At 42.2% G+C, this 57671-nt stretch carries 32 protein-coding genes (2 of these 32 cut by a window edge); 21 read left to right on the top strand and 11 right to left on the bottom strand.

Going from position 1 to position 57671, the window contains the following annotated elements; all coding sequences use genetic code 11:
- The 3 genes from AC1DO4_RS22830 to AC1DO4_RS22820 all read left to right on the top strand — a co-directional run.
- Positions 1–45: the end of a TolC family protein gene (locus AC1DO4_RS22830; RefSeq protein ID WP_477419878.1), read on the top strand. It extends 1272 nt beyond the left edge of the window; 45 of the gene's 1317 nt are visible here — the last part of the coding sequence; the start codon falls outside the window, past its left edge; it ends in the stop codon at positions 43–45.
- A 13-nt stretch (positions 46–58) separates the two neighbouring features.
- Positions 59–1321, top strand: a complete 1263-nt coding sequence (locus AC1DO4_RS22825) for an NAD(P)/FAD-dependent oxidoreductase (RefSeq protein ID WP_477419877.1) — start codon at positions 59–61, stop codon at positions 1319–1321.
- Positions 1322–1701: 380 nt separating this feature from the next.
- Entirely contained in the window at positions 1702–2352 is a 651-nt protein-coding gene (locus tag AC1DO4_RS22820) for a TetR/AcrR family transcriptional regulator (protein WP_477419876.1), read from the top strand.
- Between the two features lie 93 nt (positions 2353–2445).
- On the opposite strand, the gene AC1DO4_RS22815 is transcribed toward AC1DO4_RS22820, so the two are convergent.
- Positions 2446–4050 carry a RagB/SusD family nutrient uptake outer membrane protein gene (locus tag AC1DO4_RS22815; protein ID WP_477419875.1) on the bottom strand — a complete coding sequence of 535 codons (1605 nt, stop codon included), beginning with the start codon at positions 4048–4050 and terminating at the stop codon, positions 2446–2448.
- A 23-nt stretch (positions 4051–4073) separates the two neighbouring features.
- Entirely contained in the window at positions 4074–7199 is a 3126-nt protein-coding gene (locus AC1DO4_RS22810) for a SusC/RagA family TonB-linked outer membrane protein (RefSeq protein ID WP_477419874.1), read from the bottom strand.
- A gap of 1001 nt (positions 7200–8200) precedes the next feature.
- On the opposite strand from AC1DO4_RS22810, the gene AC1DO4_RS22805 reads away from it, so the two are divergent.
- From AC1DO4_RS22805 to xyl3A, 17 genes are all read left to right on the top strand, one after another.
- Positions 8201–9880, top strand: coding sequence for a cellulase family glycosylhydrolase (locus AC1DO4_RS22805; RefSeq protein ID WP_477419873.1), 1680 nt, complete (start codon positions 8201–8203; stop codon positions 9878–9880).
- Positions 9881–10259: 379 nt separating this feature from the next.
- Complete coding sequence (locus AC1DO4_RS22800; protein ID WP_477419872.1) at positions 10260–14465, top strand: hybrid sensor histidine kinase/response regulator transcription factor; 4206 nt, start codon at positions 10260–10262, stop codon at positions 14463–14465.
- A 634-nt stretch (positions 14466–15099) separates the two neighbouring features.
- Positions 15100–18216, top strand: a complete 3117-nt coding sequence (locus AC1DO4_RS22795) for a SusC/RagA family TonB-linked outer membrane protein (protein WP_477419871.1) — start codon at positions 15100–15102, stop codon at positions 18214–18216.
- 29 nt (positions 18217–18245) lie between these two features.
- Positions 18246–19862, top strand: a complete 1617-nt coding sequence (locus AC1DO4_RS22790; protein WP_477419870.1) for a RagB/SusD family nutrient uptake outer membrane protein — start codon at positions 18246–18248, stop codon at positions 19860–19862.
- 24 nt (positions 19863–19886) lie between these two features.
- Positions 19887–21389, top strand: coding sequence for a glycan-binding surface protein (locus AC1DO4_RS22785; protein ID WP_477419869.1), 1503 nt, complete (start codon positions 19887–19889; stop codon positions 21387–21389).
- 75 nt (positions 21390–21464) lie between these two features.
- Positions 21465–22994 carry a cellulase family glycosylhydrolase gene (locus AC1DO4_RS22780; RefSeq protein WP_477419868.1) on the top strand — a complete coding sequence of 510 codons (1530 nt, stop codon included), beginning with the start codon at positions 21465–21467 and terminating at the stop codon, positions 22992–22994.
- 233 nt (positions 22995–23227) lie between these two features.
- Positions 23228–24415, top strand: a complete 1188-nt coding sequence (locus AC1DO4_RS22775; RefSeq protein ID WP_477419867.1) for a glycoside hydrolase family 5 protein — start codon at positions 23228–23230, stop codon at positions 24413–24415.
- Between the two features lie 214 nt (positions 24416–24629).
- Complete coding sequence (locus AC1DO4_RS22770) at positions 24630–26717, top strand: beta-galactosidase (RefSeq protein WP_477419866.1); 2088 nt, start codon at positions 24630–24632, stop codon at positions 26715–26717.
- A gap of 24 nt (positions 26718–26741) precedes the next feature.
- The gene (locus AC1DO4_RS22765) at positions 26742–28298 is read left to right on the top strand and encodes a GH39 family glycosyl hydrolase (RefSeq protein ID WP_477419865.1); all 1557 of its coding nucleotides are present in this window, start codon (positions 26742–26744) and stop codon (positions 28296–28298) included.
- 3 nt (positions 28299–28301) lie between these two features.
- Positions 28302–30503, top strand: a complete 2202-nt coding sequence (locus AC1DO4_RS22760) for a glycoside hydrolase family 3 C-terminal domain-containing protein (RefSeq protein WP_477419864.1) — start codon at positions 28302–28304, stop codon at positions 30501–30503.
- A gap of 299 nt (positions 30504–30802) precedes the next feature.
- Positions 30803–32845: a beta-galactosidase gene (locus AC1DO4_RS22755; protein WP_477419863.1), complete on the top strand. Its 2043-nt coding sequence runs from the start codon at positions 30803–30805 to the stop codon at positions 32843–32845.
- Between the two features lie 30 nt (positions 32846–32875).
- The gene (locus AC1DO4_RS22750; RefSeq protein ID WP_477419862.1) at positions 32876–33145 is read left to right on the top strand and encodes a hypothetical protein; all 270 of its coding nucleotides are present in this window, start codon (positions 32876–32878) and stop codon (positions 33143–33145) included.
- A 17-nt stretch (positions 33146–33162) separates the two neighbouring features.
- On the top strand, positions 33163–35532 hold the full coding sequence (locus tag AC1DO4_RS22745; RefSeq protein ID WP_477419861.1) for a right-handed parallel beta-helix repeat-containing protein: 2370 nt from the start codon (positions 33163–33165) through the stop codon (positions 35530–35532).
- 13 nt (positions 35533–35545) lie between these two features.
- Entirely contained in the window at positions 35546–37633 is a 2088-nt protein-coding gene (locus AC1DO4_RS22740; RefSeq protein WP_477419860.1) for a discoidin domain-containing protein, read from the top strand.
- A 40-nt stretch (positions 37634–37673) separates the two neighbouring features.
- The gene (gene galA, locus AC1DO4_RS22735) at positions 37674–40157 is read left to right on the top strand and encodes a beta-galactosidase GalA (RefSeq protein WP_477419859.1); all 2484 of its coding nucleotides are present in this window, start codon (positions 37674–37676) and stop codon (positions 40155–40157) included.
- Between the two features lie 36 nt (positions 40158–40193).
- Entirely contained in the window at positions 40194–42647 is a 2454-nt protein-coding gene (locus tag AC1DO4_RS22730; protein ID WP_477419858.1) for a glycoside hydrolase family 2 TIM barrel-domain containing protein, read from the top strand.
- A gap of 88 nt (positions 42648–42735) precedes the next feature.
- Positions 42736–45330 carry a xylan 1,4-beta-xylosidase gene (gene xyl3A, locus AC1DO4_RS22725; protein WP_477419857.1) on the top strand — a complete coding sequence of 865 codons (2595 nt, stop codon included), beginning with the start codon at positions 42736–42738 and terminating at the stop codon, positions 45328–45330.
- A gap of 370 nt (positions 45331–45700) precedes the next feature.
- Here xyl3A and AC1DO4_RS22720 read toward each other — a convergent pair whose 3' ends face one another.
- The 8 genes from AC1DO4_RS22720 to AC1DO4_RS22685 form a co-directional block, all read right to left on the bottom strand.
- Complete coding sequence (locus AC1DO4_RS22720) at positions 45701–47434, bottom strand: GH35 family beta-galactosidase (RefSeq protein WP_477419856.1); 1734 nt, start codon at positions 47432–47434, stop codon at positions 45701–45703.
- Between the two features lie 63 nt (positions 47435–47497).
- Positions 47498–48085: an SRPBCC family protein gene (locus AC1DO4_RS22715; RefSeq protein WP_477419855.1), complete on the bottom strand. Its 588-nt coding sequence runs from the start codon at positions 48083–48085 to the stop codon at positions 47498–47500.
- A gap of 27 nt (positions 48086–48112) precedes the next feature.
- The gene (locus AC1DO4_RS22710) at positions 48113–48889 is read right to left on the bottom strand and encodes an SDR family NAD(P)-dependent oxidoreductase (RefSeq protein WP_477419854.1); all 777 of its coding nucleotides are present in this window, start codon (positions 48887–48889) and stop codon (positions 48113–48115) included.
- A 96-nt stretch (positions 48890–48985) separates the two neighbouring features.
- Entirely contained in the window at positions 48986–52039 is a 3054-nt protein-coding gene (locus AC1DO4_RS22705) for an efflux RND transporter permease subunit (RefSeq protein WP_477419853.1), read from the bottom strand.
- A 4-nt stretch (positions 52040–52043) separates the two neighbouring features.
- Positions 52044–53096, bottom strand: a complete 1053-nt coding sequence (locus AC1DO4_RS22700) for an efflux RND transporter periplasmic adaptor subunit (RefSeq protein WP_477419852.1) — start codon at positions 53094–53096, stop codon at positions 52044–52046.
- Between the two features lie 57 nt (positions 53097–53153).
- A complete protein-coding gene (locus tag AC1DO4_RS22695; protein ID WP_477419851.1) occupies positions 53154–54515 on the bottom strand; it encodes a TolC family protein in 1362 nt (453 codons plus the stop codon).
- A gap of 54 nt (positions 54516–54569) precedes the next feature.
- A complete protein-coding gene (locus AC1DO4_RS22690; protein ID WP_477419850.1) occupies positions 54570–55178 on the bottom strand; it encodes a TetR/AcrR family transcriptional regulator in 609 nt (202 codons plus the stop codon).
- A 296-nt stretch (positions 55179–55474) separates the two neighbouring features.
- Positions 55475–55819 (bottom strand): winged helix-turn-helix transcriptional regulator, encoded by a 345-nt coding sequence (locus AC1DO4_RS22685; RefSeq protein ID WP_477419849.1) that lies wholly within the window; start codon positions 55817–55819, stop codon positions 55475–55477.
- Between the two features lie 97 nt (positions 55820–55916).
- On the opposite strand from AC1DO4_RS22685, the gene AC1DO4_RS22680 reads away from it, so the two are divergent.
- On the top strand, positions 55917–56873 hold the full coding sequence (locus AC1DO4_RS22680) for an NADP-dependent oxidoreductase (RefSeq protein WP_477419848.1): 957 nt from the start codon (positions 55917–55919) through the stop codon (positions 56871–56873).
- Positions 56874–57436: 563 nt separating this feature from the next.
- Here the strand turns inward: AC1DO4_RS22680 and AC1DO4_RS22675 are convergent.
- Positions 57437–57671 carry the 3' portion of a DUF4202 domain-containing protein gene (locus AC1DO4_RS22675; protein WP_477419847.1) on the bottom strand. The gene runs 356 nt beyond the window's last position, so 235 of the gene's 591 nt are visible here — the last part of the coding sequence; its start codon lies off the right edge, out of view; the stop codon is at positions 57437–57439.

Genomic DNA, 57671 nt, shown 5'->3' with positions numbered 1-57671 from the left:
TATTTGATAGCAATTTCAGATCTGAAAATCCTGACAGGCCAATAAAAAGAAAAATCATATGAAAATAGTAATCATTGGAGGTGGATTTGCGGGCCTCAATCTGGCAAAGCAACTTGCGGGAAATCAATTAATTGATATCACGCTTGTCGATAAGAATAATTATCACCTTTTTCCGCCCCTGCTTTACCAGGTGTCTACGGCTTTTATCGAAGCCTCGAATATAAGTTACCCATTCAGAAGAATGTTCCAAAACAAAGAAAACCTTCGTTTTCACCTCGGTGAATTGAAAATGATTGAAGCATCAAGCAACAAAATTGAGACGTCGAATGGCGATTTATATTATGATTGTTTAATACTTGCAATGGGAACGGAGACCGATTATAGGGGATTGGAAAATATAAAAAAGCATGCATTGCCCATGAAGACAATTGATGATGCGATTCATCTTCGCAACCATTTATTGTTGAATGCTGAGAAAGCCGTGAGAACAAATGATCCGGCCGATAAGTTAAAACTGCAGAATATTGTTATTTCGGGGGGAGGGCCAACAGGTGTGGAAGTTTCCGGTATGTTGGCGGAAATGATTTATTCACTTATTAATAAAGATTATCCTGAGCTTAAAAACACGAACGCCAATATTTATTTGATTAGCTCGGGAAATGCCTTGCTCGGTCCGATGAGCGCAAAATCGCAGGCAGAGGCTTACAAGGTATTAAATAAATTAGGTGTACAGATAAAATTAAATACTGCCGTTAAGGACTATGTTGATGGAAATATAATCCTTTCCACAGGAGAGTGTATCCCGGCAGCAACGCTGGTTTGGGCATCTGGTGTTATTGCACGGAAAGTGCCCGGACTACCTGATGTATGTATAAGCCGTGGCAAGCGAATTATAGTTGATGAATTCAATAAGGTACAGGGCACACAAAATATTTTTGCAATCGGCGATCAATGCCTTCAAACAACAGATGTGGATTATCCAAACGGGCACCCGCAACTTGCACAGGTTGCTATTCAGCAAGGGATTCACCTCGCCTCAAATCTTAAGCAATTACAATCCGGACAAGCGTTAAAAGCATTCAAATATAAAAACAAAGGAAGTATGGCAATTATCTCGAAATACAAGGCTGTAGTTGATTTACCGAAGTCGTTTTTTAAAGGATTGCCTGCGTGGTTTGTTTGGTTATTTGTTCATATCATCCCAATCGTGGGATTCGGCAACAAAGTTAAACTCGCCTACAATTGGTTCTGGAGCTTGATAACAAATGACCCCACCTTAAGATTAATCATCCGGCCAAAAAATGATTTAAATCATAATTAAAAGGATTTAGCTATGAATTTTTTCGCTTTCTGTCATGCTTTTTTTAAGATATCTTAAATCAATATAGTGTTTAATCCCCTTTTTTTGTACATGCTACAATGCAGCTAATTAAAACACATTTAAGTACAGACTAAACAAGACAATTATGAAAATGATATTTGGATTTACACACGGCGTTATGTTCATCTGCATAATTAGTATCATCTACTATTCGGTATTTTATACCGGCGAAAAACAAATAGAATTTAAATTTACCATAATAGGACGCTTGATATCGAAAGTAAAATCAACGCGGGTCAATCGGATATTTTTATATCGCCTGGCTTCAAACTTGATATTTATATTTTTTAGATAGCATTTAAATAGTTATTTCCTAAACAATGGACACCTCAAAAAAAATAGCCGACAAAGTGCATACCCTTTTTAGCCGTTACGGTATTCGTAGCATTAGTATGGATGATATTGCATCTGATCTAAGGATCAGTAAAAAAACAATTTATCAATTTTACTCCAATAAAGATTCATTGGTAGAGACATTTGTAGATAAGGCAATAGATGAAAACATCTTTCGCTGTAGGATTCTCATTGCAAAAAGTGATGATGCAATTATTGAGTTGTATTTTTTGCTGGTATACGCAATGGCGCTTTACAATATTTTAAATCCTGCCATCGTTTATGATCTCGAAAAAAATCATGAATTAGCCTATGAAAAATTTAAGGGTCATAAAGCTGAGTTCATTCATCAAATCGTTAAATCAAGTATAGAACGTGGCATGAAATCAGGCTTATACCGCAACGATTTTGATATCGATGTGATAACAAAGTTCTTTCTCGAAAGCTTAGCCATCATATCAAATCCGGTGGTATTTCCCGCAACCAATCATAAAAGTAAACCAGCAGATGAATTATTTGCCTGTTTAATAGGCGGAATAGTGACCGAAACTGGAATGGACGTTGTAAATGCATATAAAAACCAGCGCGACCTTATGCTTTTAAGCAATTATGAAGACAGGCTTTTCTGGGACCATTAGCTATCATTACTTCCTCAATATGAGTTTAAATAAAAAGAGTCTGCAACACTACTGTCGCAGACTCTTTATCAATTATATTATTAACATATCAATTTAATTCCAATCCCCGGAAACATCTTTAGCTACGGCAGAGTTGGCATTCTTCTCGGCTAAAGGTATTGGTAACAACACATTTTTATCTTGAAACGGCTGTGTACCGTCCTCAATCTTCCTTTCAGCATTTATTGTTTGCTTTGCAATGCCCCAACGTATCAAGTCAAAATAGCGGCTTTGTTCGCCGGTTAGTTCCAACTGCCTTTCACGCATCAGGATGTTCATAGCATCTAATTGGCTACCCAGCGAGGTATAAAGTGGTGCTTTAACACTTGCCCTGTTACGTACCTGGTTAATTAAAGCTAATGGCTCGGCACCTGTGTTACTCTGCTGTATATAGCTTTCTGCCAGCATAAGCAAAACATCAGCATAGCGTATTACCTGGCCGTTTATACCACTTTGCGGACCGCCAAAAGATGATTGCTTGTTATAATATTCATATTTAAGCCATTCGTACCCTTTTGAAGCGAAGGGAAAATCTACAGGTCCCCCAGAACATTGCTGACAATATTGTGTTTGCCCGCCACTTGTAGCATCGCCATAAAAGGTGAAAGCTGCGCGGGGGTCTACGTAATTTGCAGCCGGGTTTTGCGGGTTAGGATAGGTAAAAGCCTTAACAGCGGTTGTAGTTATATGTACGTTGTTCCAATCATTAAAGCCGTATTCCTGCGCACGGTCTGAGTGTGTTGCTTTTCCGCCCCAGGTTTCCTGTCCTCCAAAAACGTAATATTGGTTACCTACGCCCCAGTCTGTCCATTTCTGATTCATCACCTGGAAAATGGTTTCAGGATTCGCAGTAGCATCATTCTGCTTCGGATCATCAAACAGATCGTTATAAACCGGTGCAAGCGAATAACTGAAAGGCGCCTTGGTTAACTTGGTAAGTTCTGTTTGTGCCAGGGCCCATTTTTTTTCATATAAATATGATTTACCCAAAAGCGCCACCGCAGCCCCTTGTGTAGCACGTCCGAAACTTTCAGCAGCATAGGAAAGAGGAAGGCCTGCTTCAGCATCTTTCAAATCCTGTTCAATAAACGCCCAAACAGCGGCAACAGGTGATCTTGGTGCGTTAATATCTGCAGGTGTTGGCAGCGTTATGTAGTGGGTGCGGAGTGGTACCCGGCCGTACAAATTAACTAATTGAAAATAAGCATAAGCCCGCAGAAATTTAGCCTCGGCAATATATTGCGTTTGGTCCGTTGCCTCTGTAGGTTTAAGCGGATCCGGTTTCCATGCCTGCGTACGGTCAATAACCACATTGGCACGCGCTATTATTTGGTATAATGCCGACCACATCTGACCCGCCTGGTTTTGGTCGGGGCCAAAATTGTACTGTGCTAATTGCAGCAAATCACCTACAAGGGGCTGATTGTTTTTGGCATCATAGCCAAGCAGATCAAAAGTAAAATACCACTCGCGTGCCCACATGCCATTATGCAGCAAACCTGCGTAAGTGGCTACAACGGCCTCGTTTAAGGCAACATCGCTGGTAAAATACGTATCAGAAGTGTACGCACTTTTATTAACCAAACTCAAATCTTTTTTACACCCTATCGAGAGAACCAACAAGCCTCCCGTCATAAGGAATTTCATAAATCTTTTCATAATTATATCTTTCAAAATGTTACTTAAAATCCTGCTTGTATCCCGAATAAAATTGTACGCGGCTGCGGAACCTGGCCGCGATCTATATTGCGGTTAAAAATAAGATCGCCCCCGTCTGAGCCTATTTCGGGGTCATACCCTTTATAGCCCGTTATGGTAAATAAATTTTCCGCAGCAATATATACGCGCAGTCTGCTTAAAACATTACCTGAAAACGATCGCAAAGTGGTTTTGCCAAAAGTATAACCCAGTGTGATATTACGGGCACGTAAATAGGCGCCGTTGTCTATAAAGAAATCTGATGGCCTTAAATTTCCGGATCCATTGGCATTCTGTCCAGCTCGTGGTAGAACAGCATTGTCTCCAGGCTTTTGCCACCTGTTTAATATGGCGGTTGAGGCATTGTGGCCTGTTCCTGCAAACTCCAAACTGGACCTCAGATCATTTCCAATTTGCACACCCTGCACACCTGACAACACTACATTAAGATCGAAATTATGGTAATTAGCACCTATGTTAATTCCATACATAAACTTTGGAATTGCGCTCCCCAAAACCTGCTGGTCTTTTGAATCGACGGTTCCGTCGCCTGTCAGATCCTTAAATATAAAGTCGCCGGGTTTTAATCCACTCTGGTAAACCGCAGTCTGATTGCCGGCCTTCTGTTGTGCTTTTGCATTTAATGCGTCAATTTCGGCCTGGTCTTTGGCTACATGATCAACCTTATAACCATAATATGCCCCGATAGGGCTACCCGGCTGGGTCAATGTTTCTGCAACACCTGTCCCGCCCACAATTGGAGTCGGCGATTGGGTGCCTAACGATATTGTTTTATTACTATTAAAAGCACCGTTAACACTTATGTTATAGCTAAAATCACTTTTAACCTCAGAATGGTAACCTAACTGAAATTCAAAACCTTTATTTTGTGCATCCGCCGCGTTAACAGTCTGGGAACTGCCGCCTGTATTTATCCCTATACCTAAACTTGGCGGTACGGGTATATTAACTAATAACCCACTGCTTTTTCTGTTGTAATAATCGGCATTAAAAGTTATTCTGTTGTTGAGAAAACCCAGATCGATCCCCGCATCGGTTTGGTCGGTTGTTTCCCAGTGTAATAACCCGTTTCCTATAGTTGTAAGTGTTGTGCCGCTAACAAATTGCTCATTCCTGCCAAAGGAATACGCCAGGTTTCCCGCAGTCGATCCATTAAAGGTATACACATCACTGGCGGTAAGAGAGATCCTGTTGTTACCGGTACGTCCCCATCCTAAGCGAAGTTTACCATCACTGATGAATGGAAGGGCTGCTTTTACGAAATCTTCCTGACTGAAGCGCCATGCAAAGCCCGCGCCCGGAAAATTGCCGTAACGGTTTGCCTTGGGAAAGTTAGAAGACCCGTCGCGCCTTAAACTGGCCGAAAGAATATACTTATCGTCGTAAGAATAAATCAAACGTCCATAGTAAGACTGTTCTATGCCAGCCCCATTGGCATAACCAGATGAACTTGCGGGGGTAATTTTTGTGGCTACGGATATGTCCCTTACTTCATCGGTCAGCATACCGGTACCTGTTAGATTAACAAAGCTACTGCTACCCGCGTCTTTATAACTTGTACCTGCTGTTAACGAAATATTGTGTTTACCAAAGGTATGGTTATAGGAAAAATAATTTTCAATGGTGTAACTGGAGTAGTCGTTAAAACTACGGCCCGCTTGCCGGTCGAAAGACAGTTTATTGGCAGTTACGTAGGGTATATTATAAGAATTGCTCACACTGCTGCCATATTGTAATGACGCTTGTGACCTGAAGGTTAAACCATTTATAATTCTTACTTCTCCAAATACTTGCGGAAATAATATCAGTTCATGGCCGCTTTGCGTTTTTACGCCTAAGTCCTCTAATGGATTTACTGCATTGCTGTCATCATCTATATTGGTAAGGATGGAATAACCGCCCCGAATTGAAGAATCATAAATGGGTTGATAAGGCGCGTATTGAAGCGCGTTACCTATGCCTGCCATAATTCCCTCCGTTTTGGTATACCTCAAATTTAAGGTTTGCCCGAAGCGAAAACGGCCTAATTTTTCTTCTAATGTAAACCGGTTATTAAACCTTTTTAATTGATAATCCTTAACTGTGGCTTGTTGTGTTACGTATCCTGCCGACATATTATATATAATCTTATCACTTCCGCCGCTTACACTTATGTCATTTTGTGTTGATAAAGCTGTTTTAAAAATTTGGTTTTGCCAGTCATTCCTGTCAACCAAAACATATGGTGTGGCAAGTTTTACCGGTGTGGGATTATTGTTGGTAACATCAATATCTTTAAGGAGCTTTACATAATCAGCAGCTTTCAGCAGATCGAGCTTTTTAGGTATGGTTGCAAAACCTACCTGCGAGGTAAACGATATTTGAGGAGCGCCTGTTTTACCTTTTTTTGTTGTAATGATTACAACACCGTTAGCACCGGCAACGCCATATATTGCTGTAGAAGCTGCGTCTTTTAATATGGTAATATTCTCAATATCTTGTGGGCTAATGCTATTGAACAAGCCTTCACTACCCTGTATGCCATCAATAACGTACAACGGGCTAACATCGGTGAAAGAACCCACACCACGTACAATAATTTTCGCAGTTGAGCCCGGCACACCATTTGTCGGCACTACCTGAACGCCGGGGGCCTTTCCTATTATCAGTTGTGCAGGGCTTAGTGATGTATTGGCGCCGGCATCTTTCGAATTTACCACATTAACAGCACCTACCAGGTCTTTTTTGCGGGAGGTTCCATATCCTATTACTACTACTTCGTTCAGGTTATTCGTACTTTTTGATAAAACCACGTTAAGTGCGCCTGATGAAGGAACAACAATTTCTTTTTGATCGTAACCAACAAAAGAGAATATCAGCGTACTGCCCGAGGCAGCGTTTATGGAATAGACACCTTCCGAATTTGTACCCGTAACCTCGGGTTTCCCTTTTACTTTGACAGATACGCCGGGCAGAGGCAATCCGTCGTCCTTATCCAACACTTTGCCGGTAATTTTCCCCGTTTGCGAAAAGCCGGGTAAACTTATCATTATAATTGATAAGGTTATCCCGACAAAAATCAGGAGTTGTGTAAATAGTTTTCTTTTCATGAATTTTTAATTTAAGTGAAACAAATTGGCTGATTATTAAGGTTTAGAATATCTGGCTGTAGGAGATTGGGCCCCACACGTTGCGCTGTTATAAGCCGGAGGTGCATTTGGATGCTCCTCCCATCTTATCGGCGATAACCGGAGAAATTTTTGTGATATAAATAAATTAGTTAACGTTTTTAAGCTTGCAATCGATTGCGAAACTTCGATATAAAAAGGCTTATCACAGTCCTTCAGTGAATTTTTTAACATATCAATAAAAACTTTAAACAGAGCCTCAGCTGTCCGCTAAGTTGAAAAATAAATAGGTGCTGGTTCAACTGGTAATTGGTGGAATATTGTTCAATATCAGCATTTCAAATGCACCGCATTGAAGTGATATTCCAAGGGTTGAAACTATGGTTACTTAACAAAAAGTAGGGGGTAGAAATGAATAAAAATATAGACCAAATGTGCAAGGGATTGCAATGGTTTATAGATAAGGAAGTTATATTTTAAATCAATTAACTGAACTGTTTCCGATTGATTGTGTTGATGGGCGAGGTGCTTAATACAAGCTACGGTTTCTTACCTACTGTTTGATTTGCTAACCAATAAAAAATCTTTAATTATTGAATGGATTCTTTTCATTTGGGCAAAAATGGTATTGTTGGCTAAACAATGTTACACTTAAATCTTTTGATGTGATTAATTGGCTTACCTATAAGTAATAATTTCAATTTGAACATTTCGTACCCTATTTATTCACTTTTGTACCCGTTCTCCGTTTCTGCACATCTATATTTTTGGCAAATCAATTAAACAAACCAAAGAGCGTTCGAAGTTAAGACAGCCATTTTTGTTTCTTGTTATGGAAAGCGTGACAGCCATTATTGACAATGAACATACTGGATGTATCCGATCAGACGATTGGGCAGTCGATAGATCTGTTTCATCCATGAATGACGGTGCGTATTTCGTTTCCTTGGTCTTTTTTACAAGAAACCAATTTTACATTCTATATGAGAACACTAAACTATTTTTTCAGTATCGCCATCATCCTGGCGGCGTCGGGATGCCACAAACAGGAAACTCCCAGTTCGGCCGTTAAGCCGCTTGCTAAAACGAGTACTAAAACGTTGACCGCAACCAGTTATCCGAGTTACAACATTTCGCCACTGCCGCCCGATCAAACTGGCGTATCCAGTACCGCTGCTCAGATCGCTTCTAGAATCCAGTTAGGATTTAATATTGGCAACACAATGGAGGCCCCTAATAATGAACAGGGGTGGGGGGCTCCCATGATTACCCAGGCGTTTATTGATAAGGTAAAACAAAGCGGCTTTACCGCTATACGGATTCCTTGTAATTGGAATTGGTCACATGTGCCAGATTCAACAACTGCAAAAATAGATCCGGCCTGGCTTAGCCGTGTGCAGCAGGTTGTGCAATACTGTGTTAACGACGGTTTGTATGTGATATTAAATATACATTGGGACGGCGGATGGTTGGATGCCAATATTACAACCACAGCGCAGGCTGCCGTTAATGCCAAACAAAAGGCACTTTGGGAGCAAATTGCAACACAATTGCGTGGTTTTGACGAACACCTGCTTTTTGCCAGCGCGAACGAACCTCCCGCTTCAGATGCAACAGAGATGAGCATTCTGCTTTCTTATCATCAAACTTTTATCAACGCTGTAAGATCAACGGGCGGGCACAACAGTTACAGAACTTTGGTTATCCAGGGGCCAAGCACAGATATTGTAAAAACAAACAACCTGATGAACACCCTTCCCTCAGATGCGGCGTCAAATCGCATGATGGTTGAAGTTCATTACTACACTCCTTACAATTTTTGTTTGATGGACGGAGACGCGTCATGGGGCAACATGTTTTATTATTGGGGCGCGGGATATCACTCCACCACCGATCCTACACGCAACGCCACCTATGGCGAAGAGTCGGACCTCAATGGATATTTCCAGTCGATGAAGACGAAGTTTGTTGACCATGGCATCCCGGTTGTACTGGGAGAATTTGCAGCAGGGCGCCGGTCGCTTACAGGAGATGCCTATGATCTTCACGTTGCTTCCAGGGCGTACTGGTATAATTACCTCATACACCAGGCATTGGCAGACGGTATCCTTCCATTTTTATGGGACACCGGGTCGATCATCGACAGGTCGACGTACGCTGTAAATGATAAACAGCAGTTAGCCGCGCTTGTGCAGGGAACGCAAACTGCCTCATCCCCTGGAATTCAGGTTGGAAGTGTGTATCAGATTGTTAACAGATACAGTTTTAAAGCTTTGGAGTTTGCCGGCTGGGGTACTGCTAATCAAACAGCGGCAGATCAATGGGATTATTTAGCCGGAACAAACCAGCAATTTAAAGTGCAATCTGCCGGAGGCAGCAGCTACCTGTTAACACCTATGCACGTAAGCGGGAAGTGTTTGGAAATATATGGCTGGTCTGGCTCTAACGGAGGTATCGCAGATTTATGGGATTACACAGGCACAGGCGGGAATAATCAAAAGTGGTTAGTTCAGCCAACCGACAATGGATACTTTAAAATTATCAATGTAAATAGCGGAAAAGCCCTTGAAGTTAAACAATCTTCGCTCAAAAATGGCGGCGTGGTGGATYAATCAGATTACGTTGGGGGCAAAAACCAGCAATGGGCGTTTGTGAAAATATAAAATATAAACTAACGTCGCGTCAACAGTCTTTAGTGGGAAGCCCCAAGGCGAAATTTGTCTTTTTCCGGCTTAACACTACCGTCACTTAATCATTGACACGACACTGGTACCAGGCAATTTAAACCAATGCCATTAGGCTAGTTTTAAAAGACATTAAAGCTCATAAGGGGCTTTGATTTAGTTGAGTTAACAGATTAGTTAGTGCGCTCCGGAGGTGAGATACCGGGCGCATTTTTTGTTAAAATTAACTCAAGCTTTAACCGGTTGAGGTAACTACTGCATGTCCATTTATTTATAATAAATTGCCTGTTTAAGTAATATTTATATTACTTTAGTGTACTGGCTTTTAAAATCAATTTGTTGATTTTGGGTTCCTATAATGATCTCTATTCGCATAAAATATTACTATCTCCTTACAGTTACATTAATCTCGATATGTGCAAATGCTTTTGGGCAAAGCAGCCAGTACCGGTTTTCGCACCTCGATATCGCCAATGGTCTTTCACACAACCAGGTTAATTGTATATTAAAAGATTCTAAAGGCTTTATGTGGTTTGGCACTGCATCGGGCCTCAACCGTTATGATGGTTACACCTTTAAAGTATTTAAGCATGACCGCAATAATAAAAACTCTGTTAGTGATGATTTTATAAACAAGGTTTTTGAAGGTCCTGATAAAAAAATATGGATATCAACCCGTAATGGGTATTGTTTTTATGATCCCGAAACGGAACAGTTTAACAGTGATATGCCGCCTTTGCTCCGTTCTTTAAAACTTCCTGCTTATCCCTACATCTCTAAAATAGTGCAGTCTGGCTCGGCAGACTTTTGGTTTTTGTTCCCCGATTCAGGTATTTACAGGTACAATGCCATAAGCAAGCAAACAAAACACTATTATCATAGCAATCTTTCCACCCCGGCTTTATACTCAAGTTCCGTTGCAGACATCACTACTGATGCTAAAGGCAATGTATGGATAGTTTATAGTGATGGCATAGTGGAGCTGTTTGATATTAACCTTAATAAAATTAGCTACCATACGGATGCCTTTAATAAGGCAACAAATAATAAAAATGGGAATTATTCTTTAATGGTTGACCGCGATAATGATTTGTGGCTTTACGCATTTTATGAGGAATCTGGTGTATTTTACTACAGGCCTTCAACAGGGGCTTTGCGGCATATTGATAAGGAATCGGCCGGAGCAAAGTTAAACGCGAAGGTAATTAGCGGTATTGTTCAGGCCGATGATGGCCTGATATGGATTGCCGCCGATCACGGGGGCATAAATGTACTGGATAAAAAGGATTTCAAAATTACTTATCTGCTAAACCGGGAAGATGACCCCACATCATTAAGGCAAAACAGTGTATTCCTCTATAAAGATATCTTCGGTATTATGTGGGCCGGTACTTTTAAAAAGGGAATAAGTTATTATCATAAAAATATCATCAGGTTTCCGCTCTACAGGCATTTTGCCTCAGATCCTGGTAGTTTAAGTTTTAACGATGTTTACAAATTTATAGAAGATAAGCACGGAAACCTGTGGATTGGCACCAATGGGGGCGGTCTCATTTATTTTAACCGTACAACAGGCAGGTTTACACAATATAAACATGATCCGGGAAACACAAATAGCCTGAGTAATGATATTATTGTTGACTTATGTGTTGATCATGATCAAAAATTATGGATAGGAACCTATTTTGGCGGTCTGGACAGTTTTGACGGAACCACATTTACCCATTACAAACACAATGATAAATTAGCCACCAGTGTAGCTGATGACAGGGTATGGAGCATTCTGGAAGATTCTTCGCACCGTTTATGGATAGGGACGTTTGCCGGAGGGCTTGAAATTTTCGACCGTTCAAAAAAAATATTTTATCATCCTTTTAAACAGCGCGACATCAGGTCTCCGATGATAACAGCAATGTTTGAGGATAAGCGTGGCAATATATGGACCGGAGGATATTTTGGTGTAGATGTAATATTAAAAAATGGGAAAGGGGTAACTCATTACATCTCAAATGGCAGCGACGCAAATAATTTAGTCGACAATACCATAAACAGTATTAACGAAGATAGCCGTGGTTTGATGTGGATAGCCACATCAGGCGGGTTAAGTGTTTTCAATCCAAAGACAAATATTTTTACATCGCTGACAAAAAAAAATGGGCTCCCGGCAAATTCAATATCGAAAACACTGGAAGATAATAAGGGAGCGATGTGGTTGAGCACCTCAAATGGTTTAAGCCATGTCACCTTAACGCCAAAGGCAAATGGTTTTAATTTTCACTTCGAAAACTTTGACGAAATGGATGGTTTGCAGGGCCGTGAATTTAATATGAATTCTGCTTTAAAAACACACAGGGGCGAGTTGATATTTGGAGGTGTTGATGGCTTTAATATTTTTGATCCCGCAAGCTTAGAACTCAATACCAATAAGCCGCAATTAATATTTACCGATTTTCAGTTATTCAATAAGAGTATATCAGCCAATGAGGCTATTAACGGGCATGTGGTACTCTCAAAGGCCATATCGTTAACACACAGCATCGTACTTAATCACAGCGAAAATGTCTTCTCGATAGAATTTGCCGCCCTTGATTTTTTCAATTCCGGTAAAGTAAAATATCAGTACATGCTGGAGGGTTTCGACAAAGGGTGGGTAAACGCAGATAACAGAACACGAAAAGCTAATTATACTAACCTGGATGGGGGAGATTATGTATTTATGGTGCGGGCATCCAATTCCGGGGGCGTGTGGAATCCGAATTATATTTCGTTAAGGATTAAAATACTGCCGCCATTCTGGAAATCGACCCTCGCCTTTATCATTTACTCGGTACTGTTTATTGGTATTCTTTTGTTTATCCGGCGTAGGGGAATACAAAAAATAAGAAGACAATTCACTGCTGAAAAGGAAAAGCAGGAAGCAAAATTATTAATTGAACAGGAGCGCCAGGAGGTTAAACGTATGCATGAGCTTGACCAACTGAAAACTAAATTTTTGACGAATGTAAGCCACGAGTTCAGAACGCCGCTATCATTGATCATGGCGCCGGTTGATAAAATGCTTACCCGTGCAGATCAGGAACAGAAACAACAGCTGAATATGATAAGAAAAAATGCCAGGCGATTATTAAACCTGGTAAATCAGCTGCTCGATTTTAGGAAGATGGAAGTTCAGGAGTTGAAACTGCATACCAAGCCGGGAGATATTGTGAAGTTCATCAGCGAGATAAGCCTGTCATTTACAGATATTGCCGAAGAAAAAGAGATTGATTTTGTGTTTGATACTACGATTGATTCCATGTTTACCAGTTTTGATCATGATAAGATAGAAAGGATATTGTTTAACCTAATATCAAATGCCTTTAAATTTACTCCGGCCGGTGGTCAGGTAAGCGTTTTGCTTAATGTGGATAAGCGGAGCGATAGTGATGCCTCTCTTGAAATAAAAGTGATCGATACAGGTATTGGCATTCCGCATGAAAAACATAATAAAATTTTCGAGCGTTTTTTTCAGCACGATATTCCCGTGTCGATGATTAACCAGGGCAGTGGCATCGGTCTTGCAATAACACGTGAGTTTGTGAAGATGCATGGAGGGGAAATAACCGTGGAAAGTGAGCTGGATCATGGCAGTTGTTTTATCATCAAACTGCCGCTTGTTATTTATACCGGGCCCGAAATGGATCTATTAGCCGAAGATGAAGTTGAAGTTGATGATGAAAATCTGAACGACGTCAGCCATATTGAAAATAAAGCTTTACCCAAACAGCAGTTTGYAAATAAAATGCCGGTGGTTCTTTTAGTTGAGGATAACGATGATTTTCGTTTTTATCTGAAGGACAATTTAAAGGACATATTTTTTTTAATCGAAGCTTCAAACGGAAGAGAAGGCTGGCAAAAGGCGCTTTCGCAGCATCCGGATATTATCGTAAGTGATATCAGTATGCCCGAGATGACAGGTATTGAATTGTGCAAAAAACTAAAGAGTGATAAGCGCACGTCGCACATTCCGGTTGTATTGCTAACCGCATTGACGGCTGAGGCGGAACAAGTAAAGGGTTTGCAAATTGGTGCAAATGACTACATGACAAAACCATTTAATTTCGAAATACTTCTTTCAAAAATCAAAAATATCCTTACCCTGCGGGATACCTATAAACGGACATATAAAAAGCAAATGGATGTGCAATTGCAGGAAACACCTTTACAAAATGAAGATGAGAAACTGTTAAGGAGTATAGTAGAGTATATAGAACTTAATATTTTAAACGATAGCCTTTCGGTAGAAGAATTAAGCCGCCAGATGAACATGAGCCGCGGATCGCTTTATAATAAGGTTTTGATGCTTACTGGTAAATCACCTGTCGAGTTCATTCGTTCCATAAGGCTAAAAAAAGCAGTGTATTTGCTCGAGAATAGCCAGATGACCATTAGCCAGATTTGCTATGAAGTCGGCTTCAACACCCCCAAATATTTTACCAAACTATTCAAGGATGAGTATAATACCCTTCCCTCTGCCTATATCAGTTCTATCCGCCAAAAGAAACTATCCGAAGCTGAAGAATAATAGCTTCCATATCGCTTAAGGCAGTTAGCCATAACTTGGCTCCAAATATTATCCTATAGTCTGCAAAAGCCTGGTGCACTGAAGTCATGGGTTGTGAATTATTATTAAGTTTTCATGGGCATACAAGGTATAATAGCTCCGTTTGTTGTTTGTAGTATACTCATTTACAGTGCATTGTGTTTGTTTGAACATTTGGTCTATATTTTTGTTCAACTCTGCCACTTCTCTTTTTTTGAGTTATCATAGTTTCATCCCCCGGAATATAAATTCAAAGTAATGTATTTAAAGATGTTGCTTTTATACAATGTTCCACCAATTACCAATAGGACCAACAGTTAACTTTTTTTTGAATTAGTAAGCATGCGTCTGGCTGTACCTGAAGTTTTTTAACTGATTGTTCGGGCAGCCGTTTCATGTGAAGAAACTAACAATAAAGTAGTTTCCAAAGGTTGTTTTTGAGTCTTGGGTTATTCAAAAAGATATGATAACAAAATAATTATGAATGAAAGAAGAACCATTTAAGTACTAACCAAAAAAACAATGAATCAATTATCAAACCTTAAAATCCTATTATCAGATGGATAAAAATTTACCAAAAAGAGTGAAATACCAGATTTCATTATTTATCACAAGCATGTTACTTTATTTTTCAGCGCATGCACAAACCGTAAATATTACGGGCAAAATAACAAGTGCCGACGATGGTCAGCCGATACCAGGAGTAAGCATTAAAATTAAAGGCACAGGCCTTGGAACCATATCCAGCGTTGATGGTAGCTACGCAATAGCGGCTGAGCCTGGCAAGGTGTTAGTTTTTAATTTTTTAGGTTATGCAAAACGGGAAATAACCGTTAAACAAGCCGGTGCAATTAACGTCAGGCTCAATTCAACATCCAGCAACTTAAATGAGGTGGTGGTTATTGGTTATGCCAAGGTGCAAAGAAAAGATGCTACCGGGGCCATAAGTTCAATATCGGGTACCGAATTGCGCCAAACACAACCAACTACTTTTGACCAGGCCCTGCAAGGAAAAGTTGCAGGTGTAGTAGTGCAACAGATATCAGGTCAGCCTGGTGGTGGCGTATCTATTCAAATACGTGGTGTATCGTCAATATCAGGCGCAAATGCGCCGCTGGTTGTTATAGATGGTGTTATTATTCCTCCAGCTACCGACCCTGGTCACGGCTCCAATCCTTTAAGTGGTATCAATCCTAACGACATCGAATCACTCGACGTATTGAAAGATGCATCTGCAACTGCCATATATGGTTCGCAGGCTACCAATGGTGTTATCGTTATTACCACAAAAAGAGGTAAAGCAGGGCGCCCAACTGTAAATTACGATTTTTATACCGGTTACCAGGAGATTCGTAACAGGCTCCCTACCGTGAACTTACAACAGTTGGCAACATTTTTGAATGCCCGCGCACAAGTTTGGGGCTACGGTACAAGGCCAGAATTAGCCAATCCGCAATATTTAGGTAAGGGTACCGACTGGCAAAGTGAATTATTCCGTAAAGCGCCGATGACCAGTCATACACTTTCTGTAAGCGGTGGTGATGAAAAAACCCAATATTATATATCGGGGTCTTACTTCAACCAGCAAGGTATAGCGCTTGGGTCTGCTTTCAAAAGATACTCAGTACGTTTGAACCTGGACACTAAAACCACTAAATGGTTAAAATTAGGAACCAGCCTTCAGTTTTTTCGTGTTTATGAAAACACAGTTTCCACTGATGGCGGTGTAATTGGCAGTGCATTAAGCATGACACCCGATGTTGCGGTAAAAAACGCCGATGGTTCCTATGGTGGTGTTACCACCTCGGACGGTTGGGTACCACCTGTTGCAAACCCTGTAGGCATAGCCTCGCTTTTAAAAAACGAATCTGCAAGATATGAAGCGTATACCAACGCTTATGCTGAAATACAGTTTACTACGGATCTGTCATTCCGTACAGAAGTATCTGGTAACTTCACATTTGGTTCCCACAATACTTTTAATCCGGTTTTTCTATTTGGTACAGCAACTAACAATGTCTCCAACCCCGTCAACAGTGCCAGCTCGGATATTAATCATGACTACTACACCACATGGCGCCAATATTTAACTTTTAACCATAATTTCAAGAAATCTAAATTCAATATTTTAGGAGGGCACGAAGCAAATACAGATTATTACGAAAATATAAGTGCCGGGCGTAAAAATTTCGTTTCAAATAATGTGCAGGCTATCAGTGCTGGCGATCCTACTGTTGTAACAAATGGTGGCGATCATGGTCCCGGTAGCTCATCGGAATCTTATTTCGGCCGGGTTAATTTTTCCTGGGATGATAAATATCTGCTCACTGGTAACCTGCGCAACGATGGTTCTTCAAATTTTCCGGTTAACCATAATTGGGCGATTACCTATTCAGGGGCATTTGCCTGGAAAATTAATAACGAGGCGTTTTTAAAAAGTGTAAAATCTATAGATGAATTGAAACTGCGACTTGGTTATGGGCTTACCAACAACCAGGGTATACCGGGCAATACTTATGCAACCCAACTAACAACAGTTCCTACCGGTTTATCAGGTGTTTCGCAGTTTCAAAGCAATTTGGCAAATCCAGACGTAACCTGGGAAAAAACAAATTATTATAATGCCGGACTTGACGCAACGTTTTTTAACGGCCGCATAAACTTTTCGGTAGATGCTTACGACCGCGAAACAAAAGGGCTTTTATTAAAAGTCCCGCTTCCTGAATTTAGCGKTACTACCACGAATTGGTCGCCGGGGGCCATGGCTTCACCATATGTAAACGTTGGTTCTATTCGCAATAGAGGCTTTGATTTCCGTATTAGCACTACTAATACCAATAGCAAAAACTTTACATGGAAAAGTGATTTTACCTTTTCACGGAATGTGAACACAGTACTCAGTTTAGGTTCTGGCGGAAGTGATGCCAGCTTAACTACCTCTGTTCAAAAAACCGTAGTCGGGCAGGCAATCGGCGAATTTTACGGCTACATATATGATGGCATATTTGCAAAGCCAAGTGATTTTCAAAACCATGCCCGGTCTGCTGATCAAAGCGGAAAACCTTATCCAATTACTCCCGCTTATGGCGGTATCTGGTACGGCGACCGTATGTTTAAAGACTTGAATGGTGATGGTATTATCGATACCAGGGACCAAACTTTTCTGGGTTCGCCTCTCCCTAAATTCCAATATGGGATCAACAACTCATTTACCTTCAAAAACTTCGGCCTGAATATCTTCTTTAGTGGTAATTATGGCAACAAAGTTTACAACCAATTGGCTGTATCACAAACCAGTTCACAAAATAACACATCCTATTTTGTCCAGGTATTAGATTACGCGAAATATGCTATGGTAAATCCCCAGGGTTCGTCGTCTGATATTAATAACGTGTATATCTCCAACCCGAATACATCGGTTGTAGGTTTAAGACAGGATAACGTCACCAACTATAATAATCGTCCTTCTAATTTGTGGATCGAAGATGCTTCATTCCTGCGTTGTAAAAATATCAGGTTAGATTATAGTTTTCCAGAAAGCATGTTGTCGAAAGTATTCCTGCATTCAGTCCGTGTGTATGCTAATGTATCCAACGTATTTGTAATCACAAAATATAAAGGGATGGATCCTGAAATTGGTACATGGAACCCCCTTCAGGGCGGTGTGGATGGCGGTAACTATCCTATGCCACGCGTATTTACTATTGGTGCAAGCCTAACCTTTAACAAATAAAATGATTACCAATTTTAAAAAGATATTTTATGAAACGAACTAATAAAATTGTGTTTTTTTTGCTACTCGGAGCAGCAATTGCCGGATGTAAAAAAGAATTTTTGAAGCGTCCATCCAACTCGCAAATTAGCTCTACTAATTTTTACAAAACCCCCGGCGATTTAAGGCTGGCTACTGCCAGTTTGTATGGAGGTGCACCTTGGGGGCAATGGCATTATAATGCTTTGTTGCAATTGGGTGATATATTGAGCGGAACTGGTCATGTAGGCTATAACGACGATATGGGGCAGCTTTTTAGTCGTACAATTACGGCGAATAATGGCATTTTAAATTCGGGCTGGACAGGTTTGTATATTGTGATCGGTCAATGCAATAATGTTATTAATGCCATACAGCAAACAGCGTCGGCATCTATCCCGCAGGCAACCAGAAATGCTGCTATTGCCGAAGCAAAATTTATACGTGCGGTAGCTTATTACCACCTCGCTGTTTATTGGGGCGCTGTGCCCATTATTGAGGACAATTCCAAATTAATAAGCAACCCTATGCTTAATCGTAATACTGTTGGTGATGTATTTAAATTTATCACCATCGATTTAACTTATGCCGCACGAAATCTTCCTTTAAAAGATGACAAAGGCAGGGTAACCACCTGGTCGGCGCAAGGAATGCTGGCCAAAGCGTATTTAACAATGGCAGGTGTGGGCAGCAAACAGGAAGGGCAGCGCAACCAGGCATTGCTGGACAGTGCAAAAAAATACGCAGGTAATGTGTGTAAAAACAGCGGATTAACGCTTCTTGGGCAGGATGACGCGAACCATCTCGGTTATTATAATCTTTTCAGGTCGCAATACAACGACAACCCCGAAGCATTGTTTGCATTTCAGTGGTCGCCAGATCAGACGAGTTGGGAAACCGGTAACATGTATTTAACCTTTTCACCAAGCAATGCTATAAACCCTCAAAAAAACGGTGCCTGGTTTGGCTTAGCCCCAACCTGGGATCTGTATAAGATGTACTCGGCCGACGATACAATAAGGCGCAAAGCCACTATTATGCTCAACGGAGATTTTTATCCCGAATTGAACGCTGCAGGTGGTGGTTTTAAATCAACAGGCGTTGGTTTAAAAAAACACATTATTGGCAACGAAGTGGATAACAACGCGCCAACAATGACTTATACGTCATCCATTGAGCATGACGCGGTACTGAGGTTGGCTGATGTATATTTGGTGTATGCCGAAGCTATTTTGGGTAACAATAGTATTACCTCAGATCTTGATGCCTTAACCTATTTTAATAAGGTGCGGACAAGGGCTGGCGTGGCCGCTGTGAATAAGTTGGACGGCCCTACAATACTTAAAGAGAGAAGAGTTGAACTTGCTTTTGAAGGACAATATTGGATAGATCTTGTTAGGTATTCTTTTTACAGTCCGACGGCAGCTGTGAAGTTGCTTAACGATCAGGATGCTACTCACAGCCGACAGACGTTTAGTTATGATCCTATAACGCGTATAGCCACAAGGGATACTACTGCTGCTCCATCTGCGGTTGCGGCATCCATCAGTTCATTTACATTGCAAATTCCGGCATCCGAATTATCCTCTGATCCGAAACTGGCAGCTCCACCGGTACCATATTATTAATTGAAACATTTTAAATAAATTGTTATGAAAAAGAAATCATACCTAAGCTTGTTTTTTTTGCCGCTTTTATTCATGATAGTGGCCTTATCACCAGCTTGTAAAAAGAATGCTGACAGCGGCAGCAGTGCTCCTCCGGTTATCGCAGCTATTAAAAGTTATGTGGCCTCACCTAATGATACGGTTTTACATAGCGCTGTGGCAAAGGGCCAATGGGTGGTTATAACCGGGCAAAATTTGCAAAATGCAACTCAAATTTATTTTGACGGAGTTCCTGCCTCTTTTAACGTTGCTTTATTTGCCCCCAGCAGTGCTGTTGTGCAAATCCCTGCCATACAGTTTTCAACGATTGATACGGCCAAACTGTATACGGTAAAATATGTTACAGGAGCAGGTTCAACAACGTTCGCTTTTAAATTAGGCCCGCCGGCGCCAACTATTAGTGCCATATCCGATGTGTTTGCCAACCCAGGCGATTCGGTTTATCTGTATGGTACCAATTTAGTATTGGTTCAACAGTTTGTTTATGGTGGAACCAAAATTCCAAAATTTAACTCAAACGCTGATGGGACCTCTCTTGGTTTTTTGATGCCGGCAACAACACCCAACAGCCAAATAATAGTTACCACTAAATCTGGTACTGCCAGGGATACAATAAATGCCAAGCCAACCATAACCGGGATTTCCTACGAAAATGCCAACCCAGGCGATTCGGTTTATATTTACGGTACCTATTTTAAGAATATTGAGTCGCTAATTTTTGCGGGCACTACAATTACCACTTTTACAACGTCAAAAGATACCAAGTCTATCGGTTTTGTAGCGCCTTCACTCTCGCAAAGCGGGCCGGTATCTGTTACTACAAAGTTTGGCACAGGTACTACTGTGTACAAGGTGCACGATGGATCGACAGGTCTGATAGCCAATATGGAATGGAGCGGGCCTTTTGGCTTTACATGGAATGGGTCAAACCTGTATAACGGTACTTATTATCCGGGCGATTGGGAATCCTATGATGCTTCTTTTTCCGGGATCACAACAAATAAATCGCAACATGTTGCCAAAAAAACAGAAATTCTGAAACCCGGGGAAGGAGCTGCCACGTGGCCGCCCACTTATGAAATACCGTTTGACGATCAACAGTGGATACCAGCAGCCAACCTTGGTGATGCACCAGGTAATTGGGCCTTTAAATTTGACGTAAGTGTTCCTAAAGCCTGGAATGGTGGTACAATTAATTTTGTAACCGGGCCAGGCGGTTACATAGGCAGGTGGGAACCATGGCAAAAAACCGGAACATCGTTCACTACAAAAGGCTGGATTACTATAACAATCGCGCTGTCATCGTTCCGTGCAAATGATGCCACACTTGGCGACGGTATGGGAGATTCCGTACCCGACCTTATTAAGTTGGTAGGCCCTACAGGAAAAACCCACTTCACACTGTATATCCATAACTATAGCGGCTCGGCCACGTCAACGGGCTTTTATGGTGCCTTTGATAATTTTAGGGTCGTAAAAATTAAATAAACTAAGGTCCCGCCGCAGCATATAGCTGTGGCGGCTTTAACTAATTAAAAGATAATTTTTTATTAAAAAACGAATATGAAGATAATGAAAATAGAGACGGCGTATAAAATTGCAGGAGTGTTTTTTGCAATTTTAGTTGCGACTTCTTGTAAAAAATCGGAAACAGCGTCCGCACGGCTTACGCTTTCTAATCTAACAGATACTATACCGGAAGGTGGTGGAACCGCGGCCTTGGCATTTACAAGTAATGCCGCATGGAGTGTTGATACTACCGGTATAGGATGGCTGCATTTAGACAAAACATCGGGCAATAGCGGTGATGCATCCATTAAATTTACGGCAGCAGCAAATTTATCGGGCAGTACCCGTTCTGTGCTGTTGAATTTGAGTTCAACAAATGGTCAAAGAAGGCGAATTACCGTAATGCAAAATGCCCAAATCTATCCATCATATAATATATCGCCAAAAACACCTGATGCAGCAGGCATGGGCAGCACTGCTACACAGTTGGCCGCAAAAATGACAATGGGTTGGAATATTTATAACACTATGGATGCGCCTGGATGGGAAACCGGATGGGGAAACCCGAAAATTACCCAGCAGCTGATTGACCTGGTAAAATCAACTGGTATGAATGCCATAAGGATTCCTTGCACCTGGAGTAACCACATAATAAATAACCAAACTCAGGAAATAGACCCACTCTGGCTCGCCCGCGTAAAAGAAGTTGTTCAATATTGTTTTAATGACAATATGTATGTGATACTTAATACCCACCACGATGGTTATATTGACTGCAAAGTTACAGGTGCTAAACAGGATAGTGTTGATGCCAAGCATAAGGCAATTTGGCAGCAGATAGCCACAACGATGCGGGATTTTGACGAGCATTTGATATTTGCCAGTGCCAATGAACCCAATGCGAGTGATATACCCACAACCGTTACCTTAATGCGTTATCACCAATCATTTATTGATGCAGTGCGAGGGACTGGTGGTAAAAATACTTATCGTGCGATAGTTATTCAGTCGCCTTCTACGTCACTTGATTTGCTTTCTTCTTATCTTGATCCGGCTAATGCGTATAAAACACCGACACTACCTACCGACCCTACCCCTAATAAAATGATGGTAGAGTTTCACTTTTATAGCCCGCCGCAATTTTGCATATTAGGTGGCTACGGTAGCACAACACCTATGGACGCAAGCTGGGGAAAAGAATTATATTTCTGGGGAAAAGACTTTCATACAAAAAACCCACTCTTCCTGGATCGCAACTGCGTAGCCTCAACAGAAGAAGCTTATATGGATAACGCATTTAAAGACGTTAAAACAAAATTTGTGGATAAGGGTATCCCGGTAGTTATGGGCGAATTTGACATTCAATATCACGCTCAGAGATTAACCGGATACCCGGCTGATTCGATATTGGCATTAAGATCGGGTTGGCATTACTATGCTTATATCACAAAGCAAGCCAAAGCACATGGTGTGCAGCCGTTTTTATGGGCCAGCGGTATATTTCAGCGGCCAAATACCGGTGTGCCCGCGTATATAGGAGACCGGCAGGCATTAGATTCGCTAAAAAAAGGTGCAGGGTTTTAAGCAAACCRACAATTAATATAATCACCCATTGTGGGTAGTAAAAAAGATCATCTGGACAGTATGCTGTTCAGATGAATCTTTTATGTAAAGATTAGGAGAAAATGAAAATAAAGTATTCTTTTAAAATATTAATATCTATTATATCGATTGCGTCTTTTTTTTCATTCAAAAGGGCGAATAATTACAATACAGTCTTCAAATTATCAAACACCAATAAGTCGTCTGCCATTTGCATGGCAAACCATCGTCCTGGTAATTTGATAATTCCTTTTAATTATGGTCAGGCGGGGAGAAATACGGTTTTCGCATGGCATGCTACCTATCCGTCTTATAATAATTCGCCAATAGCCCCCGATTCAACCGGGATGAAAAGTAATGCCGCACAACTCGCCGCTAAAATTAGGTTAGGGTGGAACATCGGCAATACTTTTGAAGCCCCGGGCGGTGAAACAGGTTGGGGTAGTCCTGTTATTACAGAGGATTATATAAAATTCGTAAAACAGCAGGGTTTTAATGCTATCCGCCTGCCATGCGCCTGGAATTTGACGCATTTAGCTGATAAAAGCAAAGCGCGTATAGATATAAATTGGCTTAAGAGGGTTAAAGAAGTAATAGGATATTGTGTAAAAAACGATATGTATGTCTTACTCAACATACATTGGGACGATGGTTGGCTCGAAAACAATTGTACCACCGTTAAAAAAGAGTCTGTTAATGCGAAACAAAAAGCGCTTTGGGAGCAAATTGCAACAACTATGCGCGATTTTGATGAACACCTGATGTTTGCCAGCGCCAATGAGCCGAACGCAGACAATGCGGAAAAGATGGCAACGCTTGCCAGCTATCATCAAACCTTTGTTAATGCAGTTCGATCCACCGGCGGGCGGAACAGTTACAGGGTATTAGTAGTTCAGGGACCTTCAACAGATATCGATAAAACCAATGACCTGATGACTGCTCTTCCCCTGGATAAGGTGGCGGCGCGGATGATGGTAGAGGTGCATTATTACTCTCCATATCAACTTTGTTTGATGGACGGCGATGCAGACTGGGGCAAAATGTTCTACTACTGGGGAGCCGGACATCATTCTACACTAGAGCCCGGCCGCAATGCCACCTGGGGCGAAGAAAGTGATGTAAACGCCACCTTCAACAAGATGAAGACAAAATTCGCTGATAAGGGAATTCCCGTCCTGCTGGGCGAGTATGGAGCCTACAGGCGTAACAACAGCAATCATGTTCCTTTAGATCTGGCAACTCATAACGACGCTGTGGATTATTGGCTAACCTATATTACAAAACAAGCGAGAGCCAACGGGATGCTGCCATTTTTCTGGGACACGGGTGGTGCTTTGGACAGGCAAAATTATTCAGTAAAAGATCAACGTACAATTGTCGCCCTTAATGCTGGCGCTAACTAAAATATTACACAGAAAATCTGCAAATTGCATTCGAAAATAATAACACATAACGCTGCCGGTATCATGGATTAAAACATAGTACCGGCTGCACTACGGATAGCAGAACCGATATGTCACCTGCATCTATAACAGATGACGTTATTGATAATGTTGAATAAAAATTTATAGTGAAACAACTTATAATAATTTCTATAGAAAACCCCGGAATCTTTTGATGAGAAAATTAATAACAACAATTATATTAGGGATCTTAATCCCTTCGGCAGCGTTAAAAGCACAGGAAACCAGCCGGTTTTTCCCGGAAAAAGATTTGGTAACAACCGGTATCTATTATTACCCCGAACATTGGAGTGAAGCCCAATGGGAAAGGGATATAAAAAAGATATCAGACATGGGTTTCGAGTTTGTTCACCTTGCCGAATTTGCCTGGTTCAAAATGGAGCCCGAAGAAGGACGGTTTGATTTTAACTGGCTCGACAGGGTTGTGAACCTTTGCGCAAAGTATCATCTCAAAGTGTTGCTATGTACGCCATCTGCAACCACCCCAACGTGGATGCGGATAAACTACCCGGAGACGTTTGTTATGGATGGCCACTATATCCGTGCAGAGAATGGTACGCGCGGATTAGAGTCAATGGTCAACCCGAAATACCGTGACTTTGTAAAAAAAATAGTAGCGGAAATGGCAAGACGATACGGGCAGAACAAAAATGTGATGGGGTGGCAAATAGATAATGAACCCGGTGCAGTCTCTGATTACAGCCCCTCGTCGCAGGAAGCATTCAGAACGTGGCTGAAAAATAAATACAAAACCATTGATGCATTAAATACTGCCTGGGGGGCCGCATTCTGGAGCCAATGGTTTAATAGTTTTGATCAGGTTATCATCCCTAATACTAACCTCGTAGGTTGGTGGGGTAATAATCCCCATGCCTTGCTGGATTTTAAAAGATACACGGCAGATGCCCAGGCTGAGTTCCTTGATTTTCAGGCAGAAGTTTTACGCAGTTACGTTTCAAAGGCTCAATTTGTTACCACCAACTATACTGCCGTTTGCACCGGTTCAGATCCTAACCGTACCACAAAACTGGATTTTGCGGCATACACGGCATATCCAAACGGCGGTACTGATAATATTGGCGAATCAGGTTTCCGTTTAGGCAACAGCGATGTAGTTCTTTTTGCTTCAGAATATTACAAATCCGTAGGCGGTGTGTCAGGGGTTTTAGAAATTCAACCAGGCCCTGTTAATTGGGGGAGCTACAACCCCCTGCTTTTACCAGGTACAGTTCGGCTATGGTTGTACCACAGCTTTGCGGCGGGAGGAAAGATCGCCTGTTCGTATCGTTTTCGTCAAATTTTATATGGCGCCGAACAATATCATGCTGCTGTGATACAAACGGATGGAGTAACACCTTCGCAGGGCGGTAAAGACTATATGCAGTTTATGAAAGAAATAACAGAACTGAGGGGGAAATTTACGGCAGGCACGAAGATGCCGGCTAAGCTGGCCGCACGGTCGACAGCGCTTCTCTGGAATGTGGAAAATTACTGGAGCATTGACAGACAAAGACAGACAGGGCAATGGAATACATGGGATTATCCGGTAAAATTCCTTAAAACTGCAAGATCATTGGGTGCACCTGTTGATGTAATTAAGGAAACGGCAGATTTGTCGAAGTATAAATGTGTAATCATTCCCGCTTATGAAATGATTGATTCTGCATTGGTAAAAAAATGGAATGACTATGTAGCCAAAGGCGGCCATCTGGTTATTACCTGCCGTACGGGTACCAAAGATCGCAGAGGGCATTTTTGGGAAGGGGAGACCGCCTTGCCAATTTCAAACCTGATTGGTGCCCATGTAAACCAAACCGACATGCTTTCATCGTATGGTAAAGGCGATATATTGATGAATTCGAATCATTATCCATGGCATAGTTGGGGGGATTTGCTCGTGCCCGAAGATACTTCCGGTGTGCTGGCCACATATAATAACCAGTTCTATAAAGGAAAAGCTGCTGTAGTAAAACACCGGATTGGCAAAGGCGACGTAACCTATATCGGTGTAGATAGCGATGATTCTAAATTAGAAAAGGATTTGTTGAGGCAGATTTATAAAGATGCCGGTGCTACAACGGAGGATTATCCTCCCGGTGTATTTGTTTATTGGCGCGATGGCTTTTATACGGCATTAAATTATTCATCTGAAAATTACACCGTAAATCTGCCTGGTAATGCAAAAGTTTTAATTGGGGAAAAAACACTAAAACCATCGGGCGTGCTCGTGTGGACAGAATAATTTTAATAAGAATTAACAAAATAGATGAAAAAAATAATTTGGGTATTGGTGGTTTCGCAATTCGCTTTTTTGGCAAATGTAAAAGGTCAAAGAGCGATTAACGTAGATTTAAACAAAACATCGGGTAAGCTTAATAGCATGTTTAACACCTGTGTAGGTGCAGGCCGGGCAAATGAAGGGCTGCGTGCCGACTGGCAGCAACAATTGGAATACGTAAGAAAACAATGTGGTTTTCGGTATATCCGCATGCATGGCTTACTCACTGATGATATGGCTGTTTATACCGAAGACTCAAAAGGGAACCCTCAGTATAATTATATGTATGTAGATGCCCTGTTTGATTTTCTGCATAAAATTGGGATGAAGCCATTTGTAGAGCTTGGCTTTATGCCTAATGCCCTGGCAAGCGGTAAACAAACAATTTTTTGGTGGCGCGGTAATGTTACCCCTCCAAAAGATTACAACAAATGGCAGGCGCTGATAACCAATCTTGTTCAGCATTTTACAGAACGGTACGGTGTTGAAGAAGTAAAATCCTGGTATTTTGAGGTATGGAATGAGCCTAACTTATCTCCAGGATTTTGGACGGGGACGCAAGACGATTATTTTAAATTGTACGATTATTCCGCAAAAGCAATTAAAAGCGTAAACCCCGGATATAAAGTTGGTGGGCCAGGCACTGCAGGCGCGGCATGGGTTCCCGAAATGATAAGCCATTGCAGCAAAAACAACGTTCCAATCGATTTCGTAAGTACCCACTCATATGGGGTAAACCAAGGCTTCCTGGATGAGTATGGTAACTCGGGCACGGTGTTAAGTAAAGATTCTTTGGCAGTAAGCGGCGACGTGTTGAATTCCCGAAAACAAATTTCTCAATCAGCTAAGCCAGGCCTGGAACTGCATTATACGGAATGGAGTGCTTCATATACACCGGCAGATCCTGTGCACGACAGTTATCAGGAAGCAGCCTATATCCTGGAGAAATTAAAACAAGTTGGCAATGCCGCCAATTCCATGTCATACTGGGTTTTTACCGATGTTTTTGAAGAACCTGGTCCGCGGTTTACACCTTTTCATGGAGGTTTTGGGTTGCTTAATATTCAAGGCATAAACAAACCAGCTTTTTACTCCTATAAATTTATGAATAAGCTGGGGAGAACCGAATTAGCCAATAATGATACACGCTCATGGGTTTGCAAAAATGATAAAGGTGACATCCAGGTTTTATTGTGGGACTATACTTATACTTTACCAGATTCTGTCAATAACCAGTCCTATTATATTAAAGACCTGCCCGCCAAATCCAAAGGGAAGGTTAAAATAAACCTTTCGCATGTGCCTGCCGGAAAATATACTATGGAGGTTTACAAAGTAGGTTATAGAGTGAACGATGCCTATACCGGTTACGTGGATATGGGCCGGCCCTCGCAGCTGAACAAGCAACAAGTTGAAAAATTAAAACAAGAAAATGGCTCGCCTGTCGTGAAACAACAAATTGAAATAAAACCCAATTCCGTTTACTCCCGTGAATTTGATATCCGGGAAAATGATGTGATCTTGGTAAACCTGATTAAACGTTAACTGATGAATGTATTAATATCAAGAATAATAGTAAAAACATACAGCTGTGCGCTTTTTCTTATACTGCTGGCAGCAGGAATGGCAAATGCACAGCAAAGTCTGAATAACAGCAAACAGGAAGAGAAGATCCGTTCACTAATCAGCCAGATGACTTTGCAGGAAAAAGTAAGCCTGTTGCACGCGAATTCCAAATTTTATGTATCCGGGATAAAGAGGTTAGGCATCCCCGAATTGGCGCTGAGTGACGGCCCGCATGGCGTACGCGCTGAAATTAACAGGAACGACTGGGCTTATTCGGGCTGGACCGCTGATTCGGCAACGTGCTTTCCTCCGGGAACAGCGCTTGCTGCAACCTGGAATCCTCAACTGGCCTCAAAACAAGGGCTGGTATTAGGCGAGGAAGCCCGGTTTCGAAAAAAAGATGTGCTGCTGGGGCCTGGTATCAACATTATCCGTTCGCCACTTTGTGGCCGAAACTTCGAATACATGAGTGAAGACCCTTTTCTTATTTCGAGGATGGCAGTTGCTTACATTAAAGCCCTGCAGTCAAAAGATGTTGCCGTGAGTGTAAAACACTGGGTAGCCAACAACCAGGAAACGCATCGCGATTCCGTTGATGTACAAGTAAGCGAAAGGGCTTTTCGCGAGATTTATTTGCCGGGCTTTAAAGCCGCTGTTACTGAGGGCGGCGCTTATACCGTTATGGCTGCTTACAATAAATTCAGGGGCGACTGGTGTTCAGAAAACGAATATCTCAACAGGCAAATTCTTCGGAAAGAATTTGGATTTAAAGGTGTGTTAATGACCGATTGGGCTGCTGCACATTCTACAGTAAAGGCTGCATTAAGCGGGCTCGACCTGGAAATGGGCACCGATATACAAGATTACAACGAATGGTATTTTGCCGATCCGCTGATAAAAGCTGTAGAAGAAGGAAAAGTACCGGTATCGGTAGTTGATGAAAAAGTAGCGAATGTGCTGCGTGTAATGTTCAAAACAAAGATGTTTGATGAAGGTAATCGCGAAAAAGGAAAAATGAATACACCGGAGCATCAAAAGGCAGCCTATAATTCTGCTGCCGAAGCAGCGGTGTTACTTCAGAACAAGGGCGATATTCTCCCTATCAATTTTAACAAAATACAATCGATTGCAATCATTGGCGATAATGCTACCCGGAAACATTGCGGGGCGGGGCTTAGCTCAGAAATAAAAGCGTTATATGAAATAACGCCGTTACAGGCAATCAAGCAAAAGTTTGGCGCCAACGTAAAAATAAATTTTGCCCAGGGATACGAAAAGCAATCTACTTTCAAAGAAGGAAGCAACAGGGGGCAGGGCAATTCGAATAATATTGACTGGAAATTGATTCAGGAGGCTGTAAAGGTTGCCAGGGAATCAGACGTGGTTGTCATTTTCGGAGGGTTAAACCATGACTTTGATACAGAATCTTTTGACAAACAAAATATGGACCTGCCTTATGGGCAGGAAGTTTTGATGCAGGAAGTGGCAAAAGCAAATCCTAATACAGTTGTAGTAATAGTTGCCGGTTCGCCTGTAAAATTAGCAGGCATTGTTAACCGGATACCTGCTATTTTATGGTCATGGTATGGTGGTATGGAGGCCGGTAACGCGGTGGCAGATATATTAAGTGGAAAAGTGAATCCATCCGGCAAATTACCTTTTACATTACCCGTGGCGCTCGATCAGTCGCCGGCCCATGCATTGGGCAATTTTCCTGGAAAAGATTTGAAAGTGAATTACGAGGAGGATGTTTTGGTAGGATATCGCTGGTTTGATACTAAGAAAATCCAGCCTCAATTTCCTTTTGGATACGGGCTCTCTTATACAGATTTTGCGCTCAGCAATTTTTCGACAGAAAAGAATATTTATGAAAAGAATGATATCATCCACGCAAAATTCGTGGTTAAAAATACAGGCAGCCGTTACGGTGCCGAGGTTGTGCAATTGTATGTAAGCGATCCTGTTAGTTCGGTTTTGCGTCCTGAAAAAGAATTGAAGGCTTTTGAAAAAGTTTTTCTGCAACCAGGCGAAACGAAAACAGTTGAACTGAATGTAAAGGTTGGTGATCTGGCTTTTTATGACGAAGCAAAAAAATCATGGAAAGTTGAAGCCGGCGAGTTTGTGCTGCAAATAGGTAATTCATCACGCAATATTTCAAAAACGGTAAAAATATCGGTTAAATAAACATCAATCTGGATACTGTTATACTCAGAGACAACTTTCAATTAATAAACAAATGTCGGTTTTGTATAAAAGAAAGTCCCTTTAAATTAAACATTAGGGTATTCTTTAAGCTAAATTTGACTCACCAATTATCAATTCCTTATAATGAATTAAGTGGGGAACCCAACATTGACCGCTACGCTTCTTCCTGTCTGGATTTGTTAAGCCCTGCTAAACAAATAATAAAGGAATTTATTCTGCAGGTGGCAGATAATTCATCACGTAATATTTCAAAAACAGTAAAAATATCAGTTAAATAAATGAAAATACAAATCAAACAGCTTTTGATAATTTCAACGCTGTTGCTTGCTACCTTGTCTGTTAAAGCTCAGGAATTATACGTGGGGACTAATTATCATCCACATGATGATAAAGACCAGGAAAAAATAAAAAAAGATATCATGCTGATGAAGGCTGCCGGGTTCAAGACGGTTAGGATGGGCCACCTGGCCTGGGACAGTTATGAACCTTCTGAAGGTAAGTTTGATTTTCAATGGTTTGACTTTGTGATGGACATGATGAATAAAGCAGGGATTAAGGTTATCCTTGATATCGCTATTCGCCCGGCGCCTGTTTGGTTGCACCATAAGTATCCCTCCATTGATGTTACCAGCCCAGGGGGCAATGCACAATATCCCAACCATCGCTACATGGATGATGTAGGTGATCCGATGTATCAAAAATACGCTGTACGCTATGCTGATACACTTACAAAACATTATGCTAAACACCCTGCGCTTTTAGCTTTTGGTGTTGATAATGAACCTGGTGATGGCCCTATTTCCTACTCAGAAACGGTAAGAAAAAGATTTGTTGTTTGGTTAACCAAGAAGTATGCTACCATCGATAATTTTAACAAAGCCTGGGCTACACAACGTTGGTCAAGAAGGATTAACGAATTTGATGAAGTTGGACTACCCGTAGCCGGCGAAAAAAACGGCGCACCAGAGAAAATATTAGATTTCAGGCATTTTATTTCAGACGAAGTTAACCAGATCTTATTCAAGGTACTCGACAAGGTTAATACCAATGCCCCTGGTGTACTTACCAACACTAATGCCTGGTATTTCAGTTGGATGAGATATTTTGACTATTCTGAAATTGCCTATTCGGGGAAAATGGCCCGCGAGGGTTGTGGCTTCTATCCCGGAAACTCATTAACCACAAATTGGGGGGTTATGAATGCGAACTTTGTAATTTCCCGTAACCAGTTTGAAAGCACGAACCCTTTCTGGTGCAGTGAGTTTACAACAATGACAGCGGTTCCTAATTCGATCAGAAAATCAGCCTATGCCACGCTGATGTACGGTAATCAAATGGTTTGCGGATGGACCTGGCAAAGTATGTGGTCGGGCGAAGAACAATACCTGGAAGGGATGCTTGATTGGGACGGAATTCCCAACCGTAAATATGATGAATACAAAAAGATAGCGACTGAGTTTAAAAAGATCGAAAAATATTTTCCTTACAAGCCCAGCGCGGAAGTTGGCTTAGCATTCTCCTTTCCAAGTCAGATAGCCAGCAGCTCTTTCCCCGAGGCGCAGGACCAACAGTTACAAAACTGCTGGAATTTGTTTCATTACCGCAATATGGATTCCCGTGTTGTTGAAATCAGCAAGAGCTCATTAAAGTATAAATTACTTTTTGTGCCAGGTGTAACTGTAATGGATGAAACAACTGCCAATAAAATCCGTGATTTTGTAAAAAATGGCGGTACGGTTGTTATGACAAGTAATTCTGCCGTGGTTGACGAAACAGGGAAAGTATTTGCCTCTACTCATCCGGGGCGTTTAAGCGATGTGTTCGGAATACGGGTAGCTGGTTATGAAGAAACAGAGGCGATGAACGAAATATCCCGTCTATCGTTGAAAGGAAAAAAAATTCAATTAAACTATCAGGGCAAAACTATTGGAACTGAATCAACCCGATTTGACGTTGTCGAATCCAAGGGTGCCGAAATCCTTGGAAGTATAACCAGCCTGGATAAAGATTATCCTATTATTACGACTAACAAATATGGCAAAGGCAGGGCAATTTATGTAGGCTTGCCTGCAAGTGGCGAAGTGCTGGGCCCATTGCTTGATAAACTGATAGACGAACTGGGTATTAAGAAAGGACCAAAGGTACCGGATGGCATCATGGCCAGGCAAATTGACAAGAATCATTTTTTATACCTGAACGTGACCGGAGAGCCAAAAGAAATACCAATAAATGGAAAATCGCAGAGTATTCTGTTTGATAAAAGTTATACCGGCAATTTTACTATCGCACCGTACGAGCCGGAGTTTATAGAAATAAAATAGATTTAGTTCGCATAAGTTGAATAACAGAAAATGATAAACGGCGTAAGCTCTATTGGAAAAGTGTTAACAAAACAAGCTGAAAGCAGAACAGGCGCAACAGCTAAGAGCCTTATTGAATTTTTAATTGAGCGCCTTGGAGAGATAATTAGCAAAAATAATAACCCCTATAATCGTAACTATCGTAAAACCGGCGGGTGTATAGCTTTTAATGGATATTACCTGCAATCGATTGAGTGTGATAAGATGCCCGGTGACATCCGTTTAAAAGCGGCGACCGGGCAAATCACCTGGCCCACGTAATTCTTAAACAACGTTAAATGCAGAAGATTAAAAACTTAATTATAACATCCGTATTGCTTGCTGTCTTCCTATGGCCGGCCGGCAGCAGCGCACAAACTAATTTATATGTTTCCGTCAGCGGTAATGATAGCAATCCGGGTACCCAAAGTAAACCATTTGCTTCCATAAGCGAAGCATTGACCAGGGCGCGGAAAGTCCCGGGAGCAGTTTTCATCAGGCTTTATGGAGGTACATATCACTTAAGTGCCCCCGTCGTTTTTACTGCTGCCGACTCCAGGAAGGATAATGAACCTCTGACTTTGACGAGTGTTGACCACCAGGAGGTTATTATAAGCGGCGGCGCAGTACTGAGCAATCTGAATTGGACAGCATATAAAAATGGCATCCGGCAGGCTAAGATCGCCCACGACCTTGTTTTTGATGAACTGCTTGTGAATGGAAAATTACAGCACATGGCCCGTTACCCGAACTATGACCCTTCGGTGCAAATTCTCAGTGGTACAGCAGCAGATGCCATTAGCAAAGAACGGGCTGCAAGATGGAAGTCACCCGCAGGCGGGTATGTGCATGCATTGCACAGCGCCAGATGGGGTGATTTTCATTATATCATTACGGGGAAAGACACCAGCGGCCAACCTATACTGGAAGGGGGCTGGCAAAATAACCGGCGTTCGGGCATGCATGAAAAATATCGTTATACTGAGAATGTTTTTGAAGAGCTTGATGCAGTCAACGAATGGTATTATAACAAAAAGACGAAAATCTTATATTATTTCCCTGCTAAAGGTCTGGATTTAAAGACTGCAAAGTTTGAAACGCCTCAGATTGCGCATTTATTTGAATTTAGGGGGACGGAAGAAAAGCCGGTTAAAAACATTACTATCTCCGGGCTTACATTAACAGGAACGGTACGCACCTTTATGCAAAATAAGGAGCCGTTGCTGCGCAGCGACTGGACGATTTACCGGGGCGGGGCAGTATTGTTCGAAGGTGCCATACATTGCCGCCTCGAAAACAGCCTTCTGCATAATCTGGGTGGCAACGCTGTGTTTTTCAATAAGTACAACCGGGACTGTGAAGTGTCCGGGTGCCAGATTTCCGAAATTGGGGCGAGCGGCATTTGTTTTGTCGGCGACCCGGGCGCGGTACGTTCGCCCAGCTTTGAATATAACGAGTACATACCACCGGCGGAAATTGACCGTACGCCCGGGCCCAAAACAAATAACTATCCAAAGGATTGTAAAGTTTATGATAACCTGATGTTTGATCTCGGCTACGTAGAAAAGCAATCAACAGGAGTGGAGCTATCTATGTGCCAGGACATCACGGTAAGTCATAATACCATTTACGATGTGCCCCGTGCCGGTATAAATGTAAGTGAAGGAACCTGGGGAGGGCATATCATCGAATTTAACGATGTGTTTAATACCGTAAAGGAAACTGGAGACCATGGATCTTTTAATTCCTGGGGCCGCGACCGTTACTGGCAGGCCGATAAGAAGAAGCTTGATTCAGTGGTTGCCGAAAACCCCGGTATAGCACTCCTTGATGTTGTAAAGCCGATTGTGCTTCGTAATAACAGATTCCGCTGCGACCACGGCTGGGATATTGACCTGGATGACGGATCCAGCAACTACCTTATCTATAATAACCTGTGTTTAAACGGGGGGATCAAGCTACGGGAAGGCGTAAACCGTGTTGTTGAAAACAATATCATGGTCAATAATACTTTTCACCCTCATGTATGGTTTAAAAACAGCGGCGACGTTTTTCGTCATAATATTGTTGGAACAGGATACTTGCCTATCGGGATTTCGGCATGGGGAAAGGAAGTTGACTATAACATTTTTCCCGATTCCGTGTCGCTGGCCGAGGCCAGATCCTGCGGCACGGATGGACATTCTGTATATAGCCCTCCGGTGTTTACCAACCCCGAAAAAGGTAATTTTCGCCTGAGCGACAGCGCTGCAGCGATATCAGCAGGTTTCAAAAACTTCGCAATGGATAGTTTCGGTGTGGTTTCCGTACGGCTGAAGGCCATTGCCAAAAAGCCAATCTTCCCGGCAATTGTTGTCACCGGTAATTTAAGCAAAGATGAAACGATAGATTTCATGGGTGCCAGGATTAAAAACCTGAGCACCGCCGGCGAGCAATCTGCAACCGGCATGGATCAGATTAGAGGTGTGTTGGTGCTCTCAGTTGCACATGGATCGGCCGCATCAGGATTCCTTCAGGCCAATGATGTGATATTGACTTTTAATCGCAGGCAGGTTAGCAATCTTAAAGATCTGCTGGAAGCCCGGGACGCGGTTACCGGGAAAAATACCGAAATAGTAATCTTTCGCAACCAACACCAGTTGAAGCAAAAGATTGAATTAAAAATGTAATAAATATGAATTTATGAATAGAAATTTTTTCCTGGGAATTGTTCTTTCTTTGTTCCCAACCGTATTTTGCAGCGCTCAAATCAGCGCGCCTAAACCATTTGGTCCGTTCCCAACCAGTAACCAACTGCGTGTGCAACAAATGGAATCCTATGCATTTGTGCATTTTTCATTGAATACCTATACAGATCAATCCTGGGGATTTGGTAACGAAGATGTGAATTTGTTTAACCCAAAGGACCTGGATTGCCGCCAATGGGCACGGACCTGCAAAGAAGCGGGTATGAAAGGAATCATCATTACCGCAAAGCACCACTGCGGTTTTTGCCTTTGGCCATCAAAACACACGGCGTATTCAGTTAAAAATTCGCCATGGAAAAATGGCAAAGGCGATGTGGTACGTGAAATGGCCGCCGCCTGTAAAGAATATGGTTTGAAACTGGGTATTTATCTGTCACCCTGGGACAGAAACAGTCCGGATTATGGTAAGCCAGAATACATTACCTATTTCAGGAATCAGCTTACTGAGCTACTGACTAACTATGGGCCCATTTTTGAAGTATGGTTTGATGGCGCTAACGGAGGGTCGGGTTATTACGGCGGTGCTAATGAAACCCGTACTATTGACCGGACCACCTACTATGACTGGAAGAATACCTATGCGCTTATCCATAAACTGCAGCCAAATTGCGTAATCTGGAACGATGGCGGCGACCGGGGCGATCTTCGTTGGGTGGGAACAGAATCAGGTTATGTAGGTGAAACCAATTGGAGCCTGCTTAATGCCACTGGCGAAGTAACCTGGAATATGTTACATCATGGTTTAGAAAACGGTAACGCATGGGTTCCTGCCGAAGTAAATACTTCCATCAGGCCGGAGTGGTTTTATCATCCCGGTGAAGACACTAAGGTAAAAACGCTACCCCAGCTGATGGATACTTACTACCACTCCATTGGCCGTAATGCTACTTTCCTGCTTAACTTCCCTATCATGCCCAATGGTTTGATTAATGAAAGAGATGAAAAAGCAGCCTCGGAATTTGGCAAAGCGATTAAGGAAGCGTTTGCTGTAGACCTGGCTAAAATAAAGAAGACCACTGCTTCCAATGTTCGCGGCCACAATAAGGAATTTGGTGCCGAAAATGCTGTTGATAATAAAAAAGACACTTATTGGGCAACAGACGATCATGTAAAAACAGCTTCGCTGACTATCGATTTTGGCAAGCCAACTACATTCAATCGTTTCCTCGTACAGGAGTATATCCAGTTGGGGCAACGTGTGAAAGCATTCAAAGTTGAAGCCTTTGTTGGCGGTAACTGGAAAGAAGTAGCCAACGCAACAACCATTGGGTACAAACGTATTCTTGCTTTCCCGAGTGTGAAGGCAACAAAAGTTCGACTAAATATTACGGACTCAAAAAGTTGTATTGTTATTTCCAATATCGGTGTTTATGATGCGCCGCAGATTTTGACTGCACCTGCTATAATCAGGGACCAATCTGGTAAAATAATCATAACCCCGGCTGATAAAGAATCTGTAGTTTACTACACATTGGATGGAAGTGGGCCCACCACTGGTTCAAAAAAATATACCGGGCCGTTTCAAACAGATGGAAAATTGGATGTAAAAGCAATTGCCAGCGATGCTACTACGGGTAAAAGCAGCCCTGAAGTGGAAGAAAAATTTGACCTGCCACGTAAGGATTGGAGAATTTTAGGAGTAGATGACGAAAAGGCTAACGCAATTTTAGATGGAGATCCTGCTACAGTATGGCACCAGGGCAAGGATACAAAAATGCCGGTTGATTTGGTGATCGACATGGGAAAAGAAGAAAACCTGTCTGGTTTCAGGTATTTGCCCGACGCTGGTTTATGGGGTCCCGGCATTATTACCAACTATCAATTTTATGTTTCGCCCGACAATAAAGAATGGAAATTGGTTGATGAAGGGGAATTCTCCAATATCAAAAACAACCCGCTGATACAAATTAAAAATTTTCTGAGTGTAAAAGCACGCTATATTAAATTGAGGGCTTTGAAGAATACGGAAGGCAATGATAATACCGGCTATGCCGAAGTAGATGTAATTACAAGCCAACCCTAATGTTATCGTCCGGTCTTTAAGGATCCGGTTATCTATTTAAATGATGAATACACAAAGTCACACTAATAATCAGCTATTTAATATGCTACAGCGGGGGATTACGCTCTTGTTTGCAGCTTTATTAGCTTTAAACGTAACAGCACAGGACAGGTCAAATCACGGGTCTGAAAGAACAAAGGAAAATTTTGACTTTAACTGGTTGTTCCACAAAGGTGATATCGCTATCAAACGGGCAGTGAAAGCTGCCGGATATGGAGGTTTAACAGATATCAATGTCAAAGTTGAAACCAACAAAGAAGCCATTATTGCTTATACCGATGTTGATAAAGCAGCTACATTTAAACCCGAAGACTGGAAGGAAGTAAACCTTCCGCACGATTGGTGTGTGGAGGGGACTTTTGTTAATGATAAATCAATCGGGAGCTCGCCGGCCGTCAGCGGATATTTGCCCGGTGGAACAGGTTTTTATAGGAAAGAGTTTGAAATACCAGAAACCGATAAAGGAAAAAAAATATCTATAGAATTTGATGGGATTTTCAGGAACAGTTCCGTTTGGGTCAATGGTCAGCTCATGGGCAACCACCAAAGCGGCTACACGCCTTCAAACTATGATTTGACTGATGTTTTGCGCTACGGTAACGAAGGCAAAAATGTTATTCTTGTAAAGGTCGACGCTACCGAGTACGAAGGTTGGTGGTACGAAGGCTGTGGAATTTACCGGCATGTTTGGCTCAATAAAACCGACAAACTGCATGTTGACCGGTTTGGTACCTATGTTACTACATCTTTAGTCTCGCCTCATGAAGCCGTCGTAACCGTAAAAACCAATATTAAAAACGAATACGGCTTAGCTAAGAACATTACACTCATCTCTAAAATTGTCGATAATAAGGGAGTCGTAATTGATACAAAAACTTCATCGCAGATAATTGAGCCGTTTAGCACGGTTGAACTTTCACAAAAAGGAACTATTCAAAAGCCCTTGCTTTGGACACCCGAAACACCAAGCCTTTACAAGATGCTGACGGAAGTTTCCGAAAACGGGATTGTCATCGATAATTACGAAACCACTTTTGGGGTAAGGACAATCGAAATAAACAGAAATGGGGTGTTTTTAAACGGAAAGCTTTACCCGGTAAAAGGTACTTGCAACCACCAGGATTTTGCCGGGATTGGCGTAGCCGTTCCTGATAAAATAAATGAATACAAATTAAAGTTGCTTAAAGAAATGGGGAGCAATGCTTATCGTTGTTCCCATCATCCCCCCACTCCGGAACTGCTTGATATGTGCGACAGGATGGGTTTGCTTGTGCTGGACGAAAATCGCATGTTGTCGAGTTCGGAAGAAGGGATAAAGGATTTGAAAGCCATGTTGTACAGGGATCGTAACCATCCGTCGATATTTATGTGGAGTATGGAAAATGAGGAATGGATACAAGGCACAGTAACAGGGGCGAGGATATTAAAAACACTGGTTGATATCACGCATAAAATAGACCCGACACGCCCTGTGACTGCTGCCATGAATCATGGACGGAACGAAGGCGGGTATGCCGATGTGCTGGATGTTGTGGGATATAACTATGGAGACAAAGGGCTGGCGTATGTGAAAGACCATGAAAACTATCCCAACCGGGTTGAGTTTTGTACAGAAGCCACAAGTTTCATTTCAACCCGTGGAGAGTATCAGAACGATTGGGGAAAAGGTTTTGTCTCAAACCTCGGATTATGGCAACCCAACTGGGGGCCACTGCCCGGAGAAGACTGGGCGGACATTGTTAAATACCCCTATCTGGGAGGCCTGTTTGTATGGACCGGTTTTGACTATCGCGGTGAGCCTACTCCATACCAATGGCCATGTGTTACCTCTCATTTCGGATTTATGGATATATGCGGCTTCCCTAAAGATGGGTACTACGCGTACAAGGCGGCCTGGACAAACGAACCCGTGGTTCATATTTTTCCGCATTGGAACTGGCCCGGCAAAGAAGGAGACAGCATAAAGGTGCATTGTTACACCAACTGCGACGAAGTAGAGCTATTCCTCAACGGAAAAAATATAGGCAGGCAAAAAGCAATTCCCTATACCAAAGTAATGTGGAACCTTGTATACAAGCCAGGTAAATTGGAAGCCAGGGGATATAAAGGCGGAAAGTTGGTAACACAAGACATTGTTGAAACAACAACTGATCCCGCCCAATTAACCTCGAAGAGCGATTGCAACACCCTTAAAGCAGATGGTACCGATGTGGCTGTTATCCGGGTGGCGGTTAAAGACGCCAAAGGGAGGGTTGTCCCTACAGCAGCGAGCCTGGTAAAGCTTTCAATCGAAGGCCCGGGAAGAATCATTGGCACAGGCAACGGTAATCCCAGCAGCCATGAACCGGATAAAGCCAGTCAGCGGATGGCGTTCAACGGCTATTGCCTGGTGCTGATCCAATCAAATAAACAAGCCGGGGAGATCCGGTTAAAAGCCTCTTCCGAAGCCCTTAAAGGAGCTGAAGTTGTTATTAAAGTCCAATAAGGTTAAATATTATTTCTTCAAAAAGTACAGATCACTATGAAACTGCATAAAATTTACAGCGCTACATATCATGTTAAAGCAATAGTTACCGCCTTGCTGTTTTTGGCAGGCAACCTCGCGTGTCAGGCTCAAAATTCCGATAAAACCGAGCGAAAACAATTATTTGATTATAAATGGAAATTTTTTCAGGGAGATACAGCATTGGCAAAATCGAGAGATTTTAATGATATGAGTTGGCGGAGCCTTGATTTACCGCACGATTGGAGTATCGAAGGCAAAATAAGTCCTAAAAATCCCATGGGGGGTGCGGGGGGATATTTCCCGGCAGGTATTGGCTGGTACAGGAAAGCCTTCAAAGCGCCAAGCGAATGGAAAGGCAAAAAAGTTTCCATTTACTTTGAAGGAGTTTATATGAATTCTGAGGTTTTTATTAATGGAAAATCACTTGGAATTTACCCTTATGGCTATTCGTCATTTAGCTATGACCTTTCGCCTTTTTTGGATTTTAATAATGAAAATGTAATAGCGGTAAGGGTAGATAATTCGCAGCAAGTAAACAGCAGGTGGTACAGTGGCTCAGGTATCTATCGCCACGTTTGGATGATGGTTACCGATGCTGTGCATATAGCAGAGTGGGGAGTTGCAATTACAACCCCTGATGTGTCTCCAAAAAAAGCAACCGTTCAAATTAAAACATTGGTAAAAAACGAAAGTGATTTGCCTCAACGTATTGTTCTTAGCACCTGGTTACACGATGCAAATTCTAAAAATGCAGGAAATAATAAAATAAAGGTTGAACTGGCCGCGAATAGTGAGAAAGAAGTTGCTCAAACTATCATTATAGCAACTCCCCAGCAATGGACACCGGAAACGCCCCGTTTATATGATGCTCAAATACAGATCATAAACAATAAAAAAGTAGTTGACCAAACGGAAACAAGTTTTGGCGTACGTTCTATAAAGTTTACACCTGAAAATGGATTTCAGCTTAATGGCAAAACAGTAAAGCTCAATGGCGGATGTGTGCACCATGATAATGGCTGCCTGGGCGCTGCCGCTTTTGACCGTGCAGAGGAGCGTAAGGTAGAGTTACTCAAAGAAGCGGGATTTAACGCCGTAAGAACTTCTCATAATCCCCCTTCCGAGGCTTTTTTAAATGCTTGCGACAAGTTAGGCCTATTGGTTGTTGATGAATCGTTTGATTGTTGGAAGGTGGGAAAAAACAAGCAGGATTATGCTCAGTACTTTACTCAGTGGTGGAAACGCGACTTAGATGCCATGGTTTTACGCGATCGTAATCACCCTTCAATTGTAATGTGGAGCATTGGTAACGAAATAGTGGAAAGAGGTAGCCCAGGAGCAGTAGAAACAGCCAAAATGCTTGCAGATGCTATAAAAAAGATAGATGCTGTTCGCCCGGTTACATCCGCTATTGTGGATAATGGCAAGGACTGGGCAACTCTTGATTCCCTTATGGCCGCCCATGATGTTGGTGGTTATAATTATCATTTGTGGAGTGCGGCTTCTGATCATAAACGGGTGTCTTCACGAATGATCGTTCAAACGGAGTCGTACCCCAAGGATGCATTTGCAAATTGGAAGCTGGTAAAAAACAACAATTATGTTATTGGGGATTTTGTTTGGACAGCTATGGATTATCTCGGAGAATCGGGGATAGGCCGTTGGTACTATTCGGGCGACGTGCCTGGCGAACACTGGGAGCATGATTTTTTCCCCTGGCATGGCGCCTATTGCGGCGATATCGATTTGATAGGATGGAGGAAGCCGATTTCGCATTACCGCAGCCTGTTATATAATAATGCCGAAAAGCTATACATGGCCGTTCGTGAGCCTGAACCATCTCCCCTCGAAATTAAAACAACATGGTGGTCGGTGTGGCCGACCTGGGAAAGCTGGACCTGGCCGGAGTATGTGGGAAAGTCCATTACGGTAGAAGTTTATTCAAAGTATCCTAAGGTCCGTCTTTACCTCAACAACAAACTCATTGGCGAAAAGCTAACGACAGAAGAACAGGAACATAAGGCGGATTTCAATGTGCCTTATTCTCCTGGTCAGCTTAAAGCAATCGGAGTAGATAAGGATAACGAAATTGAATCAACCGTTTTGCAAACGTCCGGGAATGCTGCAAAAATCAAACTAACTGCTGATCGGAAAGAAATAGTAGCTAATGGGCAAGACTTGTCATATGTGACAATAGAACTAACAGACGCGAACGGCATACCGCAACCCAACGCTGTGAACTGGCTGCAACTAAAAATTGAAGGGCCTGGTGTAATTGCAGGCGTCGCCAATGGGGATATGAAAGACACGGACTCATATGTTGGAAATACGCATAAAGCCTGGCACGGACGTGCTTTGGTTGTAATTAGAAGCAATCACGATGCCGGTGATATTAAATTGACGGTTGGTTCAGCTGGTTTATCCGGGGCTACTTTAAATATCAAAGCATTTTCTGGAAAAAGCAACTAACACAAAACGCAGGGTTCTTTGGTGGTCAAAAAAACTGCATCGATTACGAAGAATCCTGCCACTGTAATTTAAATCAAAAGATAATACAATGAAAAAATCTTTAATAATTGGTGCTATATTATTGTTTTCGTTAAATCTCTTTGCGCAGTTGCCGTATCAAAGTCCCAAACTAACTTCCGAAGAGCGAGCTAAAGATCTGATATCCCGCCTGTCGTTACAAGAGAAAGCTGCCCTGATGTGCGATCAGTCAGAGGCTATTCCCCGTTTAGGGTTAAAAAAATTCAATTGGTGGAGCGAAGCTTTGCATGGCCTTGCACAAAGCAATGGGGTTACTGTCTTCCCTGAACCGATTGGGATGGCGGCATCATTTAACGACAAACTTGTTTACCATGTATTCGACGCCGTTTCTGATGAATTTCGTGCCAAATACAACCAATCAAGAAAAAATAGTGAAGAAAATCGCGCGTTTCTAAGCCTTTCTGCCTGGACGCCCAACATCAACATATTTCGTGATCCGCGCTGGGGCCGTGGACAGGAGACGTATGGCGAAGACCCTTATTTAACCTCGCGTATGGGCATTTCGGTTGTAAACGGCCTTCAGGGGCCTGCTGATTCCAGGTATAAAAAGCTGCTTGCCTGTGCCAAGCATTTTGCTGTTCATTCAGGTCCGGAGTGGAGCCGGCATACGTTTAACCTCAGTCAGGTGAACCCGCGTGATTTATGGGAAACCTACTTGCCAGCGTTCAAATCGTTGGTGCAGCAGGCCGATGTCCGTGAAGTAATGTGTGCTTATCAGCGTTTGGACGATGAACCTTGCTGTGGCAGCACCCGTTTGCTTCAGAAAATACTTCGCGACGACTGGGGTTTTAAATATTTAGTTGTTTCTGACTGCGGGGCGATAGCCGATTTTTATAGTAATCATAAGGTTTCATCTGATGATGTTCATGCTGCTGCCAAAGGTGTTTTAGCCGGAACCGATGTTGAATGTGGATTTGGATATGCATTTGGTAAACTTCCCCAGGCTGTGAAAAAAGGGTTAGTAACCGAAGAGGAAATAAATAAACATTTGACGCGGGTTTTAGTTGGTCGTTTTGACTTGGGCGAAATGGACAGCGACTCACTGGTTTCTTGGTCGAAGATTCCCATATCGGTAGTAAATTCAAAAGATCATCAGAAACTGGCGCTCCAGGCGGCGCAGGAATCTATTACCTTGTTACAAAACAAAAAAAGTATTCTTCCATTATCCAAATCAATAAAAAAGATAGCAATAATTGGCCCCAATGCCGATGAAAAACCTATGATGTTGGGCAACTACAATGGTTATCCGGCAAATACCATTACCGTTCTGCAAGGCATTAAATCCAAACTCGCTGATGACAGGATATTTTACGACAAGGGCTGCGACCTTACCGAGGATATGATAACCGAAAGTATTTTTGAAAGATGTTTGGTTGAGGGTAAAGCAGGGATAGGGGCCACCTATTGGAATAATAAAGAATTTAAGGGGGAGGCAGTAGCATATGATCAGATTGTTAACCCAATACAGTTAACAACGGCAGGCCAGCATCAATTTAGCGCGGGGGTAAACCTTAAAGGATTTTCGAGCAAATACGAAACTGTTTATAAAGCTACAAAATCCGAAATGTTAGTTTTTAAATTGGAGTATGCCGGAAAATGCCAGGTAGTTGTTAACGGCGATACAGTGTTAAATAAGGAATCTTATCAGGCTGTACCGTCCAGGAAACCTTATCAGGTCGAAACGGGAAAAGAATACAAAATTGAAATCAGGTTTTCGGCGATTTTTGAATGGGTAGATGCCAGTTTAAAACTAAATATTGGCAGGGAAATACCTGTTAACTATGATGATTTGATAAGTAAACTGAAGGGAATAGATGTAGTGGTTTTTGTAGGCGGCATTTCGCCAAAATTAGAAGGTGAGGAAATGGCAATACAAATCCCGGGCTTTAAAGGAGGCGACCGTACGGATATTAATCTTCCTGCCTCACAACGTAAGTATTTGCAGGCGCTGAAAAAAGCAGGTAAAAAGATTGTATTTGTAAATTGTTCTGGTTCTGCTATCGCGTTAATGCCCGAAACCGAAAGTTGCGATGCCATACTACAAGCCTGGTATGGAGGGCAATCGGGCGGACAGGCGGTGGCCGATGTCATATTTGGTGACTATAATCCATCGGGAAAGCTGCCGGTTACATTCTACAAAAGTTCCGACCAATTGGGCGATTTTGAAGATTATTCCATGAAAGGAAGAACATACCGGTTCATGAACGATGCCCTTTTCCCTTTCGGCTATGGATTGAGCTATACAACTTTCAACATTGGAGAAGCCCGGTTTAATAAAAACTCTATAAAGGCAGGTGAATTGATTGTATTGACAATTCCCATGTCAAATACCGGTAGACTGGATGGAACCGAGGTAATACAGGCTTATGTGCGTAAAGTAAACGATGTTGAAGGCCCGTTGAAAACGCTGCGAGGATTTAAACGTGTGGAAATACCGGCAGGAAAAGCCCGGCAGGTTTCCATTGACTTGAATTCTTCTGCTTTTGAGTTTTTCGATTATGGTCAGCAAAAAATGACGGTTACCCCAGGAGAATATGAAGTATATTATGGAACCAGTTCGGATTCAAAAGATTTAAAAATGGCCAGGATTTCGATTGGGAAATAAAACCGGAAACCATAATAGATTGGTGTTCCTGGCTAATCTAAATATTAGTTTTCACTTAATAATTGTTCGTCTAAATAAGTATTTCATTTAACTTGGTTCTGTATTAATTTTATATAGCACAGAACCAAGTTATTATGTTAGATCAGATTATACACGGCTGGAACGTTGCCACGTATGGCTTTTGAATAAAAACAGGTTTGTTCAGCTCCCTCAATGATACGTTTAGCCAATTGTGGATCGGTACCGTTGGAACCGGGCGATGAAAGTTAATGTCTAATTTACCGTCTGAACTGCGTAGTGACTCGCCAGTTAAAAGTCACTATGCAGAGCATGGCTTAACTCAATACCAAGACTATTCGGTTTAAGCTATTTAATTATACCTGTTAAACTTCACCCTGATGAGGCTGTACTTATTATCTTTTTGCCGCTGGAACTTGATATAAGCATTTTTTGGGTTCATGAATCCAAATCCATAATCACCACCGCCGGTGCCTTCATCACCATTCAATCTCCTGGTAGTAACCCACTTTCCATTTTCGAAATATCCCTCATCTAAAAATTCGACGTCAAATAATGGTTTTTGAGGGTCGGGAGTGATTGGTTCGAGCTTAAAACTCATGTCCTTTCCAATTACCACAAATTCATCAGGACCGTTGGCAATGATAATCCCTCCGGCAAATCTTGCTTTAGAATTTCTGACACCAACGGCAATATTTGCCATTTCGGAATTAGACACTCCACCGAACAAAGCCTGGATATGGTATCCGTTAAGGTCAAACCGCTGTTCACGTTCAGCTGTATCCAGATAAATTCCTGCCATTGTGCCCTTGCCACGATTTTCGAGTATTTTATCCTTCGCCAGATTAAGTACTTCGTATGTTTTGCTGATCTCATCCTCCTCGGCAGGTAAATCATCTATTCCAAACGGAGAAAAACAGATGGCATTCAATTGTCCATAAGCCCAGAACGCTTCGCTGGCAGACTGCGCTCCGGGACGGATTTCGGGGATAAATAGCGGGTTACCCGGCCGGCTATATTGTTCCAGCGTAAACCGGGCAACTTTTGACGGAACATAGATATCGGGAGAAATAAAATCTATTGAAGGGGCGACAGCCCGCCATACGTCGAGCGTATGAGGGACGGGGCCTCCGCTTGGGTACTTGCCGGGATAATTAAACGAAGGTTGTTTTATCCAGGCATTAACATACATCGGAATTGGGTACTCGCTCTTCCCTGCAGCTGCAACGGCCCCTACATATTTTGCATAATGATATACTGTAAATAGCTCTTCCGGCAGATAAGATAATACAGATGCATCCTTGGTATCAGACCTGCTTTTACCAAATACACCCTCCCATGAACCGGTCGTTTTGTACCCGTTAGCTTTCCAGGCACTATCCAGTTCAGGCTGCAGCCTCGCTTTGTTGTCAGATAGATATTTTATCAGATCTGCTGGAACGCCATGTTCGTATTCTTCATTGGCAAACTTTCCGTAGTCACGGGGAGATTTAAACAAACCTATCTCATTTTCAACCTGCATGGCAATAACCGTCTGGTATTTGCTGTCAACTTCCTTTATATGACGCATCAGCGTTTTGAATGCCTTTGCATCTGCGTTCTGCGATGCAGGGTACAAAGCTGAAAGCATTTCATAGGAATTTCCTTCTTTGTCTTTGGCCCTGGGATATTTGGCAGTATTGTTTTTTATCCAGGCTGGTACATATGTTGAATATCCATTTTTCCAGCTCCCAAACCATAAGATGACGAGATGAAGGTCTTTTGCCCTCGCACCGTGGATCATACTGTCTACCAATGTAAAATCAAATTTTCCCTCTGATGGTTCCAGCAATTCCCAGTAAACCGGCGCAATCACGGTATTTAAATGTTTTTTCTTCATTTTATCCCAAAGCGGGGTCATATAAGACACACTGGATGTGCTTGAGTTATGAAGTTCGCCCCCTAACACCAAAAAAGGTGTCCCTTTAACAATCAGTTGCTTGAGAGACCCTTTGGTTTCCAGATGTGGTATGGCAACATTTTGGGCAAATGCAGGCACCATCAATAGTGTAAATAGAGCAACAGCCCAGGTTTTCTTTAACATCATGATCCTTTATAGTTTGTTTAATTGGTTATGGCAGGTTAAAGATAAAAGTAGTTCCTGTATTTTTTAATTGTTTGATTGTTTTTCTGACAGTTCTTTCAGCCTGATTAACCAATCCCGAAGATCTTTACGAACCATATTAGGCGCAAAAATTTTCTCCATTTTTGTTTTAGGTCCATTTTGGGATTCGTCTGAAATAACCTTGCAGCCTTCTTTGGTTGGGATAATCATCCATGCATTGTAAATGGTAATTTTTTTATTATCGGTTTCCCCCAGCCAGGCTACGTTATAAGGAGGTTTGAATTCCTTTATAGTTGACGTGAATTTACCTGCCGGGTGCCAAATAAAAACACTGGATGAATTAAGCTTACCATCAGGTGAATTTAGCAGCTTAATACCTTCAGCTTTTTTGTTCAATTCTGGCCATTTGGCAGCATGGATGAAAATATCCCAAACTACTTGAGGCGAAGCTTTAATGTCTATTTCGTTGTGGATGAAAAAATCAGATTCTGCTGGTTTAAACCCTGCCGGCCAGTTGATTTTATCGGAATAAGGTAAACTTGACTGAACTACTTTTTTGTGTGAATAACATGAGGAAAGTAGCAATGACATACTGGTTAAACTAACCAGTATAAATAATTTTGTTGTTTTCATTGTGTGGGATATTTGATTTTTACTTTATTACGATTTAACACTTGCGAGATTCTTTTTGATCTTCATCATTATACTATCAGGGACAAAACTTGACAGTTTGGAGTTAAACCAGTTTTGAAAGCCTACTACTTTTTTTCCCTTTCCCGATAAAAGATGTTTCACACCTTGCGCTGCCACTTCTTTGGGATGCATTGGCTTGGTTTTATGAAGATTTGTAGATTGCATCTTATCTGTGGTAAAGCCGGTGTCTACCGTGCCGGGGTAAAGCGATGTAACGGTAACACCAGTGCCGTCTAATTCGGCATCAAGTGTTTCACTAAATGCCTTTACAAAAGCCTTGGTGGCAGAGTAAACAGAAAAATACGGCATTGGTAAAAATGCAACCACCGATGCCACATTCATAATTCTGCCAGACTTGCGGCTGACCATATCTTTTGCAAAGAGCTTAGTAAGTACTACCAAACTGGAAATATTTAATTCAATCATGCTCAGTTCTTCTTCCAATGACGTTTCAATAAAATTGCCATAGTTGCCTACACCTGCATTATTCACCAGGTGGGTTACTAATAAATTTTCCTGTTGCACCTTTTTGTAAAGGTCTTTAGCAGCATTTACATCAGAGAGATCTGCAACGAAATACTGAACCAGTATGCCATACTTGTTTGTTAGTTCAGTTTGCATTTGCTGCAATTTGGTTTCGGTGCGGGCAACCAATATCAGGTTCAAGCTTTTGGCTGCTAATTGATTGGCCATTTCGTAGCCTATACCGGATGATGCGCCGGTGAGCAATATGTATTCTTTCATGTGGATTAAAATTTATGTTAGTGTTTTTTTTAATTTAAAATGTGTTATTTAATCAGGTTCTTAAAGCGTTTTTTTTACAGTTTTCTAATTGATTTACTATAAATCATCTTCAATGCTTGGCGGTATCAGTTTATACATTACCGGCGTTACGATCCTCGAAAGAATGGTAGAACTGATTAGCCCGCCAATCAATACAATAGCTAATGGCGCTATCAGCGGATTGGGATTCAGGGCAATAGGCAGCAAGCCACAGATGGCCGTTATGGATGTAAGCACTACCGGCAGAAAGCGGGTTTCGCCGGCCATACTGATCGCCTCATCAATACTATGTCCTTCCGCACGTAACTGGTTGGTAAAATCTACCAGCAACAGCGAATTCTTTACCTGTATACCCGAGAGTCCAATGAAACCAATAATGGATACCAAAGACATGGGGTTACCAGTGAAGAGCAGGAATACCACGCCGCCAAGAACTCCCAGGGGTATGATTGATAGCACAATAATGATCCCTTTAAAGGTTTTAAACTGCAGCAGCAGGACACCAATGAAAAGAAAGGTACTTAATATGATCACCGACAGGAAATTACCACCAAGCGCATCACCTTCTGACTCAGCCTCGCCGGAAAGCTTGTAATAATAACCCTGCGGCATCTTTAATTTATTTAACTGCGGAACAACGTCTTTGAGAATATCATTGGCCAGTACATGCTCTTTAGTGAGGGAAGTAACCTTGGCAAAACGTGATTTATTAAAGTGATTGATCGCAGTGGGTGAAGTTTCAAAAGAGATCGTAGCGATCTGGTCTACCAGCACCGGGGTGCCCTGCACATTATTGACATAAAGTTTTTTGAGTGCATTTAAATTGGAAAACTTGTCCCTGGGCATGGTGATCACTACGTTACGTGAATCGCCCCGGTCATCAATATAATCCCCTACGGTTAACCCCGCAACGGCCATACGGATCACTTTGTCCACATCACTGGTCAGGACACCCAAAGTACGGGCCTTCTCCTTATCAATCTTTATTTTAACATCAGATTTATAGGTATTCAATTCGTTATTGACGAAGAAAGTGCCTGGATGTTTCTTCAGGATCTCTTCCACTTTAAATGAAAGGGAGCGTAATGTATCCTGGTTCTCGCCAAATACCCTTACTACAATATTCGCTTCAATAGGTGTTCCCTGTTCAAAATCCTTTATTTCGATCCTGGCATAGGGGAAGTCTTTAAACTTCGTTCTCAACTGTTTAATCAGATCTGTTTTTTCTTTAGGTTTAGCTTCTTCATCCAATTGGACAAATACCTGGGCAAAATCAGGTTTTACATCCTGCTGATGAACATTATAATAGATCTGTGGGTTACCTTTACCCACGTTTGAAGTGTAATAAACAATCTCTTTATGTTTTTTCAATTCCCCCTCTACCAGTTTAGTTGCCCGGTCACTTTCCGGAATGTCTGCCTGTAGCGGCATTTTGATATTGATCAGGAACATCGGTTTTTCCGACGTTGGAAAAAGCTTGAACCCCGTTAATGTGAACAGGAAAAAGGCAAGCCCGCTCAAGGCTAATGATATCCCGATAGTAGCTTTAGGCCATTTTAAGGCAAGCGGCATAACACGGCTGTAAGATCTGGTCAGAAACCTTTGCAGGTGTTTTAAAAAGAAGTTACCCTCGCCATGGGTATGGGTTTTTAACATCCGGCTGCCCAGGAAAGGTACAAGCGTCAAAGCTACGATCATGGATGCCAAAACGCTGGTCATGACGGCCATGGGTAGGCTGCGGATAAATTCACCGGCCATGTCGGGTAAAAAGGCCAGGGGCAGGAATGCGATAACCAGCGTGGCTGTACAGCCAATAACTGCGATACCGATCTGTTGCGTTCCTTTGAATATGGCATCTGTTCGCGAATGACCTTCCCTGAGCCAGCGTTCAATGTTCTCTACCACCACAATACTGTCATCCACCAGCAATCCCAAAGCCACTACAAGGCCTACGATGCTCAGCTGGTTTAACGAATAGCCCAGTAAGTTCATGGCAATTAGGCCCAGGGCTAAGGAAAGCGGGATGGAGATCATTACGATGAGCGATGCCCTGAAGCCTAATGGAAGCAGGGTAATAACCACCAGCAAGATGGCCAATCCAAAGTCAAAGCCCAAATGGCCTAAACGCTCGGATACCATATTGGCCTGGTCGAAGTTTTTGACCATGTGGATATTCTCCGGCAGGGTTTTGCCAAAAGCTTCCAGTACCGGTAAATATTCTTTCTGAACACCGGCTATATTCACATTGTCTTTCATGGCAGCCGTAACCAGCACACAACGGTGCCCGTTTATCCGGGTGATGTGGTTGACCGGACCGTCCTTATAACTTACCGTGGCTACGTCTTTCAAATAGATAATCTTACCATTGGCATTATAAATCACCGTATTGGCCACATCATCGGTGTTTTTGAATTTACCGCTGGTTTTAACGTTAAACACTTTGCTGTCCAGGTTAATGCTGCCTCCGGGAATATCTGCAGCCTCGCTTTGCAAACTACCCATCACCACGTTAAGCGGTATTTTTAATTGAGCCAGCTTATCCAGCTGCATATCAATGCGGATCTCCTGCTCGGGCATACCAAAGTATTTCACCTCTTTCAGGTTGGTAATTTTCTCTAACTGTGTTTTTAAGATGTCTGCTTCGTCCCGCAGCATTTTACCGGAAGCATTGTCAGATACAAGGGCCACCTGTATTACCTTTACATCTGAGGAGGAAACCTTTTCTGTTTTGATCAGGTAAATATCCTTCGGAAGTTCGCTGTTTTTTAAAGCATTGATCTCTGTGGATATTTCCTGGTATTTATTATCTACATCCACGCCGTATTTGAATTTAGGCTGGATAACCGCTACGCCGTCTTCTACGGTAGTCAGGATCTTTTCAATATTTTCCAGTCCATAAATTTTGTTCTCGATAGGCTTTACCACCTGTTCTTCCATATCCTTCGGACTGGTGCCTGGGTAAATAACCGTAATGATATATTGTGGCGGATGGGTGGTCGGGTCTTCAGAACGGGGCATGGTAAACAGTGTCAGCACGCCGACTACAGCCACCAAAAGAAATATGATCAGGGTGAACTGATAATTCTTAACGGCAAAATTTGTGATTTTCATGGCCTTACTTAATGATTTTAATAAAAGACTGTTCGTTGAGGTAGGCACTGTTGGAAACTACGATCTGATCTATACCGTCCAACTTATCCTTCAGATAAACATTTTCATTATCGAACTTCAAAATGCTGACCGGCACCCGCTTCACCCGGTTTAATCCTACGGTCGTAAATACAAATCCTTTGTTGCCGTCGGCCTCTACCAGCGATGCATAGGGAATAACCATTACGCTTTCATCCTGATGGGTAGCTATTTCGGCTTTGCCAAACATGCCCACGGCGGGCTTTACGCCGTTTAATTGTAACTTCAACTCGATCTGGAAAGAGCCCAGTTCGCGGTCTGCCGCCTGAGACTTACGGAATACCGTGGCGTCAAAAATTTGACCGGAATAACCGTCGAGCGTTACTTTAGCGGTTTGTCCGGGCCTAATGAGTGCCCATTCCCGGTCGGTCACACCCACTTTAAGAGAATAACTGTTATGTTGCTCGGTTGAATTGATGAGCAGAACCGGCGTCCCTTCTGCAATTACTTCGCCTTCGTTCGCTATTTTCTTGCTTACAAAACCGTCAGATGCAGCGTATATTTTAGAGTAGCGCTCATTGAAGGCTGTTGCTTCTCTTGCCTTTTTGGCAACATCCAAAGCTGTTTTGGTATTCTGCAATTGTTCCAAAGTGTAAACACTGTCTTTGTAAAGATTCAGTGCCCTGCTATAGTCACGTTGTGCCTTTTCTACACCCAAACTGGACTGTGCTAAACCTGCCGAGATTTCCGTAGAGTTGAGGGTCGCTAACAATTGTCCCTGTTTAAAGGACTGCCCTTCCTGTACCAGGATGCGGCTGATCACACCGCCTATCTTAAAAGCATATTTGGCTTCATCTTCCGTACTGACCAGGCCGGTGGCCGTAACGCTGTCGGGCACGCCTAAAACAGATACCTTGGAAACCTTAACGGAAATAATATCCGGTTCGCCAATAGGGTTTTCTTCTTTGGATTTTTCTTTGCAGGAGGCAACTACAATAAGGGTAGCTGCAACAAGGCTGAGTAATTTTATTTTTTTCATGATTGTTTGTTTTTTTAAGGTATTCAAGAGCCCTTCGGGGTTTTTCATGATGGGTTTTTATTGAATGGTGAAACTGGCATTAGCACGTTCGATCGCAGCATCTGCGATCCAGGTGTCGTAAAGGGCAATATTGGCATGAAGCTGGGCATCGATCCATTGGTTCTGGGCATCCAGCAATTCGATGTAGATCGCCATTCCCTGTTTGTATAGCTTCAGCATATCACCGTAATAGGTCTGACTGGTTTTTAATTCGGATTGTGCCGCCTCGTATTGCGCAATGGCGCTTTGCATACTTGCCTGACGTACCTTTAGCTCGGTAAGCAACTGCTGCTGTACGTAATCGGTTTGTGAGGCCAGGGCCYCGCGGTCGGCAATCGCCTGCTTCACGCGGTAATTGTTTTTACCTGAAGAAAACAGGTTCCATTCCAGGGAAATCCCAAACAAATAATAACGGCTGTTACTGTTAAACTTCCAGTCGAATGCTTGAGAACCCAGATCGATAAAGGTTCCTAACTTGGGGACGATATAGGACCTGGCAAGCCCGGTCAGGTTGCCGTTAATATCTTTAGCTATCCGTAATTTTGATAACTCTTCTCTGCCGGTAACGCTGTTTCCCAAGCTTTGGTCCCTGGCAGGCAGTGTTTTAATATCGTCTAAAAGTACGCTATCTGTAAGCGGGCGGTTAAGCAGGAAGTTAAAATAGTAGCGTGCTGATTCTGCTGTTTTCTGTGCCCCAATTAATGAAGCATTGATCCTGGATACTTCGTTCTGGCTTCTAAGCACAACGGTTCGGTTTACCTTGCTGTTTTCATACAGTTTGGTATTGATCCTTTGCCCTTCATCAACTAAGCGAAGTGAAGATTCGTAAATACCGGTGGCGTACACGGCTTTCTGGTAATTGTAATAAGCCGTTTTGATTTCTTTGACCAGTTCGCGCTTATAGAGCAATACCTCGGCTTTTTGCAGGTCTACCTGCTGCTTTTTGATCCGCTTGTTATAGATCAGTTCCGCATTCAGGATGGGAAGTGTTGTACGGAACTTGGCATCATAAAAATTATCCGGGTTAAGCTGGATCTTTTGGTTTTGCAGCTGAGGAAAAGCGTTAGTACCCGTCAGCTGGTTCAGCGTGGCGTAAACTCCGTTAAACAGGTCGCCGGTTGGGAAATCTATCGTACGCCCGCCATCGGCTTTGGTATAGGTCGTCGAAAAAGTTACCTCCGGCAGGAACATACTTTTGGCTTCCTTGAGTGCATAGACATTCTTTTCAAGCACAAAGTTTTGTTGCTTGATACTTTCATTGGAGGCAAGGCCTTGCTGGATATACTCATCCAGTTTGCCCTGGGCTTTTGCAAAGGGTGCAGCCAGTAAGGCCGACGATAAAAGCAAAAGTTGATAAAGTGTTTGATTTTTAAATTTCATTTTTAATCATTGTTTTAAATTTAAACAGTGTTCAATATATTTATAAAAAAAAGGCTAGCTTTTTTCGAGCAGGGCCACAAAAGACTCATATCCGTTCTGCATCAGCTCTTCGTTGGTTTTACCAACAAAGCTTGTGTTGCGGTGCTTACAGAAAAGGGCGCTGATGCCATGCACCACGGAAATGATCAGGAAGGTAAAATATTCCGTATCCATATCCTTGAATTTGCCTTTCTGCTGGCATTCCTTTACCATTCCCTGCATATAACTGATCGTCTCCTCAGCAATCTGGAACCCCTCAGGCAGCGAATCTTTCACCGGTTCGTCAACAATGAACATCAAATTATAATAATCTTTGTTCTCCTGCGCAAATTGAATAAAAACGCGGCCGGAAGCCTTTAACCGCTCGAAGGGGTCGCCAACCTTGTCCAGTACTTTTAACTGGTTCAACAACAGGCGAAAACCTTCTTTATGCAATTCGTGGAAAATTTCGCTTTTATCCTTAAAATAGAAATAAAGCGAGCCCGGACTATAACGGATCTCCTGGGCAATACTGCGCATGCTGGCCTGTTCATAGCCCTTCTCCAGGAATATTTTGCGCGCACCGTCAAGGATGCGTTTGTGCATTTCCTGCTTCTCTTCCAATTTTCTTTCTGCTATGCCCATTCTAAATTACTAATTTACAAATATTAAGATTGCCGGTCATGTGACCAAGTTCCGTTGCGGTTTTCTACTTAATTCTACATCCCGGGCTAACCAATGCTTTTTTTATGATGACTTGATTTAATGTTAAACCGATACAAATGTATTGAACAGCGTTCAATGAAACAAAAATATTCATCCATTATTTTAAAAGCTGACATTAAAAACAGAAATGTTGGCCAATGAAATTTGGGCATTTGTAAAACAACCTGACATATAACCTATTTTTTTATTAATAACCCTAAAACGGTGATTAAGACTTACCCGTCACGATGCGATAAATGTGTTAATCCCCATTTGTGAATTTCATTAAGCATTGGTAACGTTGTTTGCCCCAATGGCGTTGTACTGTACTCAACAGTTGGAGGTACAGTAGCAAAGATTTCCCTGCTTACCAGGCCATCGCGTTCCAATTCTCGTAATTGTGTGGTCAGCATGGTTGGCGATATACCTACAATTTCTCTTTCAAGCACCTTAAAACGTTTCGGGCTTTGATTAAGCAATGCATTCAGAATTCTTAATTTATACTTTCCACTCAACAAACTCACAGCATGATTGACCGGGCAAATATTTTCTTTGTTTACACCAGATTTTAATTTACTCATTATCAGTATTACTACAGTCTTATTAACTAATACACTTTTATTATACTACTTGTAAAAGTATAGTAATGGATCTACTTTTACAAAAAATAAAATTGACATGATAGGTAATACAGAAAAGAGTACGATGAAAGCTATCCGTTTTCATCAATATGGTGGGCCGGAAGTTTTAGTGGTTGAACAAATCAGTGCGCCAGAACCCGGCCCGGGGCAGATTAAAATTGCGGTTAAAGCGGCGGGTGTAAACCAACTTGACTTCAAGCTTCGGGCTGGCTATTTACATGAAATAATGCCAGTCACCTTTCCATCCGGCGTAGGGTTTAACGCATCGGGCATCGTAATTGCAATTGGCGAAAATGTGAACGGCGTTGCGATAGGAGATGCAGTTTTGGGCACCGGGCAAAATGCTATGGCCGAATACGCCATACTCAACGAATGGGTACACAAACCTGTTTCGCTTTCATTTGAAGAGGCTGCGGGTTACCCGGGGCCTGCCGAGACTGCTGTGCGCGTTTTAGAAGAGCTTGGCGTGAAGGATGGCGATACACTTTTAGTGAGCGGAGCAGCCGGAGGTGTTGGGTCTGCAGTGATCCAGGTTGCAAAAACTATGGGTATCCATACTATCGGTACTGCCAGTGAAATAAGGCATGATTACTTAAAAAGCTTGGGAACAGTACCTACAACATATGGCCCGGGTCTTCCGGAGCGTGTGACTGCGCTGGCACCAAATGGAGTGCAGGCGGCACTTGATATTGCCGTTTCTGGAATCCTTCCCGATCTTATAGAGATCACTGGAGACCCATCAAAAGTTTTAACGCTTGGAGACTTCTCAGCAGATAAATATGGTGCAAAATCATCATTTATACCCAGAAATTTAACTCAATCGCTTCAAAAGGTTGTTGAATTATATGAAGCAGGACTATTCACTTTACCTATAGCAAACATTTTTTCAATGGATCAGATTGCCCAGGCGCAAGAACTTAGCGCAGACGGTCATGCAAAAGGCCGGATAATTATCAGGATCGACGGGCATCAGCCAGGCACTCTTGCCTATTAACCAGAACTAAACGCAGAGGAACTTCGGCGGTCCCTAACCGATGGCGAAAAACAAGAAGCCACACACCTACGGGACTATGCTATCGGGAAATCCATCGAACTTTCAGCGTTACCTACGCATGATGAGGTATTAACTTTAATCAGGTGGCTGTTTCCTAAAAATACTTAGAGCAATGGTCACTCAAATACGGATAACTGACGAATTATCGAATGGCAGGCAAATTTGCAGCAGGACATTGATACAGATAATTGTTTCATCCAATACGATGACCACCAAAAGCCCCAATGGCAATCTGCCATTCCTATGCAACTTACTTGAAAGCGTAATTTATACTTGCAATAATTCTACAAAAAGCTTATCTTTATTTCATAAGATTTGCAATTAGTCTATAATTAAAAGTGGTGAGTGTTTCGGTGAGTAAGAAATTAAGCCATTATAAAATATTGAATATCAGTGCAGTATAAGGGGAGTACAAATCCCTCCGGCTCCACAAAAAAAGCCCTTAGATTTGTTTCTGAGGGCTTTTTTTATTGTGCCCGATGGTTTATTTCGGGTTCGGTTAGCTACAAACTGCTTAACGCTTCATTAATCAGGTAAAGTCCGTTTGCCGAATAGGGTAATTTGAGTGCAAGCCGATGCCCGTTCTCATCCATTTTCAATAATGATTTCCGAAGAATATTGATAATTTTCTCTGGTTCATGCTCATATTTTTTGCGAAATTCTTCATATTGTAATTGCAGGAACACCAGGCAAAGCGCATTCTCCATGGTCTGAACATCAGGATCAACCTTTATTCGT

This window comes from Mucilaginibacter sp. P5_A6, assembly GCF_056400585.1.
Note: the sequence above shows the minus strand (reverse complement) of the source record. Positions and strands in the feature narration are given on the sequence as shown.

Bases quoted from the DNA above. Each gene is read 5' to 3' on its own strand.
- AC1DO4_RS22825 (WP_477419877.1), top strand. From the start codon at position 59: ATGAAAATAGTAATCATTGGAGGTGGATTTGCGGGCCTCAATCTGGCA.
- AC1DO4_RS22820 (WP_477419876.1), top strand. From the start codon at position 1,702: ATGGACACCTCAAAAAAAATAGCCGACAAAGTGCATACCCTTTTTAGC.
- AC1DO4_RS22815 (WP_477419875.1), bottom strand. From the start codon at position 4,050: ATGAAAAGATTTATGAAATTCCTTATGACGGGAGGCTTGTTGGTTCTC.
- AC1DO4_RS22810 (WP_477419874.1), bottom strand. From the start codon at position 7,199: ATGAAAAGAAAACTATTTACACAACTCCTGATTTTTGTCGGGATAACC.
- AC1DO4_RS22790 (WP_477419870.1), top strand. From the start codon at position 18,246: ATGAAACGAACTAATAAAATTGTGTTTTTTTTGCTACTCGGAGCAGCA.
- AC1DO4_RS22785 (WP_477419869.1), top strand. From the start codon at position 19,887: ATGAAAAAGAAATCATACCTAAGCTTGTTTTTTTTGCCGCTTTTATTC.
- AC1DO4_RS22780 (WP_477419868.1), top strand. From the start codon at position 21,465: ATGAAGATAATGAAAATAGAGACGGCGTATAAAATTGCAGGAGTGTTT.
- AC1DO4_RS22775 (WP_477419867.1), top strand. From the start codon at position 23,228: ATGGCAAACCATCGTCCTGGTAATTTGATAATTCCTTTTAATTATGGT.
- AC1DO4_RS22770 (WP_477419866.1), top strand. From the start codon at position 24,630: ATGAGAAAATTAATAACAACAATTATATTAGGGATCTTAATCCCTTCG.
- AC1DO4_RS22765 (WP_477419865.1), top strand. From the start codon at position 26,742: ATGAAAAAAATAATTTGGGTATTGGTGGTTTCGCAATTCGCTTTTTTG.
- AC1DO4_RS22760 (WP_477419864.1), top strand. From the start codon at position 28,302: ATGAATGTATTAATATCAAGAATAATAGTAAAAACATACAGCTGTGCG.
- AC1DO4_RS22755 (WP_477419863.1), top strand. From the start codon at position 30,803: ATGAAAATACAAATCAAACAGCTTTTGATAATTTCAACGCTGTTGCTT.
- AC1DO4_RS22750 (WP_477419862.1), top strand. From the start codon at position 32,876: ATGATAAACGGCGTAAGCTCTATTGGAAAAGTGTTAACAAAACAAGCT.
- AC1DO4_RS22745 (WP_477419861.1), top strand. From the start codon at position 33,163: ATGCAGAAGATTAAAAACTTAATTATAACATCCGTATTGCTTGCTGTC.
- AC1DO4_RS22740 (WP_477419860.1), top strand. From the start codon at position 35,546: ATGAATAGAAATTTTTTCCTGGGAATTGTTCTTTCTTTGTTCCCAACC.
- galA (WP_477419859.1), top strand. From the start codon at position 37,674: ATGATGAATACACAAAGTCACACTAATAATCAGCTATTTAATATGCTA.
- AC1DO4_RS22730 (WP_477419858.1), top strand. From the start codon at position 40,194: ATGAAACTGCATAAAATTTACAGCGCTACATATCATGTTAAAGCAATA.
- xyl3A (WP_477419857.1), top strand. From the start codon at position 42,736: ATGAAAAAATCTTTAATAATTGGTGCTATATTATTGTTTTCGTTAAAT.
- AC1DO4_RS22720 (WP_477419856.1), bottom strand. From the start codon at position 47,434: ATGATGTTAAAGAAAACCTGGGCTGTTGCTCTATTTACACTATTGATG.
- AC1DO4_RS22715 (WP_477419855.1), bottom strand. From the start codon at position 48,085: ATGAAAACAACAAAATTATTTATACTGGTTAGTTTAACCAGTATGTCA.
- AC1DO4_RS22710 (WP_477419854.1), bottom strand. From the start codon at position 48,889: ATGAAAGAATACATATTGCTCACCGGCGCATCATCCGGTATAGGCTAC.
- AC1DO4_RS22705 (WP_477419853.1), bottom strand. From the start codon at position 52,039: ATGAAAATCACAAATTTTGCCGTTAAGAATTATCAGTTCACCCTGATC.
- AC1DO4_RS22700 (WP_477419852.1), bottom strand. From the start codon at position 53,096: ATGAAAAAAATAAAATTACTCAGCCTTGTTGCAGCTACCCTTATTGTA.
- AC1DO4_RS22690 (WP_477419850.1), bottom strand. From the start codon at position 55,178: ATGGGCATAGCAGAAAGAAAATTGGAAGAGAAGCAGGAAATGCACAAA.
- AC1DO4_RS22685 (WP_477419849.1), bottom strand. From the start codon at position 55,819: ATGAGTAAATTAAAATCTGGTGTAAACAAAGAAAATATTTGCCCGGTC.
- AC1DO4_RS22680 (WP_477419848.1), top strand. From the start codon at position 55,917: ATGATAGGTAATACAGAAAAGAGTACGATGAAAGCTATCCGTTTTCAT.